This is a genomic window from Paenibacillus sp. AGC31, assembly GCF_057334655.1.
Genome location: NZ_JBHFJH010000028.1, coordinates 1 through 57,671, shown reverse-complemented (window position 1 = coordinate 57,671; position 57,671 = coordinate 1). Strand labels below are relative to the sequence as shown.

The window sequence follows — 57,671 nt, the reverse complement described above, 5'->3', positions numbered from 1 at the left end:
ATGCTCCAGCAATCGGTCCAGCACCTGTTCCAGCACGCCTAGCTTGAATCCGGCCGCCCGGTGCAGCATAAAGGACTGGGTGAAGTGGTTTCGTTCCGCTGTATTGTTCGCAAAAAACCACTGCTGAATCGGGGTCAGCTGCACTTCCCCTTCCACAGGCTCCTGGCTCCGACGCTCACGCTGATCCCATTTCACATATGGGGAGAGATCCCGAATCTTCGGATAGGCAAACAAATCCCGAACCTCCATCCGCAGCCCCGCCCGAGCCAGACGTGATCCGATCTGGAGTGCCTTGATGGAGTCCCCCCCGGAGACAAAGAACTGGTGATTGATGCCCAGCTCCTCCATATTCAGTACATCACGCCAAACGTCCACCAGTATGCGCTCCACCTCGCTGCGCGGTGCTTCCGTCTCCGGCCCGGCAGGCAGATGGTGGTCCGGCTCTGGCAACGCCTTGCGGTCCAGCTTGCCATGGGACGTCAGCGGCAGCTGCTCCAGCTGCACCACATAGGCCGGGATCATATAATCCGGCAGTTCCGCTTCCAGCCAGTCCCGAACAGTAGCAGCTGTCCACACTGTTTCACCTTCGGCTACAACATAGGCGCACAGCGCCCCATTTCCCTGCGGGTCCTGATGAGCCAGAACCGCTGTTTCCCGGATGGCCGGATGTTTCAGCAGTTGTTGCTCGATCTCGCCAAGCTCAATCCGGTATCCACGGATTTTCACCTGTTGATCGGTACGCCCCATAAATTGCAGGTTGCCACCAGGCAGCCAGCGTACCAGATCACCTGTCCGGTACATTTTGCCGCCGGGCTCATGCGGGTTGTCTACAAATTTCTCGGCTGTCAGTTCTGGATTATTTAAATAACCCCGTGCCAGACTTTGACCGGTAATGTACATCTCCCCAGTCACACCTGTCGGACAGAATTGAAGATGATCATTCAGAATAAAAATTCTTGTATTCGTGAAAGGTTTCCCTATAGGAATGACACCGTCTATGGAATCAACTTCATGCAGAGTGGTAACCACCGTATTTTCCGTTGGCCCGTATGCATTGATCAGCCTGTAATTCGGAAGGGCATGAAGTTTAAGCTGCTCTCCCCCCGAAACTAGCAAACGCAAAGAGGAATTTGGCAGTTCAACAAATGATTCACATACTTTGGAAGAGAACGTTGCAGCCGTTATTCCATACTCCGATAAGTATTCATTTAGCCTCGATATATCCAATCTCAGCTCGGTCGGAATGATATGAAGTGTAGCCCCTGACATTAGTGCAGGGAAAATTTCACTAATCGAAGCGTCAAAGGTCATTTGGAGATAGTTTGCCACCCGGTCTCTCTCTGTTAACTGTAAAGCATCTATATATCCACAACAGAAGTTGGTTAAGGCGTTATGCTCAACCTGTACCCCCTTTGGCAGACCTGTGGAGCCTGATGTGTAGATGATATATGCCAAATCGTCAGGACTTGCTGTCATCGCTGCCGAATCAGCCGCAGGCGGAATCTGAAGCGATGCCGCAGCATTCCAATCCTTCAATGCTGCCTCATCCAGAATGAATGGTACACATTCGGAATCAGCAGCCCGGAGCCGCTCCATCCAATCGCTCTGAGTCACAACCAGTCCTGCTCCGCTATCCTGAAGCATGTACCGGATTCGCTCAACCGGAGTTGACGGGTCCAGTGGTAAATATGCCCCTCCCGATTTCATAATTCCGAGAATGCCCGCAATCATTTCTACAGACCGATCCATCATAATACCAACGACCGTTTCTCTGGTTACACCACGCTGACACAGGCGATCTGCAAGTAAGTCTGCCGCTTCATTCAGCTCATGATAGGTCATGCTTCTGCCGTCATGCACAACTGCAACCTGATCAGGTGTCCGTACAGCATATTGCGCAATCCAATCATATACCCGCTGGTGCAGCGGATAAGTGCGGGCGTTATCATTATAGACATGCTGTAGTATCTGCTTCTCTTCCTCAGATACAACTTCAAACTCACCCAGCTTGCCGTGGGGATGGCTTAATATCCCTTTTAATAATTGAATAAAGTGATGGCTCATGTTTTCAACCGTTTGAAGGGAGAACAGGTCACTGCAATATTCCAGTTCAAACTCAATGCGGCCATTCTGTTCGACCGCAGCAAGGGTCAGATCAAATTTGGCAATAGGCAGCTCCGTCTCATAAGGCTCAACGTGTAAATCACCCCATTGTTGTCCGGATGTACGCTCAAGCTCCAGATTTTGCAGCACAAACATCGTATCCACCAATGCGTTTCTGCTTCTGTCTCTTGAGACATGAAGCTTGTTGATGAGCTCATCAAGCGGATAATCCTGATTTTCATAAGCCTGTAATGCATTTTCCTTCACTTCTCCAAGGAACTCACTAAAGGACCGTTCTGCTACAGGATAATTCCGCATGGCAAGTGTATTAACAAACATACCGATCACCTGCTGGAGATCTGCGTGTTTGCGCCCCGCAATCGGAGATCCCACAACAATGTCATCTTGTCCTGAATATCTGGAAAGTAAAGTAGTATACGCCGCCAGCAGTACCATATATAATGTCGCTTCATGATCTCTGGCCAATTGATGCAGTTCGCGTGTAAGCTGTTCGTCACATGAAAATTGCACCCGATTTCCTTTAAAAGAATATACTTGCGGCCTTGGCCAGTCTGTCGGCAATTGAAGGACCGGAATTTCTCCCTCGAATCGATTAAGCCAGTAGGTTTCCTGTGTCTTGAGTCCTTCACTGTTAAACCAATCCTTTTGCCACTCCGAATAATCCTTGTACTGTAACTTCAGCTCAGCCAGAGATTTCCCCTCATACAATTCATGGAACTCCTGAACAAGTACCCCCGTTGACACACCATCTGCGATAATGTGATGCATGTCCATCACGACTACATATTCCTGTTCACTGATTTTCACAAGTTCGATCCGCATTAATGGGGCCTTGTCCAGCTCAAATGGACGAATTCGATCCGAAAGCGTTTCTTCCAATGATCGGCTTCCTGTTTCAATATGTTCAACAGCAAACGGAACATGTGAATGAATCCGTTGGACGGGTTCGCCATCCACAATGACAAAGGACGTCCTGAATGACTCATGTCTCTGTACCAATTGCCGGAATGCCTCTTCAAATCGCGCCACGTCCAGTTTTCCAGATACTCTCATCACTGCAGGCATATTGTATGAAGTTCCGGTATCCGAAATCTGATGCAGCATATGAAGTCTGCGTTGAGCAGACGAAAGTGTATAATAGGGCTTTGATTCGGCCGGTTGGATGGAAAGATAGTCCTCTTTGGCAGCAGATTCAATGTAATTAGCAATACCTCGGATGGTTGGAGCAAGGAAAAGCTGTCGGATCGGCACCATCACCTGAATCTCTTTGTGAATTCGTGATGCCAGTGCTGTCGCTTTGAGTGAATGACCGCCGGACTCAAAGAAGTGATCATGAACCCCCGCAATCTGCACTCCCAAAATTTCTTTCCATATGGTGCAAATGCGATTCTCCAGCACCGTACTTGGTGCTTCATATTGGTCATGCTTCAAATGTTCTATGCATTCTGCCGGTTCAGGCAGCGCCCTGCGATCAACCTTCCCATTTCCTGTTAAGGGAAGCTCATTGAGCAGGATAAAATAGGAAGGAACCATGTAGTCCGGCAGGCGCTCCGATACATACGTACCAATTCCAGTGATTGTCAGCGCTGGATCAGCCTTTAGATATGCAATCAATATGTCCTGATCGGCTGCATCTTTTCTCGTCACTACGACCCCTTCACGAATCCCTTCATGCTCCAGCAGAACATGCTCAATCTCTCCCAGCTCAATGCGGTAACCGCGCAATTTAACCTGGTGGTCCAAGCGTTCGAGAAACTCAATATCTCCGTTTGGGAGCCGGCGTACCCGATCACCTGTTCGATACATCCGTGTTCCCTCAAGTAAGGGATGTGGAACGAATCGGGAATCGGTTAGTTCCTTGTTATTCAAATACCCCAAGCTCAAACCATCTCCGGAGATACATAACTCTCCTGGAATACCAGCTGGAACGGGATTCTGGTACCGGTCCATAACCCAGACCGAAGTATTGGCAATTGGTTTTCCGATGGGAAGATTGGTAACCGCTGCTTCGATGGACCTGATGGGATAAGCTGTAGCAAAAACCGTGCTTTCTGTGGGTCCGTATACGTGAATCAGGCGATCCGCTCCGAGAATATCCAGTCCTTTCCTGGCCTGGACCACGGATGCCCGCTCGCCCCCAAACAATATTTTGCGGAAGCCACGGAGACATTCCGGCTCACGATCAACAAGCAGATTAAACAGTGCGGTCGTCATGAAAGAAACCGTGACTTTCTCACGAACGATAACTTCGGCGAGCGCTTGGGTGTCCAGAACCGTATCCTGCTTGAGCAGAACCAGACTGGCTCCGTTCAATAGTGCGCCAAAAATATCAAAGACAGATCCGTCAAACGCATAATTCGAAAGCTGCAAAATCCGGTCTTCCGGGCAAATATCGATGTAATCCGTCTCACATACAACCCGAATGACATTTGCATGAGAGATCATCACTCCTTTGGGCAATCCGGTAGAGCCAGACGTGTAGATCATGTAGGCCAGATCATCCATGCGGCTCTCCTTGTCAGGTTTCACTTCCATTACCTGTGTGGCAGCCGCCATCTCCATGACCGCAGGCATATGATCCATGTAGTCCACATACAGCGGTAACATTGGAAAATTCAGCGGTGCCTGGCTGATACATTCGGGCTGTGTCAAGAGCACCGCAGCCCTGCTATCCTGAAGCATATGACTTATTCTTTCTTCCGGCCAACCCGGGTCCATGGGAAGATAAGCCGCCCCTGCTTTCAGAATCCCGAGTATGCCCGCAATCATCTCTATCGAGCGGTCTGCCAGCAGTCCTACCACTGCCTGCTTGGGTAGCCCAAATTCGTATAACCGGGATGCCATTTGATCCGCTTTTCCCTGCAATTCACGGTAGGTGATATGCACGTCATCCATAATAAGGGCGGTGGCATGAGGCGTTTTCTGGACTTGTTCATCAAAAAGCTGGGATATGGTTTTCCATTGAGGATAATTAGTCACAACCCCCATGGAATGCTGCTCAAGTACCGGAAGTTCATCGTTCAAGACGAGAGTAATATCCTGAATATGAATCCTCTCATCTGATGTAATTTGATGGACAATCGCTTTCATATGCTTCTCAATCTGATCCATCAGAGCCGACTCATAGACATGCTCATCATAAATGAGCAGCAGCGTCAATTTCTCCCCAAGTCCAGCAGCCATCGTAAACGGATAGTTGGTTCGTTCTTCTCCAGTGATCTCGTTGATTTCAAAACCCAGATTGGATCTCTCCGCCATCTTCCTCGTATCCAGAGCATAATTCTCAAACACAACGACATGATCAAGCAGATCATGTTTGAGTTCAGTGCGGGCCTGCACCTCAGCCAGACTTAAATATTGATACGCCTGACTGTTCAATGCGTCCGACTGAATCTTTTTCATAAGCTCCACAAATGGCTGCTCTCCACAAAAGGTAACACGTGTAGGAATGGTATTGATAAACAAACCAACCATATTTTCAATGCCATCAACGGCTGCATCCCTCCCGGATACAACGGTCCCAAAGACAGCATCTTCGTTATCATTATATTTGGCGAGCAGAAACCCCCATATCGCTTGAATGACGGTGTGGAGTGTCACGGCATGTTTCTGCGCCATCTCTTTCATTTTTGTAGTGAGAGCTTGAGAAAACTCTATTTTCTTCTCTCTTCTGGAGAACGAAATCTCACTTGTTGATCGGTTTATCGAAGGCAAGCCGGTCTTCTCACTGTATCCTGACAGATAATGCTCCCAGTACCCAAGGCCCGATTCCTGTTCCTGCTGCTGGAGCCACTTCATGTAATTGCTATAAGGACGGGTATCTGCCATTTTAGACGGTAGGCCATTGGATCTATCAGCATATATATCCAGCAATTCATTGAAGAGAATGCCCATGCTCCAGCCATCCAGTATCATATGGTGAAACGTCCAGATCATCTGGAAATGCTGTTCACCATTACAAACAAGAGCGATTCGAAGCAGGTTATCCTTGGACAAATTAAACCCTTTTGCACGATCTTTCTCCATAAAATCTTGCATTAAGGCAGCGACTTCATCGTCTGACCTGCCCCTCAGATCATGAAAGGTAAACCCGATCGTCCGCCTCGCAAGAACAACATGAACGGGTTCCTCCAATTTGGTATGAACCGAGGCTCTCAATATTTCATGTCGTTCAAGCAACTGATTGAAGCTTTGCTCCAGAATTTCGGGATCAATCTCCCCGCGTATATCCAGTACCGTTTGTTCAAAATAAGCATCTTCAGACGGATTTTCGAGCGCATGAAACAGCATTCCTTTTTGCATCGGGGATAATGGGTATATTTTCTCGACTTTTGCCTTCATGGACCGATATCATCTCCTTATTGGATCGTACCTAAGCTGTCCTAAACATGGGATGAAAATAGACAAATATTAATCCTCAATCAGCTCATATTCGCTTAATAAATCTTCAAGATCCTCTAATGACAAGTCACTAAATCCATAGTCGGTAGATGTCTTCTCCGTATGTTCTTTGCTGATACAGTGATCAATCACTTGTTCAATTGCTTCGATATAATAATGGTTTAAATTAAGAATCATTTCTTCTGAAAACGCAGACTTGGTATAGGTTGTGCTAAGGGCCAGGCTTCCGTTATAGATGGCTACATTCAGCTCAATCGGGTTCATGCGTGCAATGTGCTCGCCCATGCTTTCTCCCGGTTTAAAATGTGAAGCATGAACCCACCCGGAATTTGCGGATGCTCCGATCTCTCCCAAATAGTTAAATAGAATTGGAGCCTTCTTCTCCGCCTGTAACTCCGGCATCTGGGCCACATATTTCAGCGCTCCATAGCTAAAGCCTTTATGCGGTACCTTCCTTAATCCCTCTTTCACCCGTTTGATGGTGGTCGAAAGTTCGTCCTCCGCTTCACCCTCCAACAGAACCGGGTACAGGGTCGTAAACCAGCCCACGGTGCGGCTGAGATCGATACCCTCCAGCACATCCTCCCGGCCATGGCCTTCCAGGTTCACCTTCAGCTTCAGCTCACCCGTCAGCTTACGCACCGCAAGGTACAGCGCACTGAGTAACAGATCATTGATCTCCGTCTGATAGGCCCGGTTGCTCTCCCGCAGCAGCTGCCGGGTGACCTCCGCACTCAGGGTGCTTTGCAGGGTTTGGCTGTCCGCAAATCGATCCGGGCCTGCTGCTTCCTCCCGTTCTCCCAGGTTCAGTCCAGCTCCCTCCGCAGCAAGCCTGCTCCAGTAGGCTCGCTCCTTCGCAGCCTGTGGGCTGTTCGCGTACTCCTGCACAGCTTCTGCGAAGCGTTGGTAAGAATCCGTCTTCTCGCCCGCATCCAGCGCTTCTCCCCGCTCCGCCTGCTGATACAGCACTTCCATATCCTCCAACAGAATTCGCCAGGACACCCCGTCTACGACCAGGTGATGAATCGCCAGCAGCAGATGGTCTCCGTCCTCGGCTTCAAACCAACCAACCTGCACCAGCTTGCCCTCTTCCAGGTTACATGCCTGCTGCACCCGGGTAGCCGCCTCATAGACCTGACGCTCCGGTTCATTCCAGTCCCGTATATCAAATCGGTGCAAGGTATACATCCGCTCTCCAGTTTGAACCGGACGGTTGAATTGGCGGATACTCCCATCTGGTTGTATCTCATATCTCATGCGCAGCGCATCATGATGCTCCAGCAACCGATCCAGCACTGGTTCCAGCACGTCCGGCTTGAACCCGGTCGCCCGATGCAGCATGAAGGACTGCGTGAAGTGATTTCGTTCCGTCGTGTTGTTCGCAAAAAACCACTGCTGAATCGGGGTCAGCTGCACTTCTCCTTCCACAGGCTCCTGGCTCTGGCGCTCACGTTGATCCCATTTCACATACGGGGAGAGATCCCGAATCTTTGGGTAGGCGAACAAATCCCGGACCTCCATCCGCAGTCCCGCTCGGGCCAGACGTGATCCGATCTGGAGTGCCTTGATGGAGTCTCCCCCGGAAACAAAGAACTGGTGATTGATGCCTAGCTCCTCCATGTTCAGCACATCACGCCAAACTTCCACCAGTATGCGCTCCACCTCGCTACGCGGTGCTTCCGTCTCCGGCCCGGCAGGCAGATGGTGGTCCGGCTCTGGCAACGCCTTGCGGTCCAGCTTGCCATGGGACGTCAGCGGCAGCTGATCCAGCTGCACCACATAGGCCGGGATCATATAATCCGGCAGTTCCGCTTCCAGCCAGTCCCGAACGGTAGCAGCTGTCCACACTTCTTCACCTTTGGATACAACATAGGCGCACAGCGCCCCATTTCCCTGCGGGTCCTGATGAGCCAGAACCGCTGTTTCCCGGATGGCCGGATGTTTCAGCAGTTGTTGCTCGATCTCGCCAAGCTCAATCCGGTATCCACGGATTTTCACCTGTTGATCGGTACGCCCCAAAAATTGCAGTTGGCCACCAGGCAGCCAGCGCACCAGATCACCTGTCCGGTACATTTTGCCGCCGGGTTCATGCGGGTTGTCCACAAATTTCTCCGAAGTCATGTCCGGATTATTAAGGTAGCCCCGGGCTACACTGTTGCCGGCAATGTATAACTCTCCTGCTACACCAACTGGACACAGTTGATGATCACTATTCATCACGTACGTCCAGATGTTGGGGAGCGGCTTGCCAATCGGAATATTGCCGTGAACCTGATCTACCCGTTGGTAGGTGGTAGCGACTGTGTTCTCAGTAGGCCCATATGCATTGATCAGCGGGTAGTCAGGAAGAAACGAAAGTTTCAGCTGTTCTCCTCCAGCAATTAGCAAACGCAATGAGGTATTAGGTTGATGGATAAAAACTTCACACACCTTGGGCGGCAACGTGATCAATGTAATGGAGTGTGCATTCAAATATGCATTTAGTCGTGACATATCCAGGCGCAGCTGAGATGGGATGATGTGCAGCTCGGCCCCCACCACCAATGTCGGAAAAATATCGATAATAGACCCATCAAAAGTAATTTGCAAATAATTAGCTGCACGATCTCGCTCCGTGATCTGCTGAGATTCACTGAAGCCATAACATAAATTGGCGAATGATCCATGCTCAATTAATACACCTTTTGGCAATCCGGTTGAGCCTGAGGTATAAATGATGTAGGCCAAATCATGGTCATCATGCTTTATTCGGGACACAACATTCCGCTCCTGGCGGCCGCCCTTCTCCTCAATGCTCTGTAATGGTGAGCAAGAACTGTCAAGCACCAGAGTTTTAATGGAATGACTGTATTTTTTCACTTGGGACAACAAATGCTCTTGAGTTACAACCACGCTGGCACCGCTATCTTCGAGCATGTAGCGAATGCGGTCCTCGGGAAAGGCAGGGTCCAAAGGCATATATGCCCCACCCGATTTGAGAATACCGAGTAAACCAACCATCATTTCCAATGAACGATTCATCATAATGCCTACAGGCATTTCTTTATGCAATCCAAGATCCAGCAGAGCTTCCGCAACATCGGTAGCCCGTTCATTCAGTTCGCTATAGGTTAGTTGTTGCCCATCATATACAACAGCTACTTTATTGGGAAAATGAATTGCATGGTCTGCAATCTGTTCCGGAACGGACTTTCGTTGGGCGTAGTCCCGAACATTGTTGTTGAACTGGTACAGCAGCAGCTCCCTTTCCTTTTCCGTCACCATGTTGATCTCACCAATGGTGCGTTGAGTATCTTTTACAATTTCTTTCAAAATTTCGTTATAATGCCCAGCCAGTTTCTCAATGGTCTCTTCTTTGAACAGCCTAGAGGCATACCCGTAAAACATCTCTATACCCTCCGCTGTTTCCAACGCGGTTACGCTCAGATCAAACTTGGCTGTGGGGTGACTGAACGGATAGTATTCAGCCAGCAAATCATTAGCGTCCATTCCCGTTGTCTGTTCAGCCTGAAGAGTAAACAGTGTATCGAATAGCGCACTCCTGCTTGCATCCCTTTTCACTTCAAGTTTGCTTACCAGTTCATCAAACGGATAGTCCTGATGGGCAAAGCCCTCAAGCGTAGTATCCTTAATATGATGAAGCAACTGCTGCAAGGACATATCGGGTTCAGGATAGAAGCGTAATGCCAGCGTATTAACAAACATGCCCACCATATCTTCCAATTCCGGATGCTCTCGTCCTGCCACCGTAGTCCCTATAATGATGTCATCCTGGGAAGTGTACCTGGCAAGAAGTATCGTATATGCGGTTAACAGCAAAACAAACAGCGTTACACCGTTTTCGGCAGCCAGCAAACGCAGTTTTTGTGTCAGTTCGGAATCCACTGCAAATTGAAGCCGGTTTCCTTCATGACTCTGAATCGCAGGTCGGGAGAAATCAAGCGGCAAATTTAACACGGGCAATTCACCTTTAAGCTTGTCTGTCCAGTATTGCTGGTGCTCTTGCCTTTGTTCCTGTTGTTCCGGGGCCAGAGACCATTCAGCATAATCTTTATATTGAAGGGTTAATGGTGCCAATTGTTTATGTTCATAGATTTGCCCTATTTCCTGGATAAGGATATCCATGGACACCGCGTCTGAAATCAAATGATGCATATCAAGACATAAATATTGGCTGGTCTCTGTTCGCCATAATGCAGCTCTGAACAAAGGGGCCTTCTCCAGATCAAAGGGTTGGATAAATGAATGTATGAACGGATCGAAATCCTTTTGCAACCCGCTGCCTACAAGAAGATAGAAGTTCACTTGGGCATGAATATGCTGCACGGGCTCACCATCGATTTCTGTAAAAGAAGTTCTCAGCCCTTCATGTCTATGAATCATTTCAAGCAATGTCTGCTCCATTCGTACCTGTTCAGCTTCTTTGGACAAACGGATAATAAGTGGCATGTTATACATCAAACCCGTTTGCTGCACCCGATCCAGAATGTAAAGTCTTCGCTGTGCTGCGGACAATGGATAATACGGTTTTTCGTTTGCCTTTTGGATTGGGCAAGTGCGCTGTGTCTCCACTGTTAGAAGCCATGCAGCCAGCTGCCTGATTGTAGGCATGTTAAAGATATCCTTGAGTGTAATCCGAAGCTCTAACTTTCTCTGAATGGCTGACATCATGGCAAATGCTCTCAAAGACTGACCACCCAGTTCAAAAAAGCTATGATCTACACCAATCGGCCGAAGTTCCAATATTTCTTCCCAAATGGATGCCAATATACATTCCAGCTCATTGCTTGGGGCCACATACGTCGTATTGGCCATGCTGTCCACATCGGGATGGGGCAAAACGTTAAGGTCCGCTTTACCATTGAGGGTACGCGGAATTTGCTCCAAGCTCATAAACCATGAAGGAATCATGTAAGCTGGCAATCGTTCTCTCGCATGTGTTTTCAGTTCATCAAAGCCATGTCCATGTTCTGGCGAATTCCAGACAATATAAGCGCATAGGCAGAGCTGACCCTGTTGGTCTTTTTGAGTTATAACTACAGCGTCGCTTACATCGGGATGATCTGCCAGATGATGCTCCACTTCCCGAATTTCAACGCGATATCCTCTGATTTTAATCTGTTCATCATTTCTTCCAAGAAACTCGATATTTCCATCCGGAAGCCATCTCCCCATATCCCCGGTGCGGTACATTTTGTTCCCCGATGCAAGCAGATGATCTACAAAACGGGATTGTGTGAGCTTGGCAAGGTTGAGATATCCCTTAGCGACCCCTGCTCCGCCGATATATAATTCCCCTGCTACACCAATCGGAACGGGTTGTTGATGTTCATCAAGTATAAACACCTCATAGTTACCAAGAGGACTGCCTATGGGAATTGACACTCTTCCTTCGTCCTGTGGCATCACACGATAATATGTAGCACATACCGTTGCTTCGGTAGGTCCATATGAATTGTACACCTGAGCCGAACCGACCATATTCCGGACATATTCGTATTTCAGGACATCCCCGCCACTGATAAATTTCATGTTGGCATGTGGACGCAGATGCCTGTTTTTGTCCAACTCGTTTAGAAGGAGCGGGGAACAGCTTAAGACAGTGATGTTCTCTTTTTCAATCTGCATAACCAGGTCATCCACATGCGTTTCGTTTAACTTGTCACTCAGGACAATACGCCCGGATACAGCCAGCAACGGAAATACTTCCTCAGTGAACGCATCGAAAGAAAAGGACACTACCTGAAGAACCGCATCCTCCTCTGTTAGCGGTACTCTGTCCAAAAATGTAGAAATATAGTTCAATACATTTCCATGAGTGGTCATGACCCCTTTAGGTGCACCCGTTGAACCGGAAGTGTAAATCACGTAGGCCAAATCTTCTTGCTCATTAACACCTTCCAGATTGTGTGGTTCCATACGTTCAATTTCCGGGTCGTCCATCTCCAGCTCGGATGTGATGTGGAGCTTGTCTCTCAAAGGACACCCGTTCAAAAGCAACACGGCCTCGCTATCCCTGAGCATGTATAATACTCGGTCATCAGGCAGTTCAGGATCAATCGGCATATATGCAGCCCCCGCTTTAAGAACTGCAAGTATCCCAACAATCATATCCAAGGAACGCTCCACCATAACACCAACGATCGAATCGGGCTTTACCCCTCTCATTCGAAGCAGGCGTGCCAGCTTGTTTACTCGTTCATTAAGATGCTTATACGACATGGATTTTTCCCCGTGGACTACTGCGATCCGTTCAGGTGTAGATGCAGCGCGTTCTTCAAACCAATCATTTAAGGTACCCTGGTACGAATCCACTCGCTTGCTGTTAAACTCATACAACACCTGATCCTCTTCATGACTTGACAACATGCGAAGCTGACTTACCTTTTGCGTGACGTTCAACGCAATCTCATTCAACACATTCATCAAGTGACTTAAAAAACGTTCCATGCTATTTTTGGCAAACAATCCGGAAGCATATTGCAGATCCAGTTTCATGTGACTTCCGTAATGAATTACGGTGAGACTGAGATCAAATTTGGAGACCGGTAGATCGAATTCACACATTTCCGCTTGAAGCTGACCAAGTGGGAACACATAACCCTCGGCGTGCTGCAAATCAAACATTGTATCAAACAGTGTGTGTCTGCTCCGATCCATAGGTAAGTTCAGTTTTTCAATCAGTTCATCAAAAGGATAATCCTGATTCTCATATGCAGATAAGGTATGCCTTCTCACCTGATTCAAAAACGCGACAAATGTCTGTTCCGGGTCGATGTTATGTCTTGTTGCTATTGTATTGGTGAACAAACCCATTACTGATTTGAGATGTTCATTCGACCTGCCTGCGATCGGGGTACCCACGATAATGTCTTTCTGTCCAGTATATTTAGATAAAAGGACTGCGTAGGCTGATAAAAGCAGCATGTACATCGTTACGTCATGCTCATCGGCAAGACGCTGCAAATTTCTCGTTAATTCCTGATCCAATTGGGTAACCATTCGCTGACCGGCATAATTTTGCTCTGGCGGGCGGGCATAATCCAGAGGCATTTGAAGTTGTGGCAGTTCCCCGCTCAGCGTATCCAGCCAATATGTCTCCTGCTTCTTCAGATCACCTGAACGTTCTTTGGCTTTCTCCCATGCTACATAGTCCTTGTACTGGATGGAAACAGGTGTCAACGGTTTTCCACTGTATAGTTCAGCCAGTTCATTCAAAAACAACGCAAATGACATCCCATCGGATACAATATGATGCATATCCATGAGCAGTACATGCTGATCTTGATCCAAGCGAACCAGTTCCGCCCGCAGCAGCGGAGCCTGCGTTAGATCAAAAGGTCGAATAAATTGTTTGATCTTGACCAAGATATCTAAATCATTCCGTTCACTGAAATCAAGCTTAAACCGAATTTTAGGGTGAATCTTCTGAGCAGGCTCACCCCGATCATCCACAAATGACGTTCGAAGTGCTTCATGTCTTTCCATCACGCGCCCAATCGCTTCTTCAAGTAAATCCAGTTCGAGATGACCCGTCAGCTTCACCGCCATTGGAACGTTATAAGCAATTCCCTGATCGTCCATTTGATGCAGAATATACATTCTTTTCTGAGCTCTGGACAGGGGGTACATCTCGTTGGTCGATTCTTGAGCCTTTGGAATAGGCGCATTCCACACTTCTTCCTGATGGACCAGAAACTGAATTAGAGCCTGTTTGTGTTCTTTAATCTGTGATTTAAGATCAGCATTGATTTCCTCACGCGGTCCAATCATTTTGATTTTTCCGTCTTGATGGTACAATTTCACGTTCTTCTTCTGTAAATGATTCATAAACTCCGCTATGTTCATAGGAATTCACCATTCCTTTCAGTATGACGCCTAAGACGTGGAATTCCGGGAGAAACTGCACCTCTACACCGCATCTAATGAAGGGGCTATCTGTGATGCAGTCTCTCACGGATCATTGACTCATTTATTGTACATAAAGAACGAACTGTTAAATCTCTTCTTCCACATATTCATTCACATCAGGGCCAGCTGTGCTACCGCCCAATATATGAGAGGCCTGTTGTTTAATCGTTGGATACTCAAAAAATTGACTGATTTTTAATTCCATTTGCAACTTTCGGTTAGTCAACTGAACTGCATGCATCACTTTCAGGGAGTTCCCGCCGCATTCAAAGAAATGGTGGGCGGTGCCTATCGGCTTCACATTCAGCACTTCTTCCCATATGTTTATTAGCTGTTCCTCCACATAATTGGAAGGTGCCTCATACGTTGTCTCTGATTTGACTGCGATCTCAGGGCGAGGCAACGCATGGCGGTCTATTTTCCCGTTTGGCGTAAGTGGGAGCTGCTCCAATACCTTGAAATAGGAAGGAACCATATAGCCTGGCAAACGGGCTTCCATATAGGATTGCATATCCACCCGATTGATTTCTTTCAGGACGGTAAGGTAAGCACACAATGTATCCTGCCCACCCGAATCTTTGACAGCTACAACCGTGGCTTCACGGACATGCTCATGCGAAATCAGTACCTGTTCAATCTCCCCAAGCTCGATCCGATAACCTCTCAGCTTCACCTGATGATCCATTCGCTCCAAAAATTCAATCATTCCGTCAGACTGTCGGCGTACCCGATCACCAGTACGGTACATTCGTCCATGAAGCTGATATGGATTGTTGACAAATTTGGCTTCAGTCAGCTCTTCATTGTTCAGATAACCGAGACTTAATCCATCACCTGAGAGATAAAGCTCTCCAGGTACTCCATTTGGAACAAACTGTTGATTGTCGTCCAGAATCCATGCAGATGTGTTCGCAATGGGCTTGCCAATCGGAAGACTTCCATCATTGTCACCTATGGCTTGTACAGGGTAACTTGTTGCAAACACTGTACTTTCCGTAGGACCATATACGTGAATCAGTTTATCTGCTCCCATATGAGAAAGAGCTCTTCGGGCATGGGAGACCGAAGCCCGCTCCCCTCCAAACAGGAGTTTTCGAAGTCCAAGCAAACAATGAGGCGCACGATCAACCAGCAGGTTGAACAAAGCAGTCGTCATAAAACAGACCGTAATTCTCTCCTCTGTCAGCACTTTGGACAATTGGTTAATATCCAGCAGTGTCTCCTGTTCAATCATGACCAGCCTCGCGCCGTTTAATAGTGCTCCAAAGATGTCAAATATCGAGCCATCAAAGGCATAATTTGAAAGCTGCAATATCGAATCGGATGCAGAGATCTGAATATAATTTGTATCTTTCACTACCCGAATGGCATTGGCATGGGAGATCATTACACCTTTTGGTTTCCCCGTAGAGCCCGAAGTGTAGATAATATAAGCCAGATCGTCTCCGGCCTTATCCTCGGATGCCAAGGTTGGTGCTGATTCCTTCATGCCTATGCTCTCTAATCGGATGGTGTCTTCAACATTGGCATGTACATTCATGACTTCAGTGACGCCTGTGAAATCCTCCATCCATTGTTTCTCCGTAAGCAGCAAGGCGGCACCGCTGTCATGCAGCATGTGCATAATGCGCGCTTTTGGCCATTCGGGATCGATCGGTAAATAGGCTGCCCCGGCTTTGAGAATTCCAAGTATACTTATTATCATCTCGAAAGAGCGTTGTACCATTAACCCTACGATGGACGATTGCTGAATGCCTTGCATGCGCAAACGTTCCGACATCTGATTCGATTTCTCCTGCAGCTCCAGGTAGGTGAACTGTTTTTCATGCATGACCAATGCAACTGCATCCGGAGTTCGCTCTGCCTGTTCGTCGAATAGCTGAGATAATGTCTTTTCTTTGGGAAATGGTGTCATCGGACCATGGGATAACAGCTCCATCTTAGGTCTATCCCGCTCACCAATAAGAGTAATCTCTTTTACTCGAATATCCTGGTTTGCACTAATTTGCTCCGCCACACAGAGAACATGATCACCCAGACTATTCATCAGATCTGAATCCAGAACGTTACAGTTATAAGACCATTTAAGTCTGAATGTATCGTCCAGGACAGCAGTTACACTCAAATCATAGTGCGTGTGCTCGTTGCCATAAACGCGCTCCAGCGTTACTCCTGTCACATGCTCCGCCGCAAGGCTCGCAGCCTGTTCATTACCAAAATTTTGGAATACCAGTACATGGTCAAGCAAATCAGCTTTTAATTCACTTTGATCCTGTATATCTGCCAGGTGAACATAGCCATACTTTTGACCTTCCATCCCTTCCTGTTGAACCCTGCGGAGAACATTGGCAAAAAGCTCATCCGATTCAAGCTTCACCCTCGTAGGAATCGTGTTAATAAACAACCCGACCATATTCCCTATTCCTTCAACATCTGCGTCTCGCCCGGAAATGACTGTGCCGTATACGACATCTTCTGTACCACTGTATCTGCACAAGACCATGCCCCATATTGCCTGAATCAACGCATTAAATGTAACCTGATGGTTCACAGCGAACTGTTTTAGCCGACTTGTGAGTTCACGCGGGAATTGAATTTCCTGCTCCCGCAACGTTGGCGCTGCTGTATCCAGGTTAGTCCCTGTTTTGGGCAAAGAGACTCGTTCATAGTAGCCTTGGAGATACTGTTTCCAATACGCCAGTGCTTCCTCCTTGTTCTGTTGATCAAGCCAGTCGAGGTAGTCCCCCAGCGGCCTGGTTTCTTCCAACATTTCAGGCTGCCCAGCCTGCTGACTGGCATAAATCTCAAACATTTCACGAATCAGGATGTCCAGACACCAACCGTCCAGCAAAATATGATGATGACTGATGACCAGCGTGAACGCATCCGCCCCTCTGGAGATCAGACAAAATCTGATTAATAACTCCCGGCTGAGATCAAACCCTCTTTCCTGATCAGCAGTCATGAACTGCTCCATCCGTTGAAGCTGTTCATCCTGGCTCTTTCCGGTCCAATCCAGCATCAACCATTCAGCCTGCTGCTGGTCAATAATAAGCTGGCGAGGTTGCTGCACAAGATGATATTCAAATATGGAACGAAGCCCTTCGTGACGCTGTATCACCCGCCCTAAGCTGTATTTCAATATCTCCACATCAACGTTACCCTTTAATTCCACAAATACCTGCTCAAAATAGGCGTGTGATGTTTCTTGCTCCAGTGAATGGTACAACATGCCGGATTGCATAAGGGTCAACGGATAAATTTTGCTGATCACAAGTGGATCAACTCTATTTTGTATGGCTTCCAACTCCGCTATGGACACAGGATGCTTCCCATAATCGGACGGGGTTCTCTCTGAGCCCTGCTTGTTCCGGCAGTGTTGAACGATTTGATACAAGTTATACATGAACAACCGATTAAGCTTTTCAGCAATCCCAGCTTCGTATACTCCATCACTGTAAGTCGTATGAATGGTGAACTTCCCATCTATTACAACTGCATTTATTTCAAAATCATGAGCTCTGATGAGTTGCCCACCCATCGTTTGTCCTACCGGGATATATGACGAACTGAACAAGCTCCGTTCCAGACTGCTGTCCAGTTCACCCATATAATTGAACAAAATAGGTGCTTCCTTTTCATCTGCAAAACCATGCTGATCAGCAGCCATATACTTGAGAATTCCGTATCCGATGCCTTTATTGGGAACGGCTCTCAGTGTTTCCTTGACTGTTTTAATTGCCTCGGGCAATTCCGGCTCCTGAAACAGGTCAAATACCACCGGATATACGGATGTAAACCACCCCACCGTTCTGCTGACATCCATCTCGGTTGCGAGCGCTTGTCGGCCATGTCCCTCCAGCATAATTTTAAACCGGGCTTGAGCAGTCATCTCGGTTACACTTAGCATAAGTGCAGTCAACAGAATGTCATTAATCTCGGTTTGGTAGGCTCTGTTTGTCTGTTGAAGAAGCCAGCCGGTTTGTTCACGATCAAGCTCAGATACAAGGGTAGCGCTATGACCATGGTCATTGACCGTGTACGTTGTTTGGCGCTGAGAATCCAGGAATGGCGTATACACACTAGACACTTTGTTCCAGAAGGCCTGCTCCTTTTGCAAAAGGTGATGTTTGGAATAAGACCTTAATGCAGCAGCAAATTGCTGGTACGAGACGGTTTGGGGTCCCACATCAAACGGCTTTTGTTCAACCCCTTGCATGTATAACCATTCAAAATCTTCGAGCAAAATTCTCCAGGACACACCATCCATGACCAAATGATGAATAGTAATTAACAGGTGATCGCCTTCATCAAGCCGGAAGAGCCGGAGTTTAACGAGCTGTCCCTCATGAATCCGCATTTTCTTATGCAATAACGATGCCTGCTCTTCAATGAATGCCTCTGCCTCTGGTTGTGCTGCGCCTCTGACATCCACAATATCGAACTCAAACATACCGCTTCTATAGCTCGGGATAGTCTGGATCATTTCTCCAGAAGAGTTATATTCATAAACCATCCTTAACACGTCATGATGCTCCATCAGTTTATCGAAACTAAGCCGAATGGCGTTCTGATCGAACCCATCCTGCCTGAATAACATAAAAGCCTGATTGTAATGGTTGTGATCCGTATCGTTTCTTGCAAAAAAGCGCTGCTGAATGGGCGTTAGGAAAACCTCACCTGTCACCTCAGCATTCCCAGTAGTTGGGGTCTGGGACTGCTTAACATATGGACTAAGCTGCCGGATCGTCGGGTTGGCAAAGAGATCCTTCATCTCTACTTTCAAACCCAGCTTGGACAATCCGGAAATCGTCTGAAGTGCCTTGATGGAATCCCCACCCATAACAAAAAAGTTGTGATGAATCCCAATGGAATCCAGATTCAAGATGTTCTCCCATATCTGAACAAGCTTCTGCTCTTTGTCATTCCTCGCTGGTTCATACTTCGCGTCATCCAGTATGCGGTTGCCCGGTTCAGGAAGTCGAGAGCGATCGACTTTTCCGCTTACCGTTCTTGGCAAGTGATCCATTTTGACAAAATGGGCTGGTATCATATATGAAGGAACCTGTAACTCAAGTCTCTCACGAACGTCCATAATGGAGATCTCCGGATCAGCAATTACAATATACGCACTGAGATAATCATTACCGCGGTCATCCTGACCTGCATTAACAAACGCCTCTTGAATTACCTCCAGGCGGGTTAACTGGTACTCCACTTCCCCCAGTTCAATTCGATAACCACGGATTTTAACCTGATCATCCTGTCTACCAACAAATTCAATGGTTCCATCCGGTAGCCATTTGGCGGTATCGCCTGTACGATACATTTTCCGATCGTTGTCTACAGGTGAGTCCACAAACTTCTCTGCCGTAAGATCCGGTTGATTCAAGTAACCGCGTGCTACACCTTCACCAGAAATACACAGCTCACCGGGTACACCAACCGGCTGAGGACGATTGTAACGATCCATAATCAGAATACTTGTATTCCGGATCGGTCTACCAATCGGAATCGTTCCTGATCGCTCGCCTATCCCATACATGATTCTGTTCCAAGCCGCGTCCACCGTGCATTCCGTCGGTCCATATACGTTTGTAACGTTTGCTCTCATTCCAGGGAGCGTGGTATATACTTCATCGAGAAGGTCGAAGGTCAGCACGTCCCCACCAATGATCAGCTCTTGCAGTTCATACTGCTGTTTGCATCCGTTCGAGGCCAGAGTGAGCAATTTCAGATGAGCAGGCGTACCATCGGACACATGAATATGATGATGAGCATAATAATTCAGCAAAAGATCTGCTTCCCAGACTGTGCTCTTAGGCACGATATGCAGTGCATGTCCCAGCAGCAAAGCAGCAAAAATCTGCTTCACCGAGGCATCAAAGATATATGGCGCAATCAATGCAATATTCAAAGGGGTCTCATAGTGCTGATATATCGCTTCCACCAATCCGTCCACCAGATTGTGAACATTGTAATGTTCAACAACGACGCCTTTGGGTTTGCCAGTAGAACCCGAAGTATAAATGACATAAGCCGCATCGCTGGAATGGTTGATCAAGTCCGGTTCACGTACTGGTTCACGTAGCCCTGAACGATCCAATGCATCCAATAAAATAACTGTACCTTCAAACACAAGGTCATCCACCATGGAATGATCTGCTGTACATAATAAACGCGCACCACTGTCAGTCAGCATATAACGCTTACGCTCAGTAGGAAGTTCAGGATCGATCGGCATGTAAGCCGCACCTGATTTGAGCACACCTACAATCGCAACGATCATATTTATGGAGCGCTCAACCATCACAGCTACAATGTGATTTGGTCCTGCTCCTTCCTGACGTAACTCGCAAGCCAGGACATTCGCCCTCTCATTCAACATGCGGTAGGTCAGCTGTTCATTCTCGAAAACTAAAGCGATGTTGTCCGGATTGTGTTCAACCTGCTCCATAAACATCTGGACCAATGTTTTGTCCCGTTCATAGGCCTGTCTCGGCGGGTTGAACCCTGTCAGAACGGTTTTCTCAGGTTGCGTCAGAATATCCAATTGATCCAGTCGTACTTCTGGAGCAGCAGCGACCTGTCTCAATATCTCGACAAAATGTTCAGCAAAGCGCTGAATACGCTCCGCCCGGAACACATCCGTGTTATATTCCAGTTCGAGATTCCAGCTCAGGTTGGTTTTGTTCATTCTGGCCGTCATATCAAATTTGGAACGTTGAATGCCATCTTCAAGCAAACCGGCCTCTACATCGTTCATCTGGAGATCAAGATGATCTGTATTTTGAACAAGCATGACGTCAAACAGTGGATTGCGTGAAGGATCACGCTTCACATCAACCTGTTCCACCAAACGTTCAAATGGATATTCCTGATGCTCATAGGCCTGAAGTGTGTTCTCCTTCACCTGTTCCAGATATTGCCGGAAGGTATAATGGCCCAGCGGCGCATTTCTGAGAACTATTGTGTTTACAAACATGCCGACAACACGGTTGAGATCATCATGATTCCGACCTGATACCGGCGTACCAATCAGGATATCTTCCTGTCCGGTATATCTGGAGAGCAGCGTTGTAAATGCCGAGACAAACAGCATATACATGGTGGCTCCCTGATCATTGGCCAGCTGCTCAAGCGCAACCGTCAGTGTTTCATCCAGATGCAAACGAATCTGATCACCATTAAACGTCTTAGTCTTCGGCCGTGCAAAATCCAAAGGCAGGTCAAGAACCGGAACCTCTTCCTTCAATACATCAGCCCAATATTTCTCATGCCGCATCGAGTCACTGTTAGATTGTCGCTCGTGTACCCAGAGTGAATAATCCTTGTACTGTGTAGCGACAGGTGGCAATTTTTTGCCATTGTAGAACTCGGCCAGTTCATGCAATAGAATCCCTATCGAAATTCCATCTGAAATCATATGATGCATGTCAAACAAAAGGACATGTTCATCTGCTTTGGTTTGCACAAGTTCAGCCCGCATCAGCGGAGCTTTTTCTAATGAAAAAGGTTGTACCCACTCGGATAGAACAGGTGGTTCCCCTGCGGTATGGAGGGAACTATACTGAACTTCAAAGTCGACGCTTGGCATAATTCGTTGAGCAGGCTTACCCTGATTCATGACAAATGAAGTTCGAAGCGATTCATGTCTTGCAATCAGGCGGGAGAACGCCTCATTCAATTGTTTTTTATTTATGCTTCCCTTTAATTTCATAGCAAGAGGCATATTATAGGCTGTATCCGTAGGATCCAGATTGCTCAAAATATAAATTCTTTGCTGCGCTGCTGATAAATCATACAAGGACTGCAATGGCGCATGGGGAATAGATGTATATTTGCTTTTTTTATGATCCAGAATGAATTGGGCCATGCCACGGATTGTAGGCGTACGGAAAATCTGTACCAGTGGCATTTCTACCTGCATCTCCTTGTGTAATCTGGAGATTAGTATGGTCGCCAGCAGGGAATGTCCGCCAATATCAAAGAACCGGTCATGGACACCCACATTTCCAATCTTTAGAATGTCCTGCCAAAGAGTGACCAGTGCAATTTCAACCGGATTCCTTGGTGGTTCATACGCGATAGCTGTTCGGTTGTCCGATAGTGTCGGAATCGGCAATGCCTTACGGTTCACTTTACCATTAGCTGTTAAAGGCAAACGATCCATTATGACGAGATGGGCAGGCACCATATACGAAGGCAAACACCGAGTCAATTCTTCTTTAATCTCATCGATGAATCCCACAGGATACCCCTCATGACAAACCACATAGCCGCAAAGAAATGTCGAACCTGCCGGGTCTGTATGCGCGACAACTGTCGCCTCTAACACCCCTGGGTTCTGCAAAAGCAGATGTTCAATCTCTCCAAGCTCAATACGGAATCCCCGTATTTTCACCTGATCGTCCATACGACCCAAATATTCAATATTGCCATTCGAAAGCCAACGAACCCAATCTCCGGTCCGATACATCCGTTGTTCTGGATTAAACGGATGTTGAACAAACTTCTCTGCCGTTAACTGCGGCCTGTTCAAATACCCTTTTGCAAGTCCGGCTCCGCTTATGCACAATTCACCCGGAACCCCTATAGGCGAAAGCTGGTCACTGCCACTCAGAATAAACACGTTGGTATTCGGCAGTGGTCGACCTATAGGAATATTGGAATACATCTGATCTATGGTAAAACTTGTGGTGACGACTGTATTTTCAGTTGGTCCATAATTATTTACAACCTCATAGTTTCGGGATTCAAAATAATTCAGCTTGTCTCCCCCCGTCAGCAATGTTCGAAGGGAACGATTCTCCTGCCGGATAAACTGCTCGCAAATCGCTGTAGGCAGGAACGCAATACTAATCTGATGCTGATGGAAGTAATCATTGATGCGCACCACATCCAGCCTGATTTCATCCTGAATCAGATGTACGGAAGCTCCTGACAACAGGTATGGGAACAATTCCCACACAAAAGCATCAAAGCTCAAGCTTGCATAGCTGGCACTGCGATCAGCATCGGTAATCTGATACCGTTTATGATGCCATGTACACAAATGAACAAGCGATTGGTGTGAAACCATCACTCCCTTGGGCTGACCTGTGGAACCTGATGTGTAAATGACATAAGCCAGATCCCGACTTTGCCCCCGTATTGGTTGCAAGGAAGAGGAGACCAGAAATTCGTCCGTTTGCAAAAGTTCAGTCTGCAAATCAATGAGATGGACAGAGCTTTCTTTTCCCTGAACGACATGTTCAAACCGTTCCTTCGGTGTTAATACCCATTGGGTCTGACTGTCTTCAAGCATGTAATGGATACGATCATTTGGATAGGCTGGGTCAATGGGCAAATATGCTCCGCCTGCTTTTAGAACCGCCAGCATTCCGATCACCGCATCGATTGAACGCTCTGCGAGGACCCCGACGATGTTGTTATCACGCACTCCTTTTTTCCGTAGTAGATCAGCAAGCTGTTCACTTCGTTGGTTCAACTCGCGATAGGTTACATGATTTTCGCCCATCACCAGAGCAACATGATCCGGTGTACGTCTCACTTGCTGTTCAAAGAGCTCATCCACAGTTTGATGCAACGGATACTCCATAGATGGTGAATTAAAGGTATGAATCAACTGATCTCTTTCTCTCGGAGACACACTTTCAATCTCGCTAAGCGGCTGTTCCAGACCGGATATCATGTTGCCTACTAAGGCAATATAGTTTTCACTCATGCGCTGAATGGTTTCCTGACCAAACAAATCGGTGGAGTACTCCACGTTAAGCACGATTTCATTTTCAAACTCAAGGATGTTGAATGTCAGATCAAATTTTGCATTATCCAGATTAAACATGACAGGCGACACCTGCATACCCTCTTTTTCACGAGTAAACAGCGAAGCGTTCTCTAGCGAAAACATCGTGTCAAACAACGGATTACGATTGAACTCACGCTGCGCACCTGTTTTTCGCACCAGTTCATCAAATGCATACTCTGAATGTTCAAAGGCTGCTACGGTTGATTGTTTGATTTGCTCAATAAACTGTCTGACCGTATCCGATTCGTTCATCTGGTTTCGCAATGCAATGGTGTTCACAAATACTCCAAACATATGTTGTAACGGCTCATGCAGACGGCCAGAGGCAGCCGTACCCACAACCAGGTCTTTCTCATGTGTATACCGGTGCAGTAATAGGAAATAGGCACTAAGCATCACCATATACAACGTTGATCCGGTATCCTTGGCAAGCTGCCTGATGTCGCAGGTCAGGCTCTCGCCCAAGTGATTGTAGATGTTGTTTCCTTCATACCTGTTAACTTCAGGTCGTTTGAAGTCGTACGGAAGCTCAGGTGTTGGCGGGGTACTACTATATATATCCAGCCAGTACGCCTCCTGTTTCGCCATCTCATCCGAATGACTGTACTGTTCCTGCCATGCCGTATAATCCTGATAATGCACATCAACGTCTGGCAGAATTGAGCCACTGTAGAGCTCCAGCAATTCGTTCATCAATATGCCTTGAGATGTACCGTCAGCCACAATATGGTGGAAATTTATAATAAACAAATGACGTCCATGGCCAATTCTCACCAGTTTTGCCCTCATTAAAGGAGGCTGGCGGAGATCAAAAGCTTGAGTGGACTGTTTGCACAGGTTGCTTGTCAAACGAATGAGTTCATGGTCATTTGTATCGAGTTCTCCAAGATCATCATATTCAAGTTCAAAGGCTACGTTTGTATGAACCGTCTGAATAAGCTCATCCTCTATCACTTCAAATCCAGTTCTCAGTATTTCATGCCTCTCAATAAACGTTTGAAGCGCTCTCTCAAGCCGTACGAAGTGTACTTCTCCTTCCATAAGCAACGCCATGGGAATGTGATAAGCTCCCCTATTATTTTCAAGCAGCGAGAGGGTGTACATGCTTCTCTGGGCTGCAGAAGCCTTATACCGGTCACGGCGACTTAACTTCTCAATGATCACAGCAGGTTTGACATGTGCTTTGGTAACCAAGTATTGTTCCAAGCTGTATATCGTATCATTTCGGAACATTTCGCCAATGGGAACTTCAACATGAAGACGCTTCTTCACTTCAGCCACCATTGCCATAATTTTCAGCGAATCTCCGCCGAGATCAAAACAGCTTACGTTCAGGCCAATCTGCTTCAAGCCAAACACATCACTCCAGATCTGAAGCAGCTGTTCCTGAATGGAATTGACAGGCTCTGTATCCACTACAGCATGTTCACGAACAGTGAGTTGATGCTGCCTTGCCACTTGTTCAAGTGTCGCTTTGTTGACCTTGCCATTGGCAGTAAGCGGAACTTCATCTACATTCAGGAACATGGACGGAACCATGTAATTTGGTAATTTACTTTGCAAAAGGGCTTTCAGTGGCAGTGTGTCCACATCCTGATCTGTAACAACAAAGGCAAAAAGGCTCTTGACTCCGTTCTCGTCAGCAAGATCAATAACGGCTGACTTTTGCACATCTTCAGCTTGCAAAAGTACGTTCTCAATTTCACCAAGTTCTACCCGATAACCTTTGATTTTGACCTGGCTATCTTTTCTGCCCAGGAACTCCACATAACCTTCGGATCGAAGGACACCAAAATCGCCTGTCTTGTAGATGTACCCGAACTGTGGATGAACAATGAATGACTGTCTTGTTTTTTCCTCGTCATGAAGATAACCGCTTGCTACACCGCTTCCTCCAATGTACAATTCCCCCTCAACATCTACAGGGCATGGTTGAAGTTGTCTGTTCAGCACATGAATTTGTTGATTGGCTAGTGGTCTACCATAAGGGATACTCTTCCATTGCTCAGACACTGCCGTGATTGGGTAATAGATGGACCATATCGATGCTTCAGTGGCTCCTCCCAAACTAACCACCTCAGATTCAGGAAATACGTCTACTATTTTCTGAGGAAGCCGCAGAGATATCCAGTCACCACTAAGCAATACCAGACGAAGGTCGTTGTTCTGCTCTCCCGGTGAATACAGATCAACACACATGTCCATAAGAGCAGGAACCGAATTCCAAATGGTGATTTTTTCTTGTTCCATCACGTTCTTGAGCTGAAACATGTCACGCTGATCATCAATAAGAACCAGGCAAGCCCCGCTGCTGACTGCGCCGAAAATATCATAGACGGATAAGTCAAAACATAATGAAGATATGCCCATCATTCGATCACTGGATGTTACGTTGAATCTTTCATTCATATCCAGGATCGTATTGGCTGCTGCGCCGTGCTTGATCTGCACACCTTTGGGCTTGCCCGTGCTGCCAGAAGTAAAAATAACATAGGCCATATCATCATTCGTCACTCTGCTGTTTATGGATTCCGCAGAGTAGGTTTCTAACGATTCCGTCTCATATAGCTCTGGCATGATGAAAAATTTACAGTTGGCCTTTTCGCGAATATATTGCTTACGCTCCTCCGGATAGTCCGGATCAAGCGGAATATAAGCTGCTCCCGCTTTGAGCACACCGAATATATTCACAATGGTGTCAATGCATCTCTTGCCATACACACCAATATAATCGCCCCGCTGTACTCCGTGATCGATCAAATACCTAGCTATCTGATTCGATCTGCGTTCCAACTCTATGTAACAAATGGAACGTTCATGATGCTGAATCGCCACCCGATCTCCTAATCTGGTCGCTGTTGCAGTTAACAGGTCATGCAGAGGCTTCAGAGTAAACGGTTTGCTCGTATCGTTATACTGTTTGATGAGTTGCCTGCTCGCTTGACTTAACTCAAGCTTGGTAACTTGTGTTGCAGAGATCACTTGGTTCAGAATGTTCAGATACTGCTGGAACATAGATTCAATCACTTCTTGTTCAAACAATTGATCCACAAAGTCCCATGTGATATACAAACCGCCATTGATTTCATAGACCTGATTATCAATATAAACCTGTGAGGTTCTTGTACTGAAATACTTGATCTGGTCAAAGTTAAACAAAGCGTCAAATGAATCTTCCACATTTTCATTTAAGACACTTGTAAATACAATTGGCATGACTGCTCTTTTGTGCATATCATGTTTTTTGCCCAATTGTCTTATAAAATCAACGCCATCATAATGTCTGTGATCCAATGCATCCAGCAATGAATGTTGCACTGACTCTGTAAATGTCCAGAACGAATTCAGAGATTTTTGGGCATCAATATCCAGCAGCATCAGCGTTGTAAAGTCTCCCGCCATCCTCTTCACATCTTCATGAAACGGAATCCGGTTAAATACGGTCAGGTTGACCCCAAATCTCTCCTGGTTTGACCAATGCGCAAGTACATAGGCATAGGCTGCGCATAAAATGGAAGTTGGGGTAACGTTATGCTGCCTTGCCTGCTGTTTAAGCTTGTTCCAATGTTCACCCGTTATAAAGTTCGAGAATTTGCTGAATTGGGGCACGTTTATGTCTGCCGGATTACATTTGAGCGGCAAAGTCGGAGAACCCGGAAAGTCTTCCAGCTTGTCCATCCAGTAGCGCTGATCCTTGAAATAACGTGCAGACTGTTTGAAACGTGCCATTGCCTGAACGTAGTCCCTGAAATTATATTGAAGCTCCGGCAGCTCCTGATCCCCGTTCGCATAGAGCCATTTGAATTCCTTGATGAGCAGTTTCAAGCTGCTGTCATCACAGATAAGCGGGTCCAGATTCAGATAAAAATAATATTGATTCTCTGACATCCGGTAAGCTTTCATTTCAAATAATGGCCAATCGCTTGGAACAATCACTTTTGTCATCATTCGTTGTCTCTCTGCTTCCATTTGCGAGCTACGATATGCCGTATCCCATTCTGACACGTCTATCACTTCTACCGTGTATAACGGTGGACTTTTCAATATTTGCTGTGTCCCGTTCTCGTACACAACTGTTCGTAATATAGGATGCCTATTGATCAATTTCTGCAAAGTTGCATTAACCAAATCCATATCCGCCTCGGCCTCGAATTCGACCGTAAAATTGGTTGCAGCTCCACCCAGCTCAAATGCAGGGTCACGTCCAATCAAATAAGCCAGCTGAATACCCGTAAGACCAAATGGCTCAAGCATATTGGCAGGATCACCTTGATCCGTAAAGTAAGCCTCCGTGTTATCCTCATCATTATTTTCTTCCAAAAATGTTGCTATATTTTGGATCGTTCCAAGACGGAAAAGCTGGTTTAATGGCAGACTTGCACTTAAATCCTCATTAATCCGTGCAATCACTTCAATGGCATTAAGGGAATGACCGCCCAGATGTGCAAAACTGTCATTTACACTCAATTGCTCGATCTGTAGTACATCCTTCCAAATCATGGACAGGTGTTGTTCCAACTCTGTTGTCGGAGCAACGTATTCCCTGCCTGAATGGATGCTGCTATCCGGCTCAGGTAATTCACTTTTGTTAATCTTGCCATTAGCAGTCAACGGAAGCAGCTCCAGTTTGACATAATAGCTTGGCACCATATACTCCGGTATTCTCTGTTCCAGGAAAAGACGCAGCTCCTCAATCGAGGTTTCTTGGGTCAACACCATATATGCACACAGATAGGCATGGCCTGCATCGTTTGTTCGCATCATGACAAATGCCTCTGCTACCGCATCATGCCGGGACAAATGGGTTTCAATTTCACCCAGCTCGATCCGAAAACCACGAAGCTTCACCTGTTGATCCATTCGATCCAAAAATTCAAGGGTATGCTCAGGCGTCCAGCGAACCAAATCACCCGTGCGGTACATCCGTTCTGATGTAAATAAGGGATGCGGAATGAATTTTTGTTCTGTGAGTTCATCGTTATTCAAATAACCGAGCGCAAGTCCATCACCGGATATGCATAATTCACCGGTTGCTCCAACAGGGACGGGATGATCATGCTCATCCAATACCAGAACGGAGGTATTAGCGACTGGAATGCCAATCGGCACTGTAAGCGCTTCCTTTTCGATTTCATTTACAGGATAATATGTGGCAAAAACCGTGCTTTCCGTAGGTCCATAAACATGAATAAGCTTATCGCTCCCCATATAATCAAGCGCTTTTTTTACATGTGTTAACGAAACTCTTTCCCCGCCAAAGAGCACTTTGCGAACCGATTGGAAGCAGGATATTTCACGTTCCACGATAGCATTAAAAAAAGCAGTTGTGATGAACATAACGGTAATCCCATTTTTTTCAATGGACCGGGCCAGGCTGGGCATGTGAAGTGCCTCTTCCTTCTGAATAATGACCAATCTTGCTCCGTTCAGTAGGGCTCCAAATATTTCAAACACCGATGCATCAAATGAATAGTTGGACATCTGAAGCATGCGGTCCTGCTCCGTAATGGTGATGTAATTGGTATTACATACAACACGAATGGCTGATCGATGAGAGATCACCACTCCTTTGGGGAGACCCGTTGATCCCGATGTATAAATGATGTAAGCCGGATCTTCTGCCTGATTAATATCCGTCAATGCATCGGATGGAAAGTCACAATAATCCTCAATGGTGGGATGAATAACCTCCAAACCGATACATTCTATGTAATTCTCTTCAGGATGAGATGTCAGCAGCATACATGCCCCACTATCCTTGAGCATATAATTCACTCGTTCCCTAGGTGTTTCGGAATCAATCGGTAAATAAGAAGCCCCTGATTTGAGAACGGCTATTAAAGCAATTATCATTTCAGGGGATCTCTCTAACATAATACCGATTATTTTGTCGCGGTCTGCTCCCTTCTGACGAAGAAGTGCGGCAATCTGGTTTGAATACTGATCTACTTCCTTGTACATATATTGAATGGTGTCTGAGGCTACCGCAATGGCATCGGGATGCAAGCGGGCCTGTTCTTGAAATAACTGATGGATGGTATGATTGCGGGGATAGTCTGTTCTATTCTCGTTCACTGTCGGATTCTCTCTGATATTGGAATGTCCAGTAATCATAACGATATCCTTCCTTTGCAAGCAGAATACTTTTATTATATTATCCTAAAATTTCCATGTCAATCTATTTACTTATTTGCTTTATTAAGTAAAATGAAAGTAAAATTTGGCGAATATTCTGAGCATAACTCGACAGATTCTAGTATACATGCTACTCTATTTTTGTATAATTTCCTTTATTTTTCAAAAAAAGCCGTGATAAAAGGAGGAAACCACTTGTCAATACCTGTCATTGATGTAAATGATCCAACCACATTCTATAATGAGAACTTCTTCGGTAATCCGTATGACGTGTATCGACAGCTGATTCAGCAAGGCGAAATTCACAAAGTGAATCTGTATGGAGGACTTTGGTACATCGGTGGATATGAAACCGTAAACAAGTACATTGCAGACCCACGCATTTCCCATAACACGGCACAACAATATTGGGCAGTCCAGTTTTCGGAGCAACAGCTCTATGGAATTCTGGAGTTTATTCGTCTGTTTTCAATGTGGATGTCCCTTCAGGATGGCACTTCTCACATCAGATATCGCAAAATGTTAACCCAGGCCTTCTCCGTGTCGGTCAAAAATCTGGCTCCCTACATTATGGATCTGATCGACGACTCTCTTGATGAAATGGAAGGAAAAGAAGAGGTGGATTTGATTCGGGATTATGCTTACCCGCTTCCCACCAAAGTCATTATGAAACTGCTGGGTCTGCCTGAGGAACAGTATGAACGTGTGGCCGAATGTGCAGATAGTCTCGTTCACTTGTTCGGTTCCATGACGGTTACATATGAGGATGTCACGCGTGCACAAAATCTTTTGGTTCTGTTGACTGCCTATTTGACAGATGTGATTGAAGAACGAAAAATACATCCTCAGGAAGATTTTATTACTTATCTTATAGAAGCAACTGATGATGATGGTGTGCACCTGACAATTGAAGAAATTCATGCGCAATGTGCCATGCTGCTCTTCGCCGGACATGAGACCACACGTAATCTGATTGGGAATGGCATGTTTACACTAATGAAACATCCGGAACAACTTCAGAAATTGAAAGACTCTCCAGGTCTGATTAAAAGCACCATTCAGGAAGTCCTTCGCTATGAAAGCCCTGCACAGATTACCGTAAGAACCGCCCTTGAAGACATGGAAATTCTGGATCAGCAGATTAAAAAGGGAGAATTGATCATGTTCTGCTTCGGTTCAGCCAATCATGATCCGCGAAAATTTACCGATCCTCATCTATTTGATATTGAACGCAATGAAGCGCGAAATCTGGCCTTTGGTGTAGGAATTCATTCTTGCATCGGTGCCCAGTTGGCGATGATGGAAACAGAGATTGCCATGAGCCGCCTAATCGCAAGGTATCCCCATATGGAATGGATTCAGGATGAGCCCGAATGGCTTCCCAATGTAGGCTTTCGTGGTCTTCAACGACTGCTTGTCCGCTTGAACAATAGATGACCATTATGTAAGATCGTAAGATCATCAAAAAAAAGCGTCGCTCATTCATGAGCAACGCTTTTTTTGATGATCTTATTTAATCTGGTTTTTGGAACTCTTGCGTGGGACTCTTACCTTGGTACTTTTTTTGAAGGATTGAATGTCTTTTTCCGTAACCCCTTCACTTGAATACAACTGCTTGCAGAAAGCACCTATTCGATCAGAGCTTGCGGGATTGGACAACAGTAACATATGGTTGGATACATCGATGTCAAACAAATTAAAATTCGGAATGTTCTCCGCCCATATACTCCAATAGGTTGAGTTGTTCAGTTCGATGCAATCTTCCTCCGTGACAAAGTAAGGCTCAAGTTCACCAAAGAAGTGTCCGCTTTGATTGCGGAAATAATAACATGCCACAGCATCTCGATCTGCAAGCGATTGAACTTGGTACTGATCTGCCTGATATGCCTGCTGAACCTTGACACATTGCTCAATGAGCTGCTGTAGATGCTTCTCATTTTTGAAAAGCCCTCTGGATTTCGCAATTTCTGTTAAGTGTTTAAGAAAATCCTCATTACTTAGTTCCATATTGATTTCATCGCGGTGAATTAACGTGTCTGCAATTTTCTCCGGTTGATGAAGAATCGAAGACATTAGCGACATATTCACGGATTGTAAAATATAACCTTTGTCCGACGAAGTCATTTCGTCTTCATCAGAGAGATGGATGGAATCGAGCATCACCACGCTGTTTACCTGGTCACCCTGATTCTGAAGTAACCTGCACACCTCATATGCAATCAGGCCGCCAAGAGAATAACCGCCAAGATCATATGGCCCTTCCGGCTGAACGGTTTTTATGACATGCACATAATACATTGCCATGCCTTCGATCCCATATAACGGAGAGCGGTCAGTCATCCAGCCTCTTGCCTGGATCCCGTAGAAGGGCCGTGTACACCGGGATGCAATAACCTGATAACCTTCCACCCCACCCATTGCGGCGTGAAACCAGAAGATGGGTCGACCTTCAGAAGCATGATTCAGCCGAACAAGTTCGGGGAATTGTGACCATGACTTAACAATCGAATTCAAAGTACCATTTGTCTTCTCCTCCGGTCCGGTGACGATAAAACTTGTTGGCTTGCCCTGAAGCGTAGGGGTCTGATTTATTCTGTCTGTCAGACTTGCTATGATGTCTGCCAAAGTCAAACAATGTTGCAAATCTGCTGCATTGATTTCAGGATTCAGCTCGGTTTGCAATCGTTGAATCAACTGAATAAACACGATGGAGTCCATTCCATATTGCACAAGAGGTGTTGATTCCTGAATCTCACCGCTTTCCAAGCCAAGCAGATTCAGGATGATGGCTGTGATCCTGTGTTCCAGTGATGTATTCCCGGCTACATCTATACTGGAATCAGGAGCTCCTTCCTCCAGGCTGGAAACGACTACAGATTTAGCATGAGCAAGAGTATGAGTAAGGTCAACCCAGCATCTTCTCTTTTCAAATGGATACCCAGGCAATGAAATGATTTGAGCAGGCTTTCCTTCATACAGACCTTCCCATGAAACGTTGCCTCCTTTGGACCAATACAGTGCAATTTTATCAAGGCTGCCATCAGCCATGAAAGCTCTCAATATTTTTTCGCCAGCTCTTCCTGACAACAGCTCCTTCACTGCCGAATCTTCTTCTGCCCTTCCAGTAAACATCGGACAAGAATCAACCCAGTTTTTATTTGGCTTTTCCGCTTTCAAAAACTTCTTCAGCCCTGTAATGAGCTCTTTTTTATGACTCACAATTAGAGCCAAGCGATCCGGCATCGCTTCTCTGCCCACTTGTAGCGTGTACGCCACATCCCTCAGGCTCATCTCGTTATTTAATATGACTGTATTCAGGAGTTGCTGCGCAGCGGCCTGCAAGCGTTCCTTGTTCAACGCCGATAGAATGACAACTTGGGCCACCGAATCTTCGCTCACTGCATCATTTTGCTCTGTTTCAGCGGCTACGTACTCTTCGATAACCACATGTGCATTTGTCCCGCTGATGCCTGTGGTGCTAATCGCTCCCATTCTTGATACATTCAACGACGTTCTCCACGGTCTGTTTTCTTTATTGATATTGAGGTTGCTGCCCATGCTCATGTTGATATGCCGATTAGGCTCTTCATAGGAATGCAAAGCCGGAATTGTTCTATGCCTCATGGCCATCAACATCGTTATGAGGCTAACCAAACCGGATGCCGCAAAGGTATGTCCGATTAAAGGTTTTACGGAACCAATCGCCACGGATATGTCCTGATCGTTGTAAGAACCATATACGTTGGATAATGCCTGCATCTCAATTGCATCTCCTATCGGTGATCCCACACTTTGCGACATGATGAACTGCACGCTACGTGGATCAATCCGATACCGTTTGTGCACCATTTTCATCAACTCTGCCTGTGACTCAGGATCAGGCGAAGTCAATCCATTGGTTCGTCCGCTGTAATTAACACCACTGCCTCTAATTGTGCCATAAATATGGTCTCCGTCCCGAATGGCCTGTTTCAAAGGTTTGAGCACCAACGCGGTCACAGCCTCACCAGGCACCATTCCGTTAGCATGTTCGTCAAATACGCGGCACTGGCCATCGGGGGATAACATGCCTGCCCGATGGAGAGCTGTGTGCAGCATGGGAGACAGTATCAGACTCACAGCCCCGGCCAAGGCTGTGTCGCACTCTCCGCTCCTTAACGCCTGACACGCCTGATGAAGAGCTACCAGCCCTGAAGAACATGCGGCGGTGATCGCCATATTGGGCCCTTTCAGATCCAGAACATATGCAATACGGGCCGCAAGTGTGGCATTTTGATTACCGTTAATCGATCCTTTCTCTGCTGTCAAATAACCATACTCGCCTTCTTCAACCCCAACGTATACCCCACAATTCTGGCCACGAATACGATCCCCCATATAACCGGCATCCTCCAGAGCATGCCACGCCTCTTCCAGAAACAGACGTTGTCTGGGGTCCATCATCGCTGCTTCGTTCGGTGAAATCTGGAAAAACATCGGATCAAAACGATCGATATCCGCCAAATAACCTCCCCATGCAGGAATATCAGCATCCTTATTGGTTACATCCTTCCCGCCTTCTGAGGTCCAACGACTGCGGGGCAATCTCGATATACATGAAGAACCTGATTCAACATTTGTCCACAAATCCTCGATGTTGCCTGCCTGCGGAAACCTTCCGCTCATGCCGATGATGGCTATAGGTTCTTCCCTGTGAAGTTCAGTAGGTTCAGGGACAGGATGATCCATTGATCCGTCAAGCTGCTCCATTACAGATGGATTGGTGTTTCTGTCTGTATGGGAGTGATCCTGTATTTGTGTTGGATATGCGGTTGACATCATGCTGTACCTTGCTTCCATTTCTTCGGAAAAGGATGTGATCAGATGCTGCGAAAGTCTGTTCAGGGTGCCATGTGCAAAAAAGACGGTCGGTGACAATTCAAGCCGGAATTGCTGGCTCATAAGCTCAGCGAATTCTGCCAGACTGATCGAATCAAAACCATAATCCGCCAGATTCCGGTCTGGGTCCAACTTGGTTGCTTCCATTTTTAACAGTTGGGCAGCCCAGTCTCTCAGTTCTTGCACTACACATTCCTGTAAAGTCTTCCTTAATGGTGAATGTGAATTCCTTATTTGGGCCTGATCCTGCTTTGTCGCTTTTATGCGCAATCCAGGGGAAGACTGCTTGGAAACCGGCATGTCCAAGCCCAAAAAACGATGTATCCGGCTTGCCCTTCCCGCCAGAGCAAGCTGATGTGTACCGGATTGTCTGATCACCTGATCAAAAAAAGCGATCCCCTCATCCTTTTCCAGAAAACGCAATCCACTTGTTCTCAGATACATGTCCGTACCTTCTGACGTTCTGGAGCCCATTCCACCTTCTCTCCAAAGTGGCCATAAAATGGCGATTGTACGAATATTCTGATCCTGCATCTGGGCGTACGCCATCTGAAAACGATTGGCCACAGCGTAGTCACAGGAACCAAAGTCCCCCAGCAGCGCCGACGAGGATGAAAAATAACAACGAAAAGCCAGAGGTTCGTTTTGCAATGCTTCCTCCATCACAAGTAATCCTTTAACCTTGGGACGTAACACTTGATCGAACTCTTTTATGCTTTTGGACAGCAAGGTTCCCTGACTTTCCATTCCGGCGGCATGGACCCATCCGTGGATATCGCCACATTGCATTTTTGCGGATTCCAGAGCCGTTGTTACTTCCGCCGCTTCACTCACATCTGCCTGAACATATATGAACTTATTGCCATTTTTTCCAAGGTCCTTGAGCAATTGCCTGTTCATCTCATCCAGCGGAGATCGCCCCATCAAAACAAGATTGATTCCCTTTGAAGCCCAGACTTTTGCGAAAATAACACCCAATCCGCCAAGTCCACCAGTAATCAATACAGTCTGTCCAGGCTTCGGATAAAGGGTATACTCATCAGCATGTTCCGTTAAATCAACTTGCTTCATTCGACTTACCAAACGACGTCCATGCTCAAAACGAACACTTTGTGGCGATTCCGATAAAAGTTCATCCCACAGCAGGTTCGACAGGTCCGCAAATGCCAACATATCCGAGTTCTGTCGTGCCTGCGAGCTGCATACGGTTAATTTCGTCTTCTTCATACTCAGACTTATTGAACGTTCAAAGCCAATCCATGAGTCGAGGTAACACTGATCCAGCGCAGTGGCATGTTCTCCAGCCAGTAAAATACGTTTGGGTTGTATATTCTCCATAACCATCGCTTGGATCATGTGTACAATCGGACTTGTATCACGTAAATATTGGGCATCATCAAACGGCCACAGATACAGAACCGCATCAATATGATCTCCTTGCTTGGCGATCACGCGAAATTGTTGACAGTATACTTCCCGATCCATTTCCCCTGCCTCCAGGCCTGTTTCTTCAACAAAATAGACCTCGGTATCTGGACTGCGGCGAGCCAACATTTCGCGAATGATGGACTGTTTGTTTTTATCGGATAACAGACATATCAGTCCCCTGACATTTTCTCTGTCCAGCTTGGCCGAATCTGAGTCAAGGTGAGCGGATTCTTCCCAAATTTCCTGGAAAGAAAAAAGTTCCGTTGCTTCTTCCGATGGTACGTGCTGACTCTCAGAAACAAATTGTTGTCTTTCGGCCGGGGAACCCGATTCGAATTTTTGGGCGAACTGATACGGCACCCAATACTTTTCCTTAGCAAATGGATACGTGGGCAAGCTTAACCTGGAAGGTTTATCTTGATCATCTTTATATAAATGCTCCCAACGAACCGGATATCCCTTGGTCCACAGATCCAGCACCTTTCCATAGGAACCGTTTTGCATCCATTGGTTTACGATTTCCTCTGTGCCTTCGTCCATGTTAAATAATAATGCTTCTTTGCCACCTTGCAGACCCGCTTGGTACATTAAACCTTCTGGTAGTTGTTCCATGCCTCCATCCAGTGCAGCGCTCAACTTTTCCTTCAGATCGGCGATGCCGGAAGTCAGCACACCCAACCGCTCCTCCATCGCATTACGTCCTACTTGTAACGTATAGGCCAGATCGCGGAGATCAGTATCCATATATGAATCGTACTGCAATCTCTTCAGCAACAAACGAACCTGCTCCTGAAGCTCACCTTTATTCCGTGCAGACAGAACAATCATTGTCGGATATTCAGGTGCCGCTGAGTGATTCGCCTCTTTTTTATCCAATTTTCCCGTATACTCTTCAAGAATGACGTGAGCATTGGAACCGCCAAAACCAAACGAACTGACCCCCGCTCGTCTTGGCATCGCCTTTCCGTCCGCGTTTGTAATCGGCTTCCATTCTTGCAGATCACGAACAAGGTAGAACGGACTATCCTCCAGTTCCACGTAAGGATTCACTTCATCCAGATGAAGATTTGGAGCCAGTTTTTGATGTTTTAATTGCAGTAGCACTTTGATTACACCTGCAATACCAGCAGCCATCTCCAAATGTCCTATATTGCTTTTTACCGAGCCTAGTCCGCAATGCGCCTCACCCATTTGTCTATCCCCTGTGTGTTCATACAGATTCCTAAACGTCGCTTTAAGCGCATTAACCTCGATCGGATCGCCCAAAGGAGTGCCTGTGCCGTGTGTTTCAATATAACCTACCGTTCTCGGATCAATTCCCGCTTTTTTGTACGCTTCAAATAACAATTCTGTCTGAGCTTTGGGGTTGGGTGCCGTTAATGAATTGGCGCGACCTCCATGGTTTTCGTTTGTTCCACGGATAACGGCATAGATATGATCTCCTGCTTCCTCGGCATCCTTGAGAGGTTTGATCATCAACATGCCGACCCCTTCACTTCGAACATATCCATCAGCCTGAGCGGAGAACGTTTTACACCGACCATCACTGCTCAACATACCTGCCTTAGTTAAGCTTATATATCCTTCGGGTGTCAAAATGGTATTAATACCGCCTACAACGGCTGCATTGCAATCCCCGTTCCTCATCGCCGTGACTGCGCGATGGATCGCAACCAGCGAACTGGAGCATGCGGTTTCAATCGGCTCGCTCGGGCCATGGACGTTAAGAAAATAACTCATCCGGTTCGGTCCAACCGAAGGTACAATTCCCGTGGACGTATAGCTATCCATAGCCATGCCTGAAGACGCGATGAGATTGCTGTATCCCGTACCAGCCGTTCCCACAAATATGCCCAGCTTGCTGCCAGATAGGCTTTGCGGAGCATATCCGGCGTCTTCAATTGCTTTCCACACATACAGCATTAGCAGCCGCTGCTGCGGGTCCATAAGTTCCGCCTCACGGGGAGAAATACCAAAGAATCCGGGATCAAATTGATCCACACCCTCAATAAACCCTCCCCAGATCATGTCGAGCTCCCCAGTCTCGTTAAAAGAATCCTTTTGATAAGCATACTTTTCCCGCCGAGACCGAGGAATTTCCGTAATGCAATCCCGCTGGGCTGCCAGATTGTCCCACAGCTCATCTGGGTCAGCAGCCATCGGGAAAATACCACTCATGCCTACGATTGCAATGCCTTGATCCTCCATGACGTTTGTTGGCTTCACCCTTCCCACGCCCGAGGCATGTTTACTTGTAAATTGTCGGAAAACAAGAGGTTCAGCTCGTTCAGTCCCACTCTTTGCTTGTGTGGGAACCATCTTGGATGAGAATCTCGTCAAAAATTGTTGTTGATAGGTACGTGTTACATATTGCGAGAAGGCTTGCAGCGTCGAATATTCAAAAAACAGTGCCGGGGTAAGACTCATGTTGAAATTCTCGTTAAGTGTGTTGGTCAGTTCCGTCAGCATGATGGAATCAAGTCCATACTCCCCAAGTTCAACCTCGGGATCAATGTGTGTAACCTGCACCTTAAGAAGTGACGAAATCATGGAAGCCATCGTTTCCCTGACCTTATCTTCAAGCCAGGCTGTATCCGTCTGTTCCTCTGGGATTGCTTGCTGTCCCGCATTCCGTGAGTCAAGAGCATCGGGGGAAGACAAAAACTTCTGTCTCAATCGAGTCACTTCACCTGCCGCAACCAGTACCTGACTTCTTCCACTTGCCAACGCCTGATACAGGGCTGCCGTTCCTTCTTCTTCACGCAGAGGATGCATGCCCGTCTGTTTTTTCAAATTGCGTAATTGCTGTTCATTGATCTGCATACCTCCCGATTCCCAAAGAGGCCAGTTCACCGATAACGTTTGTCCGGTCCGCTCTCCTCGGTGGACAAGCGTATTGCGATAAGCAGCAAAACGATCCATGAAAGCATTGGCAGCCGCATAGTCTGCCTGTCCAATGTTTCCTGTCACACCTGTACCGGAAGAAAATAAAATCATGACATCCAGGTCATCCCTCCGTGTTGCTTCATCCAGATAAACCGTCCCTGCAACTTTGGATGCCAGCACCTCTCTGCACTCTGCACCTGTTTTATTTTCAAGCAGACGGTCCCGGGTAATGCCTGCGCCATGCAGAATGCCGTTTACTTTCCCATACGTATGACGGACCATCGCCAGCACTGTCTGAACTTTTTCTTCATCCGCTACATCCATGGTCAAGTATTGAATGTGGGCAGGCAGTTCCTGTATCCTCTGCCTGACGGCAGTTGGCAACGCTGGAGACCTGCCCGTCAAGATGATCGTTGTCCCGGTCGCCTTGAATGCGATCTCCTGTGCAAAAATGGGTCCAAGACCACCGCCTCCTCCAGTAATAACGTATACGCCCCCATCTTGCCACGGATGGGGGGGCAGATGCTCATGGCCTTCTCGATTAGAACGCTCCCTGATGGAACTCACTGCCTCGGTGGATACATCCTGAACCAGTTCCTTCCATGATGCACGGTACAGTTGATTCTCCATATATCGCAAGTGATCCTCATTCGGCAAATTTGCACAGGACTTAAGCCGCTCCACCCATTGTTCCAGTGACGTATCACGCTGCATTTCAATAAGCTGGCAGCGTACCTGCGGATGTTCAAGCTGAACGGTACGGAGCAGGCCAGACAGCCCTGTCCACAGTCTGGATTGTTCTGCATCGTCAGGTATGACAACCTGAATGAATTTGCTTCCTTCATGACGAAGGCTCTCACCATCTTTGAACTGCTCCAGCAGGGCAAGCACATATGCTTCGTAACGTTGTACAAGGGTTCCTGCTGAACCGAGTTGTATCAGGGAAACCCCTGGCATTTCCTGTTTCAACATTTCGGTCATCGTGAAATTTGTCAACTCACCACACAGGATAATCCGGTGTTCGCTGTATGAAACCGGTACGGAAGAAGACATGCGGTTTGGGGCCGTTTCCCAGTGTGGCTCCAGAAGGATTACGCCTTCTACCTCGGGCATACTCACGGTGACTTGTTCCATCCAGATCAGAACCTGACCAGCGTCATTGGCTATGGCTACGTCCAGTCTAAGATCGGATCTAACCGCTCCAGTCGAATCATGATGTGGCGGCGTGCCCAGGCGAATCCATACCCAAACAGGTTGCCCATCCTGCAAAACCTCCAAGGAATGGACTGATTTTATGGTAATGGCTCCCCCGAGGTTCACTTGACCCTGTTGCCCACAGAGTTCACATAATCCAACTTGAATGACGTCTTTCAGCATTTCTGGATCAATGAACATGTTGGTAGATCTTGTAGTTTCTTCGGAACTGGAGATGTGTAGCAGTACTTCTCCATTCCCCTTATAACTTTGTTTCACACGGCCCGTCGTCTGTCCGCCAGACCATACATTGTCTGCGTTCAATGTAGCTGAGTTGAAATCCAACTCACACCGCTTGCGTATAACTTTCAGGTCAAACCTTGTTAGGTCGTAGGCAGAGCTTTCCGGTCTGGAGACTCTTCCCGTCGTTAATAACTGCCGTTCCTTTTTGTCGCCAGCACTGCTGATTTCGAAAAAAAGTTCTTTATGATCTTCTTCAGGGTAAATTTCAATTTGAATCTGTAATGGAAACGCCGTGTTCGGGATGTTTGTGTCATGCTGCACCCACTTCACATCGGATAATCTGAGCTTCATAACCGATTGCCCATCCCCGTCTGACGACTCCATGGCATGCTGCGCCGCCACACGAGCCATTTCCATACAGGCTACATCGGGAAAAGTCCGTTTGCCCGATGTAGCAGAAGTTTGCAAAAATGACTCGGTTCCAGTAAAAATGGAGCTATAGCGCTGTGAGTATAAATTAGAAATGTTACTGTGTAGAAGGGGATGCAGAACCCCTGCCGAGTTCGAATATTCATCTTCGAATGGCCGCGGCATTCGGGAATCAGGGATCGGAACCCAATACTTTTCTTGGGCAAACGGATACGTTGGCAGACTGATTCTGGCTGGTTTCTTCCCATCATACAGAGCTGACCATTGGACAATGAACCCTCTTGTCCAGATCTCTGCGACTTTGCCCAGCTTGCCACGCAGGTACCACTTATGGACCAGATCCTGCATTTCCTCATCTTCTGTTAGTGACAGGAGTGTGTCCTTGCGTTTGGCTTGCCCTCTGTACGTTTCAATCCCGTCATGACCTGTGACTGCTCCTTCATGCATGTAATGAGTCAGGCCAGTCGCCAATTCAGCCATAGTCCTCACAATCAGTGCCAATCGCTCCTCCATAGGCTCGCGTCCGATCTGTAACGTATAGGCCATATTAGCCAAATCGTTCTCTGCATACTTTCCTTCACGCAAGGCCTGAAGCAGTAAATTCACTTGTTCACGCAATCGTGCTTCGTTTCTGGCAGACAACACTACGATCGCAGGGTGTTGTCCGGGGATTTCTGTTGTATTTTTTTCATGATTCTCCCGATTCGGAATATACTCTTCCAAAATGATATGTGCGTTCACGCCGCCAAAACCAAAGGAGCTCACTCCCGCACGTCTAGGCATTTCCCTGCCATCGCTATCTCTCGGGGCAGCCCACTCTCTTGTTTCCCGCACAATATAAAACGGGCTGTTGTCCAATTGGACATAAGGGTTAATATGATCCAGATGCAAGCCTGGCACGAGTTTACGATGCTTCATCTGAAGCAGTACCTTCATGACACCCGCCACACCAGCAGCCATCTCAAGGTGTCCAATATGAGACTTTACAGAACCCAAACCGCAATGCGGTGTTCCAAGCGGTTCATCTCCTGATTGACGAGCCAGCTCTTTAAAAGCGGCCTTCAGCCCATTCACTTCAATTGGGTCACCCAGAGGTGTCCCCGTTCCATGGGTTTCGATATAACCAACGGTTCTTGGATCAATATCGGCTTTGCGATAGGCCTGGATCAATAGGTCAGCCTGTGCTTTCGGATTAGGTGCCGTTAAGGAGTTGGCCCGTCCACCATGGTTCTGGCTTGTACCCCGAATCAGCCCATAGATGTGATCTCCCGCTTGTTCTGCATCTTTCACCCTCTTTAGCATCAGCATGCCGACACCTTCACCGCGAACATACCCATTAGCCTGTTCGGAAAAGGTTTTGCAGCGCCCGTCTTCACTCAGCATCCCTGCACGGTTAAAGCTGATGTGCCCTTCCGGGGTCAGGATGGTATTAATACCGCCAACGATGGCTGCATCACAATCCCCATTTCTCATCGCTGTTACTGCCCGATGGATAGCAACTAGCGAGCTTGAACAAGCCGTCTCTATCGGTTCACTTGGACCATGTACATTCAGAAAATAGCTCATTCGATTGGGTCCTACGGATGGAACAATTCCGGTTGAGCTATACCCCTCAATAGCCATTCCGGAACGGGAAATCAGACTGCTGTATCCCGTTCCGGAGGTGCCCACGAATATACCCAGGTTACTTCCAGACAAGCTTTGGGCAGCATAGCCCGCATCCTCAATGGTCTTCCATACATAGAGCATCAGTAGACGCTGCTGTGGGTCCATAAGTTCCGCTTCCCGCGGGGAGATGCCAAAAAATGAAGGATCAAATTCATCTACACCATCTATAAATCCGCCCCATTTAATGTTGGTTTTATTCGATTCCTTTAGGGGATCACCATAAATGGACTTCCAATCCCAGCGTGACAATGGAATTTCGGTGATACAGTCTCTTCCTTCGATTAAATTTTCCCACAGCGCATCCGTATCCTGTGCCATCGGAAACCTTCCTGTCATGCCTACGATCGCAACAGGTTCAAACGTTGTTATCGCCTTGTCTGCTCGCTGAAAGGTTGGAGAGTTTCTTTTCTGAGCTTGATGAAAGCTTTCATCATTTACGGAAGTTCCAGCATTCTCAGCGTTCTCATACTGGTGAGCCATTTCAAAATTTTCGGATGACTTAAATCTGTTCTTCATTGTGGACTCAGACGAAATATGTGTTTTCTGGACATCTCCTGCCGAGGCAGGAGATGTCCACAGTTCTGCAAATTGATCAACATAAGTTTCCAAAGCATAGTCTGTAAATTGCGCTAACGTTGAATGTTCAAAAAAAACGGCCGGGGTCAGATTCAGTCTGTAGTTCTTGTTCAGGGAGTTACTCAGTTCGGTTAACATAATGGAATCAAATCCATACTCACTGAGCTCCACATCGGCTTCAATTTCCTCCGGTCGTACCTTCAATTGATCAGCCACAGCCTTAGTCAACATTCTGCGTGTCTTTTCATGTAACTCGGTATCAGCCTGAAGCGTGTTCCCGGACTCCTGAGACTCGCCGGAAGTCTGGGTGTGTTGATTTTGCGCCATTAAAGAGGTTAGTTGATTGGCAGCATCTTGCGGATTTAGTTTACGTGTTCTGATATCATTGTATATTTGATACAAGTCGTCTTTCATCCGATCACTCCTATTCCTTCATGAACGCTTCAACAAATTGTGACTCCGTTAGTTCCCCGTCCAGAACACGATTAACCAGTTCCGAATAGCGGTCGTCCCTGGGCTTATCCCCTTTGGGAGAAGCTGTATACATTGGGGAGGAAATACCTAGTGTTTGTGATTTTACAGTTCTGATCTTGCCCCGAATTCGTTCAGGGTTCCCTGCCATGACCATCACTCTGGAAGAAGTGGATGATAGTGCAAGGGTTAATGCCTCAATTCCCTGATTCGAATGCAGGGGTCTCATTCCCATTTGCCGCCACATCATTTGTTTGACAGATGAGTCCACCTTCATGCCGCCATTTTCCCATAGTGGCCAGTTTAAGGACAGTGTCCTGCCGCTTCGTTTGCCCTGACTCACCATCGTTTCCCGGTATGTTGCGAATAGGTCCATGAATGCATTGGCTGTAGCGTAATCACTCTGCCCCATATTGCCGAGCACGGCAGTTCCAGAGGAGAACAGAATGAAGAAATCCAATGCTTCCTTATGTGTAGAACGATCCAGGTGTATAGTGCCCGCCACTTTGGGTTTCATAACCTGACGCCATTCTTCCTCTGTCTTGGCAAGAAACAAACTGTCTCTGATTAATCCTGCTCCATGAATAACGCCGTGGATAGCGCCATAGACTTGTTTGATGCTACCAACAAGGTTCTCCACGGCTTCACCATCCGTTACATCAACCTGCAAATAGTCCACCCGTGCTCCCTGCTCTCGCAATACTTCAAGGGATTGTTCCATCAGACCGTCCATCGGTGATCTGCCCACGAGAACAAGTGTTGGATGCTTGGCTTGTGTGGCGATCTCTTGCGCAAATACAAGTCCAAGCCCTCCCATACCACCTGTAATGAGGTAAACACCATGATCACGCCAAAACCGTTTTTCAAGAACAGTGGACGGTTCAATCTCTTGCCAGTCTGCCAATTCCCGTCGACGACCCGTATAACGAATCCAGTTATCTTTAGGCTCGCAAACGTCCAACTTCAATAGCTGTAAAATATCTGCGTTATCCAACTGTTCGTCCATTTCAATCAACTGTCCCGCAACAGCCGGATATTCGAGTTTAATACTTTGCAACATACCCGACAGCGCAGCATACAAACGCTGCTCTCCATCATTAGGCACAACGGCCTGTATAATTCGCGGTTTATTCGATTCACTGGACAGTATCGTTTGAAGTTTACCAAACACCTGCAAGGCACCATCCTCAAACCACTTTTCGGCTGTGGCCATTCCCTGATCCAACCCAATCGGTATAAACGATGCTGACGGAAATTCAAGCTGCATCTCACTCAACCTGCAAGCGAGTGCACCACATAAAATAACGATATGCTCAGCGTCTGGAGTCTTCCGGCTCCGACCGGCTCCTTCCACCTCCATCTCCCGCCAATACGGCTTTAACAGCAGCATTTCAGACCGAGCGGTTGTGTCAGCACCTGGCGCTGTGGATTCTGGATCGGGAAGCTGTCTAGAGGAAAAGCCAATTAAACGAACACAGACACTTCCTTCTTGATCAAACAAATCAATATCAAACGTCATTCCTTTCCCATCCGAACTGGAATCGGAGCTGTAGCGCACCCATGTCCACATGTCTTGAGCACAAGCTTTATAGATCCGAACTTTCTTTAACGCAAAAGGAACCGAAGGCTGTGGTCCACCTGAACCATGTCCCGCCTTTTTCCCATCCACTTCAGGATGCTCCAGCATCATGCCAATAGAGGCCTGCAACGCGGAGTCCAATATACAGGGATGAAGGACATATGAGTTCATTTCCGGCAACAAATGCTCAGGCAGCTTCAGTTGGGCCAAAACTTCCCTTTCACCGATGAACAATTGCTGTATTCCCTCAAATGCAGGTCCGTACTGGATACCGGCTTGCCTAAATGCGTTGTAACAATCTGCACCCGTCCAGGTCGATCGGCTGCATGCAGCCATGAGTTCGTTCAGGTCATGAATTGGAGGGGATTCAGCTTCTTCATTCCATCCCAGCTGTCCTTGACTGTATACATGACGTTTCCCCTCAACCTGCTGGTCTTGCCGGTATATCTCATAACTTATACGTTGAGGATTTTCTGTGACAGGATGTAATCCGATTTCTACCTGAATGCTGTTAGGGATTGCTGCATCTCCATCCATGACTACGGGACTGATCCACACCACATTTTGCAGAAAAACAGGTCTTGTGCCGGCAACGGTAAGCTGCAATGCAGCCCGAGCCATTTCCAATTGGGCCACCCCGGGAAGTACGGAGATTCCATGAATAATATGATCCTTAAGGAAAAATTCTCTTCCATTGAAGACCGAGCTGAACCTTTGTTCAGTGAAATCAGACGTATTTTGTTGCACCAGGGGGTGAAGAGAAGCCCATGAGCGCTCCCGCGATGGCTGCTCTTCCTCTTGCTCTCTTTCCTTTGACGCCATCCAATATTCCTCTCGGGCAAAAGGATACGTTGGCAGGCTGATGCGTGATGGTGGTACATCGCCATACATCTGTCCCCAGTTCAGATCATAGCCCTGGGCATACAGATCAGCCAGCACATGGAGTATATCCCTCTGTTTCTCCGAGGACAAACTTCTTTCGGTGCTTTTGATAATCCATTCATCCCCATGTTCCTGTAACAGCTTTTGTCCAGTAAACCTTCTTGGCACCACGCCCTCAAACAAAACCCCTGACTTGGATTGCCCCCGCTGTTTCAACATGTATACGGCATCTTCCCTGGACTGCACAACCACCGCACAACGGTGTCGGAAATGCTGTCGTCCCTCCAGCAGAGTGTAGCTCATTGCCGTCAGATCCGGCATCTCTTCCCGTTCCAGTACAGCGATCATGTCCTCTACCTTGCGTTGTAGTGCTGCTTCCGTTTTGGCCGACAGTGCCAGCAAATAATAAGGTGACGCATAACCAGCCGTTCGTTTTTGTCCGCTGCCTTCATAACTTTCCACCACGACATGCACGTTGGTTCCGCTCATGCCAAAGGCACTTACCGCTCCCAGTCTCGCCTGCTCTGTTCGTGGCCAAGGCCGATTGCTTTTGTTCACATAAAACGGCCCCTCCGACCACCGGATATATTCACTTTCCTCTTCACAGTGCAGACTTGCCGGGATCGTCTCATGACGCATCGCCTGTACCAGGCTAATCAGGCTCACCACTCCCGAAGCGGCGAGGGTATGACCCAAATTCGTTTTTACCGACGTCAGCGCACAGGAGCCTGGCTCCATATTTCTTGATTTGTAGGCTTCCTGCAAAGCATTGATTTCGACTGGGTCTCCCAGACGTGTTCCCGTCCCGTGGGTCACAATGTACTGCATGTTCTCCGCCCGAATGCCGTACCGTGTATACACCTCATTCATTAGTGCTGTCTGTGCCACACCACTCGGCGCGGTGATTCCATTCGTTTTGCCATCATAGTTCATGCCACTGCCCCGAATGACCCCGTAGATCGAGTCTCCATCCGCCTCAGCCTGAGATAAGGTCTTTAATACAACAACCGCTATCGCTTCTCCCGGAACCATGCCATTGGCACGCTGGTCAAACGCATAACAGCGCCCATTCTCAGACAGCATGCCCGCCTGGGACATCGCTTCGAGTCCCTGCTCGGTAAGCAGCAGGCTCACCCCTGCCGCAAGAGCCGTGTCGCACTCTCCGGCTCGCAGGCTGGCACAAGCTTGATGAACAGCCGCCAACCCCGAAGAACAAGCCGTATTAATCGCCATGTTGGGACCATTCAGGTCCAGCAGATAGGCTAATCTGGCAGCCAGAATGGCATTGTGGTTGGATGTAAGCGGCCCGTCCAGACCGACAACTTGCAAATACTCGTTATTCTCCACCCCGACAAACATACCTACCCGGCCGGAGGAAAGCTGTCTTTTCCCATAAGCGGCATCTTCAAGCGCTCTCCAGGATTCCTGCAATAGCAATCGCTGACGCGGGTCCATGCTCTCGGCTTCACGCGGAGAAATTTCGAAGAAGCGTGGATCAAACTCCCGTACTCCTGGTACAAGACCGCATTTCCAAGGTTCACGCCCATTGTGGGTGGAAAACCGGTCCTCCGGTGCCATTCTTATCGCTTCCTGACCCTGACTGATCATGGACCACATCTCGTCCACATCTCGTGCTTCGGGGAACCGTCCGCTAATACCAATAATGGCAACAGGTTCCATGAATTGATCCATTTTATCCAGATTACGTGCAGTTGGACGAAGATCGGATGCAGGGAAGGATTTGCCGCCAGCCCATCTTCCGGAACGTCCGGATCGGTAACCTCGGTCCGCGACATTGGATTTCATGTCGGTCACGGCCTTCCTTTCCTCGTACATGCCAACTAGAACATCCCGATGTTCATTTTCCAGATATTCAGCCAATCCTTTCAATGTGGAATGTCCAAAGAAAATGGATGGTGTCAATTCTGCTCCGTAATGACGGCTCAACCGTCCTGCATACTCAGTCAAGCTGATGGAATCAAATCCAAACTCTGCGAGATTGGCTTGAGGGTCCAATTCTTCATGAGGTATCTTTAACAGCTCGCTTGCTATTTCTCCAAGCTCCCACTGCGCGCATTCAGCCACCGTTTTGCCACGCAACTCTACACGCAGCCCTAACGCAGGCGCCGCCTCATTCAAGACTGGATTCCCGACCTCATACGAAGTATGAGATGTGCTGGCCGGCTCCTCAGGTGTGAATTCAACACCCAGAAAACGATGTATGCGTTCCGGTTTCCCCGCCATAACGAGTTGGTGAGCGTAAGGTTCATTTAGAATTTTTGGAAATAATGCCACCCCTTCGTCTTTTTCCAGAAAACGTTGACCGCTGGTTTTGAGATACATAGCCGAAGCATTCTTTTCGCCTGTGCCCATTCCGCCCTCTCTCCAAAGCGGCCAGTTGATAGATACCGTGTGTATAGGACCCGTGCGATGCTGTTCTTGAGCATAGGCCATCTGGAATCGATTCGCCACAGCATAATCACAGGAGCCGAAGTCACCCAAAATAGCCGATGAAGAAGAGAAATAACTGCGGAACTCCAGCGATTCGTTACCCAGTGCTTTGTCCAATGCCAATGTTCCACGAATTTTGGGAGCAAGCACACGTTCAAAATCAGCTGCTGATTTATCCAGCACACTTACCCGACTTTCAATCCCGGCGGCGTGGATCAGTCCGTGAATAGTGCCAAATTTGCTTTTGACAGCCCGCACCGCTTCTTCGACTTGTTCCAGTACGGCAACATCAGCCTGAACATACATAGCCTGACTTCCCGCCTCGATCAATTCATCGAGCCTATGCTGCTTCACGGAATCCAGAGAAGATCGGCCCATCAACACCAGATTTACTCCCAGCGGAGCCCATGCTCTGGCAAAAGCGAGGCCAATTCCTCCCAATCCGCCCGTTATCAAATATGTCTTTCCTGGCAACACGTATTCTGTCCCCTGTTTGTAATGCTCGGCAGGCGGGATTGGTCTGATACGGCTTACTTTGCGCAGATCATTCTCATACCGCACGCTACACCGCTGGTTCGACCTTAATTCTTGCCACAGCCGTTCACTCCACCTTTTCCAGTTCACTTCGTTACTGGATGGTTTATCGCTGCTGATCACTTGTAATTTCGTATGGGGCATAACAAGCCCAAGTGAACGCTCAAAACCAATCCATGCATCTAGGTAACAACGTTCGATTCCTGTTCTATATTCCCCGGCGAGCAGAATTCGGCCAGGCTTGATCTTCTCTGCTGCCAATGCCTGAAGCAAAAGTAATATTGGCTTCGTGTCTTGCAGCAGTAGTGGCTCCTCTAGTGCCGACAAATGTAGTAGCGTATCCACATTCCCATATTGCTGGCTGATCTCCTGAAGCGCTTCCCTGTACTTCGCATGATGATCAAGATCCGTCTCTTTTTCCCACATTCCCGGATCGATGAAGACCAGCTGGATCTCAGGATTGTGATGTTTCATCAGTGAAATGAACCTCTCCTGATTCTCCTGACGGGAAAGTACACATAATATGGTCTGTGGGTTCTCTTCATGATAAAGTTCTGGCTCCGATTCTTCCCAGATTTCCTCAAAAGCCATTAGAAGGCTACCATCAGCGACCTCACGTTCTATCTCCTTTATTTCCATGTCCTCCGGCATATCTTTTGTCATCAAATTCTTTTGGACCTGTAATCCCGCCATGTGTGCAACTACCTGTTCTTTCTCATCACAGAAAGTAACATCCAGCCCGGAATCCAACTCCCTGATCCACATCCACAGCGGATGCTGCAAGTGATCTGCCGTAAACTCCATGGATTCCATAGAGAGCCAAGTATGTTTTTGTTCTTCACTCAGCACTTCATGTACACTCGACTCGCCGGCCTCTTTTGCTGGCATGGCCTTGTTAAGATAATCTGCTGCCTTTACTGATCTTGTCTCAAAGATGTTTGCTGCCAGTGATACAGCTTCAGTCAGTAACTTTGGAGTATATAACAAAGTCCGATCCTGAGCATTAATTTCAGCTGAAAGCTTTATTAACACTTCATTTTCGCCGGTATAACAACAAACAATGGATGATCCTTTAAGTTCTGAAGAAAGTTTTGCAGTCTCCAAATGTGTGCATCTTTCAGTGATGGACTGCATGTCCATAGGCGGACTCACGAATTCCTGTGATTCATATTCAATACGGCCCCTGCTCCACAACTCTTCATCACCGTCAGCTCGTTCACTGAATATTTCATAGATTAAAGATTGATCTGATTCTGGAATAATGGCCAAATGAACTTCCAGCGCCTGCTCTGTCACCACAACCGGATTGACCCATTGATGCTCGGTCAGCTTCATCCGGACCGGGGCCTGGTTCATCTCGCCCGCTCCCTTTAACGCATATTGCGCAGCAGCCCGGGCCATCTCCAAGTGGGCTGAATCTGGCAAACATTGGTAACCCGATTCCATAGGGTCATGTAACAACGGATCTTCCCGTGCAAAAACAGAGCTATAACGCTGTTCGCGCAGCGTTGACGTATTCCGGTGTACAAGCGGGTGGAGCTTTGCTGTCAGAAGCTGCTCGTTCAACCGGCTTGCTTCAGGTGATGACTGGGTCACCCAGTATTCTTCCTGGGCAAACGGATATGAAGGCAAATGAATGCGTTCAGGAACAGACTCACCGTACATATTCATCCAATCCAATGCGTAACCCTGACAGTATAAATCCGCCAGCACATGAAGAATGTCACGGTATGCCCCGGTTGCGATCGCTTGAGTTCCATGCTGAAGTTGATGCAAAAGCTCATGACCGTGTTCCCGAACAATGCGCTGTTCAGTGAACTCCCGGCCCACTGTCCCGCGAAACATCTTCCCGTTATTTTCTTTCGTACCGAACTGTTTCCAGACATGCACAGCATCCGTCCGGGACTGTACAACCACCGCACAACGGTGACGGAAATGCTGTCGTCCCTCCAGGAGCGTGTAACTGATTGCCGCCAGATCCGGCTCCTCTTCCCGTTCCAGCACGGCGATCATGTCCTCCACCTTGCGATGTAGTGCCTCTTCCGTTTTGGCGGACAGTGCCAGCAAATAATAAGGCGCTGTATTTCCAGCCATTTGTTTTTGCCCGTTGCCTTCATAACTTTCCACCACGACATGCACGTTGGTTCCACTCATGCCAAAAGCACTTACCGCGCCCAACCTGCCCTGCTCCGTTCGTGGCCAAGGCCGTTTGCTTTTGTTTACATAAAACGGCCCCTCCGACCACTGGATATATTCACTCTCTTCCTCACAGTGCAGACTTGCCGGGATCGTCTCATAACGCATCGCCTGTACCAGACTAATCAGGCTCACCACACCGGATGCAGCGAGGGTATGACCCAAATTCGTTTTTACCGACGTTAACGCACAGGAACCTGGCGCCATATTCCGTCCTTTATAGGCTTCCTGCAAAGCCTTGATTTCGACCGGGTCTCCGAGGCGTGTTCCCGTCCCGTGGGTCACAATGTACTGCATGTCCTCCGCCGGAATGCCATACCGGGCATATACCTCATTCATTAACGCCGTCTGTGCCACACCACTCGGCGCGGTGATTCCATTCGTTTTGCCATCATAGTTCATGCCACTGCCCCGAATGACCCCGTAGATCGAGTCTCCATCCGCCTCAGCCTGAGATAAGGTCTTTAATACAACAACCGCGATCGCTTCTCCCGGCACCATGCCATTAGCACGCTGGTCGAACGCATAACAGCGACCGTCCTCAGACAACATGCCTGCTTGGGACATCGCTTCGAACCCCTGCTCAGTGAGCAGCAGGCTTACTCCTGCCGCAAGAGCTGTGTCGCACTCTCCCGCCCGCAGGCTGGCACAAGCTTGATGAACAGCCGCCAGACCCGAAGAACAAGCCGTATTGATCGCCATATTCGGGCCATTCAGGTCCAACAGATACGCCAACCGGGCGGCCAGAATGGCATTGTGATTGGACGTAAGCGGTCCATCCAGGCCGACAAACTGCAAATATTCATTATTCTCCACTCCTACAAACATGCCGACCCGACCGGAGGAAAGTTGTTTTTTGCCATAAGCGGCATCCTCAAGCGCTCTCCAGGATTCTTGCAATAGCAATCGCTGACGTGGGTCCATGCTCTCGGCCTCGCGTGGAGAGATTTCGAAGAAGCGGGGATCAAACTCTCGTATCCCTGGCACAAGACCGCATTTCCAAGTAGCATCCTTTTTACTGCTGGTGAATCGATCCGAGGGAACGGTCTTAACAGCCGTTTGTCCATTTACGAGAATCGACCACATCTCATCTACATTGCGCGCTTCGGGAAATCGTCCGCTGATACCAATAATGGCAACAGGTTCATCGGCCGCTTGCATTCGTCGTGTATCTCCCAAACGCCAGTACTTGCCAGATGCTTGTCTCTGGGCGTTAGGCTTTCGGGCTTTGGAACGATGCTGTGCCACTTTGCTTTTTAACGGTGCGGCTTGCTCTGTATGTTTTTCTCCCGTTTGAATGTCGTGATCTGCATATTGATCCGTGATGGTCTGCTCGAATTCTCGCTCCAGATAATGAGCCAATTCATGAAGTGTGGTGTGATCGAAAAATATGGATGGTGCCAGGTCCATTCCAAAATGCTGATTAAGAACCGTTGCATATTCAGTCAGGCTAATGGAATCAAATCCATATTCGGCAAGATTTTCATTGCCATCAATCAGTTCCCTTGGAATTTTCAACGTTTGGCCTGCCAGTTCCTTTAACTCCCACCTTACACACTCAGACGTTGTTAGGCCCAAGAGCTCCGGTCTCCGGCGAGAAGCCATGGAAGCAGATGAAGCTTCTTTGGAGAGGATCACAGTTTCTTTCTCGGATTCACCGAATGAAGATTCAAGTACAAATGCACCTGCACTTGTAGTTGCAGCATTCGAATGTACCGCTATTCCGTCGTTTTCTGTCCCCTGCGACATGGCTGTAAAGCCTGCTTCTAATCCCTGAATCTTCAACACTGCGCGTCCTTCTGATGAATACAAACGAATGTCCAACACTTCAAGTCCTGACGCCCCATTCATTCGCTCTCTTCTGTCTACTCTCGCCCAAGAAATATTTGATGCGCCTACTGCATCAAGTCTTTGAAGGGATTGAATGTAAACAGGACGTGAAGCAGACATATCCAACTGCTGCTTTGCTTCATTTTCAATTTCTGTCCAGCCTAGCCCCCCATAAACGGCAAGGTGAATTGCATCTACTGGCAGTTTGTACACTGGTGGTATAGATAACACATCCGTTGCATCTTCAAACTTGATCAGAATATGGTCTTCCCCCACATATATACGTTCTACCGCATAAGGAGATGAGGACAAGGCTGACTTTGAAGCATGGTTCGCAAAAGCAGTGATTGACGAATCCAGCTCAGCGGTGTAGAGCATATCGATAGAATCAATTTCCAGAGCATCTGATCCTGTGAACTCTGAAGCCACCTTTTTGGCCATTCCGCTACTATATACGGGTTGAAATCCCCCTACATTTTCACCATATATGACGTATCCCACTGTTAAATGTGATTCGGATTGCAATGAGATGTGTAACGGAAGTGGCTGATCAGACACATAAATAGGGTTGTCCCATATCACATCCTGCAATTGGATCGATAATGCTGATTCTGCTGAATCATGATCATCAGGTATGGCCAAATCCAGAGCTGCATAGGCGATTTCCAGATGAAGCAAGTCGGGCAATAATTTTGTTGTTTGCTCTTTATTGATATCCATAAGCATAGGCGAGTCCATTGTAAAGAGTGAAGTGTACCGCTGCTCTTGAAGATCCGAAGTATTGCTATGCAAAAGTGGATGGAGCATGGCTGATCCGTTCGTACCAACCGCGCTGGACGATACCAACTCGGTTTTCTTTGGAGCCCAGTAGCGATTTCGTGCAAACGGATACGCCGGCAGACTGACTGGGCGCGGGTGCTGCTGTCTGTTGTCCCCGTATAGCTCCATCCACTGAATCACTGCCCCTCGTGTCCACGCGTCCAGTACATGCTCATAACGACCCTGGGACAGCCAGCGTTTCACATTCTCTTTCATGTCTTCCTCATCGGTTAACCAACCCGGATGCTCCTGCCCTTGCTTCACATGCCCCTGATAGTACAAGTTTCCTTTGCCTGCTGGTTCCGCCTGTCCCACCTGTTCCACATAGCTGTCCAGCTTGGCAAGCAGCTCCTCCATCGTTTGCGCCAGCACACCCAGCCGTACCTCCATTGCTTCACGTCCGGTTTGCAGTGTATAGGCGATCTCCCTCACTTTCCAGCTGCTCTGCCCGGTACGGAGTGCATCTCGCAGCTGACGGGCCTGCACGACCAGCCGTTCCTCGTTCTTCGCTGACAGCACGATCATCCCTGGCACTTCATTTTGCTCGTTTTGCTCATTCATCTTTTCACGCGTCAGGTCGGGTTCCCGGTATTCCTCCAAAATGAGATGAGCATTCGCTCCACCTGCACCAAACGAGGAAATCCCCGCCCGTCGCGGCACAATCTGACCGCCCACTCTCGGACGTTCCCAAACGTCTAACTCCCGCTGGACCGTGAATGGGGTTTGGCTAAAGTCAATATGCGGGTTGGTCTGCTGCACATGCAGGGACGGCGCCAGCTCTCCATGCTGTAATTGCAGCAGCACCTTGGTGACTCCCGCGATGCCTGCTGCGCTCTCTGCATGTCCGATATTGGATTTCGCTGAACCAATCGCACAGTAGGCCTCTTCCGACGGATCTTGCTGAAAAGCTTTACTCAGCCCCGCAATCTCGATGGGATCACCGAGCGACGTACCCGTGCCATGGGCTTCCACATAACTGATCGTCCGCGGGTCAACGCCCGCCTCACGCAAGGCCCGGCCGATGACGTCCGCCTGGGCGTTGGGATTCGGCACGGTATATCCGTTTGTTTTTCCACCGTGATTCAAGGCCGACCCTTTGATCACGCCGTAAATCCGGTCCCCGTCTGCAACGGCTCGTGCAAGCGGTTTTAACAGGACCGCGCCCACGCCTTCCCCCGGCACATACCCGTCGCCCCCTTCACCAAAGCTCTCACAGCGACCTTTGCTGGACAGGAATCGTCCTTGAGACAACATGATATATTTGTTCGGGTGGACCGACACATTCACCCCGCCCGCGACCGCAACCTGACACTCATTCTGTCTTAAACTCTGGCACGCCAGATGAATGGAAGTCAGCGAAGATGAACACATCGTATCCACCGCCAGACTCGGTCCGCGGAAATTACAGAAATACGACACCCGGTTGGCGATGGACGCCGGATTACCGGAGAGCGCAATTGAGGACTCGGCCCCGTACAGTTGGTATTCCTCGTACATCACACCCACGTACACACCCACGATGTCGGTAGCCAAACGCTCCCGCGTATACCCCGCATCCTCAATCGTCTCGTACACACACTGCATGAATAATCGTTCCTGCGGATCCATCATCTCAGCTTCCCGAGGAGAAATCTGGAAGAACAACGGATCGAATTCGTCCACACCGTCCAGAAATCCGCCCCAGCGTCCATAGGTCTTGCCCGGTGTGCCCGGCGTTGAATCATATACCTGCTCCTGGTCCCAGCGTTCAGATGGAATCTCGGTAATGCTGTCCGTTCCACTGCGCAGATTCTCCCAAAACTCATGGATGTTCCGCGCTCCCGGGTACCTTCCCGCCACACCAATAATGGCAATATCCTGCTTCTCCTCATCCTCTTGAACCCGATTGGATGATTCAATTGGATTCAAAGATTTCAATGAACCAACGTTCTTCGACTCTGGATTAGTAGCTTGTTGATTCTTTAACGTCCTCTTTTGGCGTAAAATGCCCTTGGATTTAACGTCCTCTATCCCCGGATTCTGTACAGCAACCGAAGCACGAGATATACCATCGGATTCCTCAGGAAGTTCTTCCCCTAAAATGAGTCGCAATGGTTCATGATGGTGCTCAAGAAAATATTCGCTCAGAGCCCGAAGGGTCTGATACTCGAAAAAAAGTGTTTTGGGCAAGAGGCCAAACTGTTCTTCCAAATTAGTGGTCATTTGCATAATAAGTAACGAATCTATCCCGTATCGATCCATTGCAGTATCTACGTCAATCCTTGATTCCGGAAGACCGATGACACGGGCTAAACGCTCTTGCAGAAATTGAACTGTTTTCACTCGTAAATCAGCATCATTCTTATGAACAAGGCCAAGGTTCTCTTCTTTTTTATGCAGGTCCATTCGCTCCTTCCCCATCAAGTGGATCTGACCGGTAACTTGCTGGACAGTTTGACTCATGTTCAAGTGTTCCAAGAGTGTCTCTGCAGAAATATCCCATCCATGCCGAGTTAGCAGTCTGCGGGAAAGTTCACTCCATTGCACCGGGTCCAAACCATATTCACTCCAGTCCATGTCCGGGTCCACGTCCTGCTCCCCTACGTTCAACAAAGCGGCCACTTCCAACGTGAGCACAGATACAGCTTCCTGTTGGGTCATGCCTCCCGCCAGAGGGACTCCAAGCTTGATGGATGACGATTCCGGCGAAGGCCCTTGCCCATCTGCGTCTGGTTCTGCGTCTGCCTTTACCGGCTCGATCGGTTGGCCCGACCCCGAATATCCCGGCTCCAGCAGGCTTCTTCGCAGCACCGACAGCTTGCCTTCCGCCACCAATACCTGGCTGCCTCCACTCGCCCAAGCCTGATACAACGCCTTTACTCCCGACGCGGTTCCCAGCGGTCTCAGTCCATGCTGTTTCCACAGACGCTGCTTCCCCTCTTCCTCCAGCTGCATTCCGCCTTCTTCCCACAACGGCCAGTTGATGGATAAGGTTCTCCCTTGACACTCCCCGCGTTTCATCCGCGCATTTCGGCTCACCGCATACGCATCCATATACCCATTCGCGGCGGCATAATCACCCTGCCCTGCATTCCCCGTCACCGCTGCACCCGAGGAGAACAGCAACAGCACATCCAGCGCTTCGGTCCCGATCGCTTCTTCCAGATTCCGTATGCCGACTACTTTCGGAGCCAGCACGGCCTGCCAGTCGGATTCCGTTTTGTATCGCATCAGACTGTCCCGGAT

6 protein-coding genes (1 of these 6 running past the window's edge) are annotated in these 57,671 nt (G+C 47.8%); 1 reads left to right on the top strand and 5 read right to left on the bottom strand.

The features are described from left to right. From ACE04G_RS14755 to ACE04G_RS14745, 3 genes are all read right to left on the bottom strand, one after another. On the bottom strand, positions 1–6,465 hold the 5' portion of the coding sequence (locus ACE04G_RS14755; protein WP_449004456.1) for a non-ribosomal peptide synthetase. The gene continues 12,768 nt to the left of window position 1, outside the view; only the first 6,465 of its 19,233 coding nucleotides appear in the window; its start codon is at positions 6,463–6,465; the stop codon falls past the left edge of the window. 69 nt (positions 6,466–6,534) lie between these two features. Further along, the gene (locus tag ACE04G_RS14750; RefSeq protein ID WP_486094549.1) at positions 6,535–14,373 is read right to left on the bottom strand and encodes an amino acid adenylation domain-containing protein; all 7,839 of its coding nucleotides are present in this window, start codon (positions 14,371–14,373) and stop codon (positions 6,535–6,537) included. A 148-nt stretch (positions 14,374–14,521) separates the two neighbouring features. Next, positions 14,522–30,361 carry an amino acid adenylation domain-containing protein gene (locus tag ACE04G_RS14745; RefSeq protein WP_449004454.1) on the bottom strand — a complete coding sequence of 5,280 codons (15,840 nt, stop codon included), beginning with the start codon at positions 30,359–30,361 and terminating at the stop codon, positions 14,522–14,524. Positions 30,362–30,577: 216 nt separating this feature from the next. On the opposite strand from ACE04G_RS14745, the gene ACE04G_RS14740 reads away from it, so the two are divergent. Beyond that, positions 30,578–31,819: a cytochrome P450 gene (locus ACE04G_RS14740; RefSeq protein WP_221819614.1), complete on the top strand. Its 1,242-nt coding sequence runs from the start codon at positions 30,578–30,580 to the stop codon at positions 31,817–31,819. A 72-nt stretch (positions 31,820–31,891) separates the two neighbouring features. Here ACE04G_RS14740 and ACE04G_RS14735 read toward each other — a convergent pair whose 3' ends face one another. Together ACE04G_RS14735 and ACE04G_RS14730 are read right to left on the bottom strand one after the other, a co-directional pair. Continuing rightward, on the bottom strand, positions 31,892–44,098 hold the full coding sequence (locus ACE04G_RS14735) for an SDR family NAD(P)-dependent oxidoreductase (RefSeq protein WP_449004453.1): 12,207 nt from the start codon (positions 44,096–44,098) through the stop codon (positions 31,892–31,894). Between the two features lie 10 nt (positions 44,099–44,108). Further along, a complete protein-coding gene (locus tag ACE04G_RS14730) occupies positions 44,109–57,656 on the bottom strand; it encodes an SDR family NAD(P)-dependent oxidoreductase (protein WP_486094547.1) in 13,548 nt (4,515 codons plus the stop codon). Positions 57,657–57,671 lie beyond the last annotated feature (15 nt).

Coding starts and splice junctions, on each gene's coding strand:
- ACE04G_RS14750 (WP_486094549.1), bottom strand. CDS start 14,373: ATGAACATAGCGGAGTTTATGAATCATTTACAGAAGAAGAACGTGAAA.
- ACE04G_RS14745 (WP_449004454.1), bottom strand. CDS start 30,361: ATGATTACTGGACATTCCAATATCAGAGAGAATCCGACAGTGAACGAG.
- ACE04G_RS14735 (WP_449004453.1), bottom strand. CDS start 44,098: ATGAAAGACGACTTGTATCAAATATACAATGATATCAGAACACGTAAA.
- ACE04G_RS14730 (WP_486094547.1), bottom strand. CDS start 57,656: ATGCGATACAAAACGGAATCCGACTGGCAGGCCGTGCTGGCTCCGAAA.